Source organism: Bacillus sp. B28 (assembly GCF_029536185.1).
Taxonomy (GTDB): Bacteria; Bacillota; Bacilli; order Bacillales; family Bacillaceae; genus Bacillus; species Bacillus halotolerans.
In genome coordinates this window covers 1149455-1207125 of record NZ_CP120511.1, presented here as the reverse complement: position 1 = coordinate 1207125, position 57671 = coordinate 1149455, and the positions used below count along the sequence as shown (strand labels likewise).

Annotated in this window: 53 protein-coding genes and 2 pseudogenes (1 of these 55 cut by a window edge); 32 read left to right on the top strand and 23 right to left on the bottom strand. The window is 45.8% G+C overall.

All coding sequences use genetic code 11. The features are described from left to right. The first annotated feature begins 65 nt into the window (after nucleotides 1-65). The 3 genes from P3L57_RS05895 (at nucleotide 66) to P3L57_RS05885 (ending at nucleotide 3183) form a co-directional block, all read left to right on the top strand. Nucleotides 66-1334, top strand: a complete 1269-nt coding sequence (locus P3L57_RS05895) for an MFS transporter (RefSeq protein WP_044156438.1) — start codon at nucleotides 66-68, stop codon at nucleotides 1332-1334. A gap of 8 nt (nucleotides 1335-1342) precedes the next feature. After that, nucleotides 1343-2458 (top strand): mandelate racemase/muconate lactonizing enzyme family protein, encoded by a 1116-nt coding sequence (locus P3L57_RS05890; RefSeq protein ID WP_069486361.1) that lies wholly within the window; start codon nucleotides 1343-1345, stop codon nucleotides 2456-2458. A gap of 95 nt (nucleotides 2459-2553) precedes the next feature. Further along, the gene (locus P3L57_RS05885; RefSeq protein ID WP_044156440.1) at nucleotides 2554-3183 is read left to right on the top strand and encodes a YitT family protein; all 630 of its coding nucleotides are present in this window, start codon (nucleotides 2554-2556) and stop codon (nucleotides 3181-3183) included. A 45-nt stretch (nucleotides 3184-3228) separates the two neighbouring features. Here the strand turns inward: P3L57_RS05885 and P3L57_RS05880 are convergent, their stop codons facing one another. Continuing rightward, a complete protein-coding gene (locus P3L57_RS05880; RefSeq protein WP_044156442.1) occupies nucleotides 3229-3987 on the bottom strand; it encodes a phosphosulfolactate synthase in 759 nt (252 codons plus the stop codon). Continuing rightward, nucleotides 3984-4667, bottom strand: coding sequence for a 2-phosphosulfolactate phosphatase (locus P3L57_RS05875; protein WP_069486360.1), 684 nt, complete (start codon nucleotides 4665-4667; stop codon nucleotides 3984-3986). Before P3L57_RS05875 ends, P3L57_RS05880 begins: the two co-directional genes overlap by 4 nt. Nucleotides 4668-4868: 201 nt before the next feature. On the opposite strand from P3L57_RS05875, the gene P3L57_RS05870 reads away from it, so the two are divergent. The 3 genes from P3L57_RS05870 to cysC all read left to right on the top strand — a co-directional run bounded on the left by P3L57_RS05870 (nucleotide 4869) and on the right by cysC (nucleotide 7479). After that, nucleotides 4869-5579: a phosphoadenylyl-sulfate reductase gene (locus P3L57_RS05870; RefSeq protein WP_083244448.1), complete on the top strand. Its 711-nt coding sequence runs from the start codon at nucleotides 4869-4871 to the stop codon at nucleotides 5577-5579. Nucleotides 5580-5713: 134 nt separating this feature from the next. Next, nucleotides 5714-6883, top strand: coding sequence for a sulfate adenylyltransferase (gene sat / locus P3L57_RS05865; RefSeq protein ID WP_277617511.1), 1170 nt, complete (start codon nucleotides 5714-5716; stop codon nucleotides 6881-6883). Next, entirely contained in the window at nucleotides 6880-7479 is a 600-nt protein-coding gene (gene cysC / locus P3L57_RS05860; RefSeq protein ID WP_059336310.1) for an adenylyl-sulfate kinase, read from the top strand. Before sat ends, cysC begins: the two co-directional genes overlap by 4 nt. 24 nt (nucleotides 7480-7503) lie before the next feature. On the opposite strand, the gene P3L57_RS05855 is transcribed toward cysC, so the two are convergent. Then, a complete protein-coding gene (locus P3L57_RS05855) occupies nucleotides 7504-8307 on the bottom strand; it encodes an alpha/beta fold hydrolase (protein ID WP_069486358.1) in 804 nt (267 codons plus the stop codon). Nucleotides 8308-8514: 207 nt separating this feature from the next. Here P3L57_RS05855 and P3L57_RS05850 point away from each other — a divergent pair, with 207 nt between their 5' ends. Then, nucleotides 8515-9153, top strand: coding sequence for a pentapeptide repeat-containing protein (locus tag P3L57_RS05850; RefSeq protein WP_059293069.1), 639 nt, complete (start codon nucleotides 8515-8517; stop codon nucleotides 9151-9153). 1 nt (nucleotide 9154) lies between these two features. On the opposite strand, the gene P3L57_RS05845 is transcribed toward P3L57_RS05850, so the two are convergent. Continuing rightward, complete coding sequence (locus P3L57_RS05845) at nucleotides 9155-10573, bottom strand: aminotransferase-like domain-containing protein (protein ID WP_083244473.1); 1419 nt, start codon at nucleotides 10571-10573, stop codon at nucleotides 9155-9157. An 87-nt stretch (nucleotides 10574-10660) separates the two neighbouring features. Here P3L57_RS05845 and P3L57_RS05840 point away from each other — a divergent pair. Both P3L57_RS05840 and P3L57_RS05835 read left to right on the top strand, forming a co-directional pair. Continuing rightward, nucleotides 10661-11300 (top strand): annotated as a pseudogene (locus P3L57_RS05840) (LysE/ArgO family amino acid transporter); the annotation flags it as partial. 56 nt (nucleotides 11301-11356) lie between these two features. After that, nucleotides 11357-11866 carry a DinB family protein gene (locus tag P3L57_RS05835; RefSeq protein WP_059293070.1) on the top strand — a complete coding sequence of 170 codons (510 nt, stop codon included), beginning with the start codon at nucleotides 11357-11359 and terminating at the stop codon, nucleotides 11864-11866. Between the two features lie 51 nt (nucleotides 11867-11917). On the opposite strand, the gene iolX is transcribed toward P3L57_RS05835, so the two are convergent. The 3 genes from iolX to P3L57_RS05820 all read right to left on the bottom strand — a co-directional run bounded on the left by iolX (nucleotide 11918) and on the right by P3L57_RS05820 (nucleotide 15057). Then, nucleotides 11918-12946: a scyllo-inositol 2-dehydrogenase gene (gene iolX, locus P3L57_RS05830; RefSeq protein WP_059293071.1), complete on the bottom strand. Its 1029-nt coding sequence runs from the start codon at nucleotides 12944-12946 to the stop codon at nucleotides 11918-11920. Between the two features lie 207 nt (nucleotides 12947-13153). Then, nucleotides 13154-14176 carry a LacI family DNA-binding transcriptional regulator gene (locus P3L57_RS05825; RefSeq protein WP_059293072.1) on the bottom strand — a complete coding sequence of 341 codons (1023 nt, stop codon included), beginning with the start codon at nucleotides 14174-14176 and terminating at the stop codon, nucleotides 13154-13156. 17 nt (nucleotides 14177-14193) lie between these two features. After that, entirely contained in the window at nucleotides 14194-15057 is an 864-nt protein-coding gene (locus P3L57_RS05820) for an AraC family transcriptional regulator (RefSeq protein ID WP_059293073.1), read from the bottom strand. Between the two features lie 123 nt (nucleotides 15058-15180). On the opposite strand from P3L57_RS05820, the gene P3L57_RS05815 reads away from it, so the two are divergent. Continuing rightward, entirely contained in the window at nucleotides 15181-16548 is a 1368-nt protein-coding gene (locus P3L57_RS05815) for an MATE family efflux transporter (RefSeq protein ID WP_059293074.1), read from the top strand. A 28-nt stretch (nucleotides 16549-16576) separates the two neighbouring features. Here the strand turns inward: P3L57_RS05815 and P3L57_RS05810 are convergent. Beyond that, nucleotides 16577-17405 (bottom strand): annotated as a pseudogene (locus P3L57_RS05810) (phytoene/squalene synthase family protein). A 266-nt stretch (nucleotides 17406-17671) separates the two neighbouring features. Here P3L57_RS05810 and P3L57_RS05805 point away from each other — a divergent pair. After that, nucleotides 17672-18151, top strand: a complete 480-nt coding sequence (locus tag P3L57_RS05805) for a DinB family protein (RefSeq protein ID WP_075745260.1) — start codon at nucleotides 17672-17674, stop codon at nucleotides 18149-18151. A 144-nt stretch (nucleotides 18152-18295) separates the two neighbouring features. Here P3L57_RS05805 and asnB read toward each other — a convergent pair whose 3' ends face one another. Continuing rightward, a complete protein-coding gene (asnB, locus tag P3L57_RS05800; protein WP_059293076.1) occupies nucleotides 18296-20140 on the bottom strand; it encodes an asparagine synthase (glutamine-hydrolyzing) in 1845 nt (614 codons plus the stop codon). 174 nt (nucleotides 20141-20314) lie between these two features. Between asnB and P3L57_RS05795 the strand changes: the two genes are divergently transcribed. After that, nucleotides 20315-20872, top strand: coding sequence for a DUF2777 domain-containing protein (locus P3L57_RS05795; protein ID WP_059293077.1), 558 nt, complete (start codon nucleotides 20315-20317; stop codon nucleotides 20870-20872). Nucleotides 20873-20901: 29 nt separating this feature from the next. Here the strand turns inward: P3L57_RS05795 and P3L57_RS05790 are convergent, their stop codons facing one another. The 3 genes from P3L57_RS05790 to P3L57_RS05780 form a co-directional block, all read right to left on the bottom strand. Beyond that, the gene (locus tag P3L57_RS05790; protein WP_069486355.1) at nucleotides 20902-23586 is read right to left on the bottom strand and encodes a S8 family peptidase; all 2685 of its coding nucleotides are present in this window, start codon (nucleotides 23584-23586) and stop codon (nucleotides 20902-20904) included. Nucleotides 23587-23754: 168 nt separating this feature from the next. Then, a complete protein-coding gene (locus P3L57_RS05785) occupies nucleotides 23755-24111 on the bottom strand; it encodes a YisL family protein (protein ID WP_044156468.1) in 357 nt (118 codons plus the stop codon). Between the two features lie 114 nt (nucleotides 24112-24225). Continuing rightward, complete coding sequence (locus P3L57_RS05780) at nucleotides 24226-25131, bottom strand: fumarylacetoacetate hydrolase family protein (RefSeq protein ID WP_069486354.1); 906 nt, start codon at nucleotides 25129-25131, stop codon at nucleotides 24226-24228. A gap of 156 nt (nucleotides 25132-25287) precedes the next feature. On the opposite strand from P3L57_RS05780, the gene P3L57_RS05775 reads away from it, so the two are divergent. The 8 genes from P3L57_RS05775 (at nucleotide 25288) to P3L57_RS05740 (ending at nucleotide 28979) form a co-directional block, all read left to right on the top strand. Beyond that, nucleotides 25288-26244 (top strand): CotH kinase family protein, encoded by a 957-nt coding sequence (locus P3L57_RS05775; protein WP_069486353.1) that lies wholly within the window; start codon nucleotides 25288-25290, stop codon nucleotides 26242-26244. Between the two features lie 152 nt (nucleotides 26245-26396). Next, nucleotides 26397-26561, top strand: coding sequence for an aspartyl-phosphate phosphatase Spo0E family protein (locus P3L57_RS05770; protein ID WP_024120848.1), 165 nt, complete (start codon nucleotides 26397-26399; stop codon nucleotides 26559-26561). Nucleotides 26562-27044: 483 nt separating this feature from the next. Beyond that, the gene (locus P3L57_RS05765) at nucleotides 27045-27266 is read left to right on the top strand and encodes a spore germination protein (protein ID WP_010333672.1); all 222 of its coding nucleotides are present in this window, start codon (nucleotides 27045-27047) and stop codon (nucleotides 27264-27266) included. Nucleotides 27267-27280: 14 nt separating this feature from the next. Beyond that, a complete protein-coding gene (locus tag P3L57_RS05760; protein WP_059336323.1) occupies nucleotides 27281-27514 on the top strand; it encodes a spore germination protein GerPB in 234 nt (77 codons plus the stop codon). A gap of 24 nt (nucleotides 27515-27538) precedes the next feature. Further along, nucleotides 27539-28156 carry a spore germination protein GerPC gene (gerPC, locus tag P3L57_RS05755; protein WP_069486352.1) on the top strand — a complete coding sequence of 206 codons (618 nt, stop codon included), beginning with the start codon at nucleotides 27539-27541 and terminating at the stop codon, nucleotides 28154-28156. After that, nucleotides 28153-28335 (top strand): spore germination protein GerPD, encoded by a 183-nt coding sequence (gerPD, locus tag P3L57_RS05750; protein ID WP_024120844.1) that lies wholly within the window; start codon nucleotides 28153-28155, stop codon nucleotides 28333-28335. Before gerPC ends, gerPD begins: the two co-directional genes overlap by 4 nt. Then, on the top strand, nucleotides 28328-28729 hold the full coding sequence (locus P3L57_RS05745; RefSeq protein WP_069486351.1) for a spore germination protein GerPE: 402 nt from the start codon (nucleotides 28328-28330) through the stop codon (nucleotides 28727-28729). Before gerPD ends, P3L57_RS05745 begins: the two co-directional genes overlap by 8 nt. A 31-nt stretch (nucleotides 28730-28760) precedes the next feature. Beyond that, the gene (locus tag P3L57_RS05740; protein ID WP_010333667.1) at nucleotides 28761-28979 is read left to right on the top strand and encodes a spore germination protein; all 219 of its coding nucleotides are present in this window, start codon (nucleotides 28761-28763) and stop codon (nucleotides 28977-28979) included. A 33-nt stretch (nucleotides 28980-29012) separates the two neighbouring features. Here P3L57_RS05740 and P3L57_RS05735 read toward each other — a convergent pair whose 3' ends face one another. From P3L57_RS05735 to addB, 5 genes are all read right to left on the bottom strand, one after another. Beyond that, nucleotides 29013-29315: an HNH endonuclease family protein gene (locus P3L57_RS05735; RefSeq protein WP_044156476.1), complete on the bottom strand. Its 303-nt coding sequence runs from the start codon at nucleotides 29313-29315 to the stop codon at nucleotides 29013-29015. A gap of 13 nt (nucleotides 29316-29328) precedes the next feature. Next, nucleotides 29329-32721: an exonuclease subunit SbcC gene (gene sbcC / locus P3L57_RS05730; protein ID WP_069486350.1), complete on the bottom strand. Its 3393-nt coding sequence runs from the start codon at nucleotides 32719-32721 to the stop codon at nucleotides 29329-29331. Further along, nucleotides 32718-33896, bottom strand: a complete 1179-nt coding sequence (gene sbcD / locus P3L57_RS05725; protein WP_044156478.1) for an exonuclease subunit SbcD — start codon at nucleotides 33894-33896, stop codon at nucleotides 32718-32720. Before sbcD ends, sbcC begins: the two co-directional genes overlap by 4 nt. Nucleotides 33897-33967: 71 nt before the next feature. Continuing rightward, the gene (gene addA, locus P3L57_RS05720) at nucleotides 33968-37672 is read right to left on the bottom strand and encodes a helicase-exonuclease AddAB subunit AddA (RefSeq protein ID WP_069486349.1); all 3705 of its coding nucleotides are present in this window, start codon (nucleotides 37670-37672) and stop codon (nucleotides 33968-33970) included. Then, on the bottom strand, nucleotides 37659-41159 hold the full coding sequence (addB, locus tag P3L57_RS05715) for a helicase-exonuclease AddAB subunit AddB (RefSeq protein ID WP_069486348.1): 3501 nt from the start codon (nucleotides 41157-41159) through the stop codon (nucleotides 37659-37661). The genes addA and addB overlap by 14 nt, the downstream gene beginning before the upstream one ends. A gap of 184 nt (nucleotides 41160-41343) precedes the next feature. Here addB and P3L57_RS05710 point away from each other — a divergent pair, with 184 nt between their 5' ends. Further along, the gene (locus P3L57_RS05710) at nucleotides 41344-41781 is read left to right on the top strand and encodes a ferritin family protein (RefSeq protein ID WP_044156482.1); all 438 of its coding nucleotides are present in this window, start codon (nucleotides 41344-41346) and stop codon (nucleotides 41779-41781) included. Nucleotides 41782-41909: 128 nt separating this feature from the next. Continuing rightward, nucleotides 41910-42224, top strand: coding sequence for a four-helix bundle copper-binding protein (locus tag P3L57_RS05705; protein ID WP_044156484.1), 315 nt, complete (start codon nucleotides 41910-41912; stop codon nucleotides 42222-42224). Nucleotides 42225-42257: 33 nt separating this feature from the next. Here P3L57_RS05705 and P3L57_RS05700 read toward each other — a convergent pair whose 3' ends face one another. Then, nucleotides 42258-43988, bottom strand: a complete 1731-nt coding sequence (locus tag P3L57_RS05700) for an SgrR family transcriptional regulator (RefSeq protein ID WP_069486347.1) — start codon at nucleotides 43986-43988, stop codon at nucleotides 42258-42260. Nucleotides 43989-44103: 115 nt separating this feature from the next. On the opposite strand from P3L57_RS05700, the gene P3L57_RS05695 reads away from it, so the two are divergent. Continuing rightward, complete coding sequence (locus P3L57_RS05695; RefSeq protein ID WP_069486346.1) at nucleotides 44104-45306, top strand: MDR family MFS transporter; 1203 nt, start codon at nucleotides 44104-44106, stop codon at nucleotides 45304-45306. A gap of 107 nt (nucleotides 45307-45413) precedes the next feature. Further along, a complete protein-coding gene (locus P3L57_RS05690; RefSeq protein ID WP_069486345.1) occupies nucleotides 45414-46568 on the top strand; it encodes an AbrB family transcriptional regulator in 1155 nt (384 codons plus the stop codon). 403 nt (nucleotides 46569-46971) lie between these two features. On the opposite strand, the gene ntdR is transcribed toward P3L57_RS05690, so the two are convergent. Continuing rightward, the gene (ntdR, locus tag P3L57_RS05685; RefSeq protein ID WP_024120832.1) at nucleotides 46972-47961 is read right to left on the bottom strand and encodes an NTD biosynthesis operon transcriptional regulator NtdR; all 990 of its coding nucleotides are present in this window, start codon (nucleotides 47959-47961) and stop codon (nucleotides 46972-46974) included. 105 nt (nucleotides 47962-48066) lie between these two features. Between ntdR and ntdA the strand changes: the two genes are divergently transcribed. The 5 genes from ntdA (at nucleotide 48067) to P3L57_RS05660 (ending at nucleotide 53109) form a co-directional block, all read left to right on the top strand. Beyond that, nucleotides 48067-49392, top strand: a complete 1326-nt coding sequence (gene ntdA, locus P3L57_RS05680; RefSeq protein ID WP_069486343.1) for a 3-dehydro-glucose-6-phosphate--glutamate transaminase — start codon at nucleotides 48067-48069, stop codon at nucleotides 49390-49392. After that, on the top strand, nucleotides 49364-50212 hold the full coding sequence (gene ntdB / locus P3L57_RS05675; protein WP_044156490.1) for a kanosamine-6-phosphate phosphatase: 849 nt from the start codon (nucleotides 49364-49366) through the stop codon (nucleotides 50210-50212). Before ntdA ends, ntdB begins: the two co-directional genes overlap by 29 nt. Nucleotides 50213-50226: 14 nt before the next feature. After that, a complete protein-coding gene (gene ntdC / locus P3L57_RS05670) occupies nucleotides 50227-51279 on the top strand; it encodes a glucose-6-phosphate 3-dehydrogenase NdtC (RefSeq protein WP_059293090.1) in 1053 nt (350 codons plus the stop codon). 71 nt (nucleotides 51280-51350) lie between these two features. Further along, nucleotides 51351-52556, top strand: coding sequence for a glucose/mannose transporter GlcP (gene glcP / locus P3L57_RS05665; protein WP_044156493.1), 1206 nt, complete (start codon nucleotides 51351-51353; stop codon nucleotides 52554-52556). Between the two features lie 358 nt (nucleotides 52557-52914). Next, nucleotides 52915-53109: a hypothetical protein gene (locus tag P3L57_RS05660; RefSeq protein WP_059293208.1), complete on the top strand. Its 195-nt coding sequence runs from the start codon at nucleotides 52915-52917 to the stop codon at nucleotides 53107-53109. Nucleotides 53110-53135: 26 nt separating this feature from the next. Here the strand turns inward: P3L57_RS05660 and P3L57_RS05655 are convergent, their stop codons facing one another. From P3L57_RS05655 to P3L57_RS05640, 4 genes are all read right to left on the bottom strand, one after another. Continuing rightward, nucleotides 53136-53663 carry a MarR family transcriptional regulator gene (locus P3L57_RS05655; protein ID WP_044156494.1) on the bottom strand — a complete coding sequence of 176 codons (528 nt, stop codon included), beginning with the start codon at nucleotides 53661-53663 and terminating at the stop codon, nucleotides 53136-53138. A 76-nt stretch (nucleotides 53664-53739) separates the two neighbouring features. Continuing rightward, nucleotides 53740-55233: a monooxygenase gene (locus P3L57_RS05650; RefSeq protein WP_069486342.1), complete on the bottom strand. Its 1494-nt coding sequence runs from the start codon at nucleotides 55231-55233 to the stop codon at nucleotides 53740-53742. 166 nt (nucleotides 55234-55399) lie between these two features. Continuing rightward, a complete protein-coding gene (gene lepB, locus P3L57_RS05645; RefSeq protein WP_044156498.1) occupies nucleotides 55400-55921 on the bottom strand; it encodes a signal peptidase I in 522 nt (173 codons plus the stop codon). A gap of 1 nt (nucleotide 55922) precedes the next feature. Continuing rightward, the gene (locus P3L57_RS05640; protein ID WP_069486341.1) at nucleotides 55923-56546 is read right to left on the bottom strand and encodes a TVP38/TMEM64 family protein; all 624 of its coding nucleotides are present in this window, start codon (nucleotides 56544-56546) and stop codon (nucleotides 55923-55925) included. Nucleotides 56547-56699: 153 nt separating this feature from the next. Here P3L57_RS05640 and P3L57_RS05635 point away from each other — a divergent pair, with 153 nt between their 5' ends. From P3L57_RS05635 to P3L57_RS05625, 3 genes are all read left to right on the top strand, one after another. Next, nucleotides 56700-57062, top strand: a complete 363-nt coding sequence (locus P3L57_RS05635) for a YhjD family protein (RefSeq protein ID WP_059336343.1) — start codon at nucleotides 56700-56702, stop codon at nucleotides 57060-57062. A gap of 191 nt (nucleotides 57063-57253) precedes the next feature. Continuing rightward, on the top strand, nucleotides 57254-57454 hold the full coding sequence (locus tag P3L57_RS05630; RefSeq protein WP_010333642.1) for a DUF3311 domain-containing protein: 201 nt from the start codon (nucleotides 57254-57256) through the stop codon (nucleotides 57452-57454). Next, on the top strand, nucleotides 57451-57671 hold the beginning of the coding sequence (locus tag P3L57_RS05625; RefSeq protein WP_069486340.1) for a sodium:solute symporter family protein. 1249 nt of this gene lie beyond the right edge of the window; 221 of the gene's 1470 nt are visible here — the first part of the coding sequence; it begins with the start codon at nucleotides 57451-57453; the stop codon falls past the right edge of the window. Before P3L57_RS05630 ends, P3L57_RS05625 begins: the two co-directional genes overlap by 4 nt.

Below are 57671 nucleotides of genomic sequence, written 5' to 3'. Positions count from 1 at the left end.
TTCTGTTCGGTTTTTTTAATGCCTTCAGGGACACTCTAAGCAGAAGAAAAGGAGTGTGCTTTGAGATGGAAACATCAAAACAAAATAACGGAATGACGATTGTAGCTATCGGTTCTATCCCTTTAATATTAACCCTTGGAAACTCTATGCTTATTCCTATACTGCCAAAGATGAAATCTGAACTTCATTTATCCCAATTTCAAGTCAGTCTCGTGATCACGGTGTTTTCCCTGATTGCGGCGTTTGCGATTCCGATTGTCGGCTATCTCGCAGACCGGTTTTCACGGAAAATCATCATTATTCCCTGCTTATTTTTGTATGGAGCAGGCGGATTGCTGGCCGGGTTTGCGGCAGGTTTTTTTGACAATGCTTATCCGTGGGTCATGGCTGGCCGGGCTCTTCAGGGTATCGGAGCAGCCGGAACGGGACCGATTGCGATGGCGCTGTCAGCGGACCTATTTAAAGGCGCGCAGGAAAGCAGAGTGCTCGGCCTTGTTGAAGCGTCAAACGGAATGGGGAAAGTTCTATCGCCGATTATTGGCTCACTTATCGCCCTGATCGTTTGGTATGGCGCATTTTTTGCCTTTCCTGTGTTTTGTATCATTTCAATCGTGCTGACTTGGATTTTTATTAAAGAAAAGGAAAAAGAAAAAGAACCGCCTCCTATCGGAAAATATGCAAAAGGGCTGTTAAGTGTATTTAAGCATGAAGGCAGATGGCTGTTTACCGCTTATTTAGCCGGGGCTACCTGTTTGTTTACCTTATTCGGCATTTTGTTTTACCTATCAGACGTACTGGAAAAAACATACGATACAGACGGCGTCAAAAAAGGGCTGATTTTGGCGATTCCCCTTTTGGTCATGTGTGTGACATCTTATACGACGGGCAGCAAAATCGGACAAAAGCAATCGTTAATGAAAAAGCTGATCGTCATCGGTTTAGCGTTTATGACTGTGTCTTACGCGGCACTGTCATTCATTGAAAATCTCGTCCTGTTTATCAGCGTTCTCGTGCTGAGCAGTATCGGTTCAGGCCTTGTCCTTCCTTGTATAAACAGCTTTATCACAGGTGCTGTCGGCAAAGAACGACGGGGTTTTGTGACATCGCTGTACGGATCAGTCCGTTTTCTGGGGGTGGCGATCGGGCCTCCTATTTTCGGGCGCTTGATGCAGTGGTCAAGACCCGGCATGTTCTTAAGCATTGCGGGCTTGACACTGGTTGTCGGTATTCTTGTGCTTACGCTGATTCATGTCAAACAAAATAAAGACGAGACGAATGAAAAAGAAGAGCCTGCAATGAATGGCAATCGGCTTCAGCCGGCTGAGGAAAGGTAGCGTCCGGTTTGAAAATCGAACGGATCGAGACTTTTCCGCTCTTGCACCGATTAGAGAAACCTTACGGAGATGCAAACGGATTTAAACAATACCGGACATGCTATCTGATCAGAATTATCACAGAAAGCGGCATTGACGGCTGGGGAGAGTGCGCGGATTGGCTCCCGGCCCTGCATGTCGGTTTCACAAAACGAATCATTCCCTATCTCTTAGGTAAACAGGCAGGCAGCCGCCTGCCTTTAGTGCGCACAATCAAAAAATGGCATCAGCGGGCGGCATCGGCTGTAAGCATGGCACTGACGGAGATTGCGGCAAAAGCGGCAGGTTGTTCCGTATGCGACATGTGGGGCGGACGGTACAGAGAAGAACTCCCTGTATATGCCTCTTTCCAATCCTATTCAGACCATCCGCAATGGATCAGCAGCTCGCTTACGAATGTTGAAGTTCAATTGAAACAGGGCTTCAATCAAATTAAAGTCAAAATCGGCGGGACAACCTTTGAGGAAGATGTGCGGCATATCACCGCCCTGCAAAACAATGCCGGCAGCTCTGTTTCTATTATTCTGGACGCAAACCAAAGCTACGATACAGCAGCAGCTTTAAAGTGGGAGCGTCTTTTTTCGAACTGGACCAATATCAGCTGGCTGGAAGAGCCTCTGCCTTTTGACCAGCCGCAGGATTACACTTTGCTGCGGAGCCGTTTATCCGTTCCTGTCGCCGGCGGAGAAAATATGAAAGGCGCGGCACAATTTGCGTCTCTCCTCTCACAGCGCAGCCTGGATATTATTCAGCCTGATGTCATGCATGTCAATGGAATCGATGAGTTTCGCGACTGCCTCCAGCTCGCGCGTTATTTCGGTGTGAGAGTGTCTGCCCATGCCTATGACGGCGCTCTTTCCCGGCTTTATGCTTTATTTGCGCAGGCCTGTCTGCCTCCGTGGTCAAAAATGGAGAACGACCAAATTGAACCGATTGAGTGGGACGTAATGGAGAATCCTTTTACAGAACTGATCAGCCTTCAGCCTTCAAAAGGAATCGTGCACATACCGAAAGGAACAGGGATCGGCAGAGAAATCAATACGGAGATCATCAATCGGTATATGTGGGATGGTTCAGCGTTTTAAGCTGTACCATCCCTTTATTTATAGACATAAATCATGGACAGCCTCATAAAATGGTAACAGCGGACAAGTCTTTTCATAAAGGAGCAAATGACTTAATGGCTGAACTGCTGATGAAAGCAAAACTCACGTTTATGATTGTCACAGGCGGTGTATTACAGGGACTCGGCATGTCCTTATTTTTATTTCCGCATGATATTCCGACAGGCGGGGCGGCAGGTATTGCGGTCTTATTGCACCATTTGTTTCACATTCCCCACGGCTTCTCGGTATGGGCTGTGAATGTGTCGATGCTTTTCACTGCTTTAAAATGGCTGGAGATGAGAACATTCACCGGCACTCTCGCCTCGATTACCGTCACCTCTGTATCGGTATTGGTCTTCGATGTCATTTTTCCGGACATCACCTCAAACCTGTGGCTTGATTTGGCAAGCGGCGCTGTTTTATTAGGACTCGGCATCGGACTTTTATACAAATATAAAATTTCTAACGGGGGGTTTGGAGCCCTTGCTCTTATGATCTCAATTTACCGGGGCGGAAACCCGGGAACCATCTTGCTCATTATGAATTGCGTCATTTTTATGATTACCGCATCAATTATTGCCTGGGGCATTGTGATTCAAGCTCTGATTTGCCAAGTGATATCAACAAGAGTCATCGACTTCATCTATAACATCCGCCTGACCTCTCTTCCCATACTTACGCCTATGTACCGTCATAAAAAATAATAGGCAAGAGGCTCTCCCGATACAGAGAGCCCCGCAGCCGCTGTTTTACAAAAAAAAGGTATCGGATCTTAACCCCAAGCGCAAAGTCTCCAGAGCAATCGCATCATGAAATGAGATATTCGCCAAATTGACATTCGGCCCAATCCTTTGGATAAAACCTTGCTGGAGCGTTTTGTTCGGTGCTTCAAATATCATTCGGCTGATATCAATATCCGACAAAATGATATCATCAACGATTTGAAACCGGACATCTCCGCTGCTGGAACAGATCCCCCCTGTCCCGCTTTCCCTTGCTTCCGTAATCACTTTCTCTGCGCCTGCCTCCATATCTTCGAGAATATACTCAAGCCATTCCTCAGAGCACTGGCAGCTTGATACTTCCTCATCCTTGCTGCCCACCTCGCTGAGCACAAGAAATTCATCAGAAAAATCAGCAATGTAAGCCGCTTTTTCTTTATTCGTCATCGGGAGAGTGCCGTTTGAAATCTCAATATATTCGCACCCGAAGTATGTGCAGTACCGATGAAATTCGTTGACTTTATTCTGGCTTACATATTTCTCAAACAGCGTGCCGCCGAAGAAAAACTTCACATCATGCTCTTTCAGGGAGCTGATTTTTTCTTCAAGGTCTTTCGTAAGTAATGAAGTGCCCCAGCCGAATTTCACAAAATCTATATAGTCGGATGCCGCGCCTATCACATCTTTGAAAAACTGTAAGGGGTAGCCGTTGTCGATTAAAATGGTCTGTCCGTTTTCTCTCGGTTTACTTGTTCTCACTGGCAATTCTAGTGAAAAATCATTCATATCATGACCCTCTCTATCGTTGGAACTTCTCTTTCTTGTTTTACTTTCATCACGAAGTCGCCCGTTATTTCTTTTGTACAGTACGCAATGTCTTCCGGTTCAAATAACGGCTGGCTGCTGTCAAAAAACTTCTCCGCAACGGATGAGTTTTTGATTCTTTCAATCACTTCAGCCGCCGCAACATTCCTCCCTTCTATGATGCTTTTGATATATTTCGCACACGCCATATCATCATCACCTGACGGATGGGAAGCCACAATGTTCAGCACACAATCTTTTGCAGCGAGCTTTTTCACATATTCCGCTGTTGTTCTGGCATTAGAAAATCCGGTCACAAAAAGATGCTTGGCCTTCAGCGCTCCTAACGCCGCTGTGACGCCGTTTGTCGTTTTCTGGATCAGCCGCTTATCCGCCATATCCTGCTCTGCCATACGCTTTGGAGAATTATCCAAATCAAATCCTTTGATTCCGACCCCCTTTTCCTCTCCTGTTAATACATAATCCGGATAGGTTTCTTTCAACTTGAAGGCTTCCTCAGTTGTCCGGACCAAGAGAATTTCTTTCGCCCCGCCGATAAAAGCAAAATGGGCCACGGTAAAGGCTCGAATGACGTCAATAACGATATTGATATCTGCCGGGGCAAGTGAATGATGATGCCCCTGATAAATGGTAATCGGCATAATACCTCTCCTTGGGCATAAAACCATTTTGCTAAAAAGCATATTCAGCTGGTCTCTTATTGGTTCCGCTGCGCCTCCGTCTCCTCATTTTAGGCGGCCGCACACCTAAAAACCCTGAACCTTTATCTCAAAAGTGAATAGTCTGCCTATAACTCGATCAATAGATAAAAAAACAGACAGATGCAAAACGGGGGGAAAATATTGAACGAACACATCACCTTTGACACATGGAACGAAACGCTGGCAAAAGAGATGACGGACCAATTGATCGATGAGCTCGATGTATTGAAATGGGCTTACAGGACATACGGGGATAAAATCGTGTATGCATGCAGCTTTGGCGCTGAAGGGATGGTGCTTCTCGACTTAATTTCAAAGATCAACAAACATGCGCACATCATCTTTTTAGATACAGGGCTCCATTTTCAGGAAACATATGAGCTGATCGAAGCCGTCAAACAAAAATACCCGGCATTTACGATCCAGCTGCTTGAACCTGAGCTGAACTTAAAAGAACAAGCGGCGCAATACGGCGATGAATTATGGAAACACAACCCGAATCTCTGCTGCCAATTACGGAAAATCGCACCTCTGCAAAAACACTTATCAGGCATGACAGCTTGGATTTCAGGTCTGCGCCGGGAGCAATCGCCGACGAGAAAGCATATTCAATTCATCAATCAGGATCAGAAATTTAAGCTTATTAAGGTCTGTCCGCTCATTCACTGGACATGGGATGATGTTTGGACGTACATCCGGCTCCACAATTTGCCTTACAACAAACTGCACGATCAAAATTACCCGAGCATAGGCTGTGAAATGTGCACATTGCCTTCTTCAAACCCAAATGATGAGAGAGCGGGAAGATGGGCCGGACGCGAGAAAACTGAATGCGGTCTGCACCAGGAATGAAAGACCGTATGTCGTGAGAATGGAAGCGCCGGCAGGTTTCAATCTACATTTTCTATTGATGAGAAAGCCCGTCCAGCGAAGAAATGGCAGACTATTAAAAAACAATGTAAAACGCAAAGATGGAGGTTAAGCACGTGAATGCAATCGAGCCCCATGGAGGGGTGTTAATCAACCGCTTCGATCCCGCATGCACTTTTGATGGCTGCACTTGCGAAGCTGAGCTTGATCAGCTGGCACTGAGCGACCTCGAGCTTATCGCGATCGGCGGCTACAGCCCGTTAACAGGTTTTTTGGGAGAAAAAGATTATCATTCCGTTGTGAAAGAGATGAGGCTGGCGAACGGTTTGCCGTGGAGCCTGCCTATTACGCTGCCTGTCAGCGAAGAAACAGCCAAACAGCTGTCTGTCGGAAATCACGTGAAGCTTGTGAAACACGGCGTGACGTACGGCATGATGACAGTGACCGATATCTATCAGCCAGATAAAACACAGGAGGCGCTGTCTGTTTATAAAACAAACGATCCCGCCCACCCCGGAGTAAAGAAACTGCTGGAGCGTCCGGACTTTTATATTGGAGGGCCTATCCTTGTCAGCCGCCTTCCCGATAAGTCCTTCGAACAGTTTTATGCAGCGCCGGCACAAACGAGAACGGCCTTTGAAAAGCTCGGCTGGAAAACGATTGTCGGCTTTCAGACGCGGAATCCCGTTCACAGAGCCCATGAATATATTCAAAAAACAGCGTTGGAAACCGTCGACGGTCTGCTGCTTCATCCGCTAGTAGGAGAAACGAAATCAGATGATATTCCGAGTGATATCAGAATGGAAAGCTACCAAGTACTGCTTGACCAGTATTATCCAAAGGATCGGGTGATGTTATCGGTGTTCCCTGCCGCCATGCGGTATGCCGGGCCGCGTGAAGCGATTTTCCATGCGCTCGTCCGCAAAAATTACGGCTGCACCCATTTTATCGTCGGACGCGATCATGCAGGCGTCGGCAGCTATTACGGAACATACGACGCACAGACCATTTTCGGATCATTCACCGAGGAAGAGCTGGGCATCAAGCCGCTGTTTTTTGAGCATAGCTTTTACTGCCGGAAATGCGGAAATATGGGCACCTCTAAAACGTGTCCGCACAACGCGAGAGATCACATCCATTTATCAGGCACTAAAGTGAGGGAGCTTCTCCGCCAAGGCAAAAAGCCGCCGAAAGAATTCAGCCGGCCCGAGGTCGCAAGCGTGCTGATAAAGGGGCTCCATCAGCAGCCTGTTGCCATTCAGAGAAACAGCGGGGGATCAGAATGACACACAACCCGAATATCGTTTGGCATCCAGCGGTGATCCAAAAATCTGACAGACAGAGCTTAAACGGACATAAAAGCTGCGCCCTTTGGTTTACCGGTCTGTCCGGCTCAGGAAAATCAGTGCTCGCCAATGCCGTAGATGAAAAGCTCTATCACATGGGAATTCGGAGTTATGTCCTTGACGGCGATAATATCCGCCACGGATTGAATCGAGATCTCGGCTTTCGGACTGAGGACAGAATCGAAAACATCCGCCGGATCGGGGAAGTCGCAAAGCTGTTTGTCGATAGCGGCCAAATGATCTTAACAGCCTTTATTTCTCCGTTCAGAGAGGATCGGGATATGGTCAGAGCGCTGTTTCCCGACGGAGAATTTCTCGAAATTTATGTGAAGTGCCCGCTCCAGGTTTGTGAACAGCGGGACCCGAAAGGTCTTTATAAAAAAGCGCGCAACGGAGACATTAAACATTTCACGGGGATTGATTCTCCCTATGAAGCGCCTCTTTCTCCCGATTTGATCATTGAATCCGACCAAACGTCCATTGCGGATGGGGCTGATTTGATCATCAAAGAATTGCAGCACAAAGGCATCATTTAAAAAACCCGACATTGATCGGGTTTTTTATTTAGCAAACTGCGCAATCAGGCTGTTTATTTTTTCTTGTTCCTCATAAAAGAGCCCGTGCCCATTGTTTTCAAACGGAACCAATTCCGATTGCTTTATGCCGCGTTTTAATACTTTTGCAAAATCAAACGGAGCGATTTTGTCCTTTCTGCCGTGCAGGATGAGTGTCGGCACCTTGATTTCCGCAAGATCCTTTCTGAGATCCTCGTCTCTTAACGCAATGCCTGAGTGAATCGTTCCGTACGAGGAAGCGTCCAGCAAAAGATTCTGGAACCATTGCTGGAACTCCGGAGAAACTTGTTTTTCGAAAAACTGTCTTCCCAGGTCAGCAAGCGTCTTCGGCCGATCGCTTTTGAATTGTTCAATCATGTCATCAATGTCCTGTTTCCTCATGCCGTACGGATAGCCCGGGCGCTTTGTAAATGCTGGCGCGGCCGCTGACAATAAAACCAGTTTATCGATGTCGGCGCTCTCATGCCTTGCCATGTAACGGATCGCAATTGCGCCGCCCATCGAAAAGCCGGCGAGAATCGCATTCTCAAGCTGAAGCGTATAAATAACGGCTTTCACGTCATCTGCCATCGTATTATAATCGTAGCCTTCCCACGGGCGGTCGGAATCACCGTAGCCCCGAAAATCGATGCCAATAAAACGGAAACCTCTTTTCGGCAGCTCATTCATTTGATATTCAAACATCTTATGATTCAGCGGCCAGCCATGCAAGAAGATAATAGGCCTTCCATGCCCGATATCCTCCACAAACAGTGTCACATGCTCCTCGGTTTTTACGTAATGCCCCACTCCACATTCCTCCTGTTCCCTTTTCTTTCCCGTCTTGTAAACGCCTTGACGTGCGAGAAGCTTTGCATTTATGCTTACAAAACAAGCGGGCTGCAGCACCCAGAAAAGGCTCTTCACGTTTTACTATATGTATCAATCCTCGGAAACGATCTATGAAATTGATCCTGATGGCTTTAGGTCATTCAGGAATGTAAAGGATGTCAAATCATGAATAAAACAGCGATTCAAAAACCGTACGTACCAGAAAACCTGCAAGCCGCCGATTTTCATGAAACGGCTGCAACAGATGATGTGATCAGCATGCATTTATTTGAAGATTGTTCAATTTCCAGTGAAGACATAGACAGGCTTTGTATTGAAAAAACCGTATTTCGGAATGTCGTGTTTATCGATGTTTCCTTTCGTTTTATTGAGCTGACAGATGTGATTTTCGAAAAATGCGATTTATCGAACGCTGATTTCAGCGGGGCTGTTCTGCACAGAACTTTATTTAAGCAATCGAAAATGGTCGGGATGAACCTGGCTGACTCAACGCTGCGGAATGTGTCGTTCGAGGAATGTCACGGGCAATTCAGTTCATTTTATTATTCAAATATGAAACACGTTCTGTTTCATCATTGTGTCCTTCTGCAAAGTGAATGCAGCAGCATGGCGCTCCAGCAGACACACTTTGATGCGTGCGAACTGGAGGGCGCCAACTTTACCGGTACGTCACTTCAAAACGCGGACATCAGCTCCTGCCGGTTTGAACAGATCCATGTCTCACTAGACAAATTAAAGGGCTGCAAAATTGCTCCGGAGCACGCAATGGCCTTTGCGAGAGCGCTGGGAGCTGTCATCGTCTAGCTTAAGCCTGCGTCATCAGGCGGCGGGCTGTATCTGCAGCCGCCTTGATGCCGATTTTCAAATCCTGAAGAGACGCATAGGAATACGACAGCCGAATGCTGTGCCGGTCTTCGCCGTCATAAACGGAACCGGGGTTCACCAGCACCTGCTGTTTCTTGAATGTGACCCATATATAAAAGCCGCCGGCTGGGATGCGCCACTCGGCAATATCTCCTGCATACTGCTGAAGTAACTGAAGTGCCGCGTCTCTCCTTTTCTTCAGCTCCTTTCTTACCCAAGCGAGGTGTTCTTCATAATATCCTTGTGACAGCCATTGCGCCGCGGCCCATTGAGAGAGGCCGCTCGATCCGTAATCCGTCTGCATTTTAATGTCAGCCAGCCTTTCAACAACTGGTTCCGGACCGGCCAGCCAGCCGATTCGAAGACCGGGGCTTACTGTTTTCGAAAACGTGCCGAGATACAGGACATTGCCTTCCTGATCCATCGACTTTAACGGCAGCGGCGGCTGTTCTTCAAACCACAAATCACCGTATGCATCATCCTCAATGACCGGCAGCTGCTCTTTTTTTGACAGACTGACAACCTCTTCCCTTCTCTTCTCCGACATCACAATGCCAGTCGGATTATGAAACGACGGAATCGTGTAAAGCAGCTGGCCCCCGTATTGCTTCCGGTAAGCTGAAATCAGCCCCGCCTGCATTCCTTCTTCATCCATCGGCACACCGCGAAGCCGCATCCCTGCGGATTGAAAAACATGCAAAGAGTGAAGATAGGAAGGTTTTTCTGTCAAAATGACTGAGTCCCGCTTTAAAAGCCCGATCGAAATGAGCTGGAGCGCCTGCAGTGCGCCGGATACAATTAAAATGGCTGAAGGTGACACATTGATATGCTTTGTTTTTAAATGCTCAGCCACCGCCTCCCGCAGGTCTATATTTCCTTTCGGCTGTTCGTATCCTAAAGACAGAACATGCGGATTGATTTGCTGAAACATCCTGCGCATCGTTTCAGCCGGCAGCAGCTCTGATGAAAGCTCTCCAGTCCCCAGCCGAATGATATCCGCTCGCGCCTCGTTTTTATTGATATCCTGAATGATAGAAGAATTGGGATGATGAATCCCTGAGCGGACATAGGTGCTCCAATCAAGCGGCGGAGCCGACGCAAGCACGCTCCATGTGCTGTTTACTACCTTTGTGCCGCCGCCTCTTCTCCCCTCTAACAGACCTTGAGACGTGAGTTCATCAATCGCCGATGTCACTGTGCTTCGGTTGACCTGAAACATATCCGCCAGCGTTCTTTGCGACGGAATTTTCGTCCCTACAGCCCACTCGCCATGGAGAATTTTTTCTTTTATATATTGTTCGATTTGCCGATGAAGCGGAATGTCCGATTCACGGCTCGGCTGCCAATGTGACAACGTTATGCCCCCTTTTTTCACATTATACATTTGGCTGGTTTCAAAACCAACCAAATGGCCGGAGACATGTAAAATCTTCTCTATTATTATGAGAAAAACAGATGTGAAAGGAGTTTTTTTCAGCATGAATGCAATGATTCACGGAATCGTGCTGGCCTTCGGCTTAATTTTGCCGCTGGGGGCGCAGAATGTATTTATTTTTCAGCAGGGAGCGTGGCAAAGGCATATTTGGCTGGCGCTTCCAGCCGTCATCAGTGCTTCTGTCTGCGATACCCTGCTCATTGTGTTAGCGGTTGCGGGTGTATCTGTCATTGTGCAGCAGGTGCCTGTTTTTGAGACGGGAATGATGGCCGTGGGATTTTTGTTTCTCATTTACATGGGCTGGGTGACATGGAACAGCCGTCCGAAAACGGATGACAAAGAAAACAATATATTCACAGCAAAGAAACAAGCCGCATTTGCCGCAGCCGTGTCTCTGTTAAACCCGCACGCCATTTTAGACACTGTCGGCGTCATCGGTACAAGCTCTTTGCAGTATTCAGGGCTGGAGAAATGGCTCTTTATGGCCGCCTGCATCGCTGTGTCTTGGATTTGGTTGATCAGTCTTGCGATAGCGGGCCGGCTGTTCCAGACGATAGATACGAGCGGCAGGCTTATGTTGATCGTAAACAAATGTTCTGCGGTGGTAATGTGGGCTGCCGCCGTCTATTTCTTGTTCTCGATCTTTCGTTAACTGGAGGAAACCACAGCCTAAACATCGAATTGTATTTAGAAAAGGGGGCGATGTTTGTGACTGATGCTAAACAATTTTATGACTACCATTCCTGGGCGAACAAGCGAATCTTGAACCATATCGAACACCTGCCGGAGGGAACTGCTTATCAAGAAGTAAAGAGCGTATTCCCTTCAGTCAGTGACGTACTGCTTCATATGTGCAGGGCTGACTACATATGGCTGAACGTTCTTTCGGGAGTGGACTACCAAGAGATTATAGACGGCACAGGGAAGTTCGAGTCCGCGCATGGCAATATGACAGCGATTAAACAGCACGCTTCCGAGTTGGAATTACAGTATCATCATTTCTTCAGCCGCCAAACGGACTTAGAACAGACCTTCTCCATGCAGCATCCGAAACTCGGTACACTGGAATCAACCTATGCAGACACCATCCTGCATGTCGTCAATCACGGCACTTATCACAGAGGGAACGTGACAGCCATGCTAAGACAGCTGGGTCATTCAGGCGTACCTACTGATTATATGTACTTTTTATATGAGAAAAGAGAAAGCAAGGGCTAAACTGTCCTTGCTTTTTTTGGCGGAAAAGCCTCAAATGGAACCTATTAACTTTTACATACCTGTATAAGCACGCTCCACATCAAGCTGTACAGACCTGCCGCTTCGATACGAATCGGTCGCGGCGATGCCGACTTCTAAATTGATTGTCGCATCGACATCTGTCACAATCGGTGTTTTTCCATTTCGGACGCACTCTGCAAAATGCTGCAGTTCTAAGCAGTAGGCTTCATGAAAACGAGTTTGAAAGTCTGGGATGATCTCATAGCTGCTCCCTTTAGCAGTCAGGATGGTCACATTTTGGTTTCTCAATGTCCCTATGAAAATACTGCCCTCTGTCCCGATAATTTCTGCACGGATATCATGGCCGTATGGAGAGGTTCTGCTTGCCTCGACGTCTCCCGCTGCGCCGGAATCAAATTCTAAATACGTCAGCGCCTGATCAACATCGCCGTATTGTTCCATAAACGGGTTGTTTAAAATACGGCCGTGTCCGGAAACAGAAGTGATCTCCGCTCCGAGCAAATATCGGGCAATATCGTAATCATGGATGGAACAGTCGATAAAGATCCCTCCGCTATGTTTGATAAACTCAGCGGGAGGCGCTCCTTGATCGCGTGTAAAGCCTTTATAATAGATGGGTTTGCCGATCTCTCCCGCGTCTATCCGCCGTTTCGCATCCGCATATGCAGGATCAAAACGCCTCATAAAACCGACTTGGCAGATGACACCTGTCTCTTTTATTGTTTCAGAAACTGATTTTGATTCCTCAAGGTTTAATGTCAGCGGTTTTTCAACGAAAATCTGCTTGCCGTTTTCCGCCGCTTTGATGATCATTTCCCCATGTGTGCTTGTCGGCGTTACGATGACCACTGCATCAATCTCGGGATCTGCTAAAATCTCATGCGGATCATCCGACCATTTTTCAAGCCCGAATTCTTTAGCGACCTGCTCTGCTCTTTCTGTCATCGGATCACCGACACTGACAAGCTCAGCTCCCGGAACGCTGGTCATAAGGTTTCTTGCGTGATAGTATCCCAGTCTCCCTAACCCTAATACCGCGCATCTTACTCGATTTCCCATGTCCTCATCTCTCCTTAGTCTCCTTTTTCACCGCCTAATGAAAGCGCTTTACCATAATGATTAAAAAAATAGCGGTTCATCCCACTATTTGGCCGATATAATTTTGCGCAAGCGCTTTCTCAAAAGGTGATTTCATTTTACAATGTCCTTTCTTCCCATGCAATATCTTTTTCGCCTTCGCTGTCAAAAAGAAAAGAACCCGCTGCATTATCGGATTCTTTTCTTGAACGGTGCTGTAGAATGTCTGATCACTAGCTCGGGTGATAACACGATTTTTTGTTTTGCCTTTCGTTTTCCTTCGATTTCTTCCGCCAGCAGTTCAATGACGCGCTGCCCCATTTCTTTAATCGGCTGGGCTACCGTTGTCAGGGGCGGATCGACCATTTCAGCAAGGATGGTGTTATCAAACCCGATGATGGACAGGTCATCCGGAACCTTGATGCCTCTTATTCTCGCCGCCTGAATGGCGGCACAGGCCAATACATCGTTAAAAGCAAAAATAGCCGTTGGCCTATCCCTGTCCAGCAATTTTCCCGCCTCTTCCTTTCCGCTCTCCAAAGAGAAGCGTGTCGGAACGATCAGCGACTCATCGACCGGCACATTCGCTTCCCCCATCGCCTGCCGGAATCCTTTGATTCTGTCTGTTTCACCTGTCGTTGACCCATCACCCACAATGCAGGCAATCCTCGTGTGGCCCAGTGACAAAAGATGCTTCGCCGCCTCATACCCGCCTAGAACATCATCCATCACGACGATATCCATCGGTAAAAGGGGCTTATCCTGTGAAATCATGGCGAGCGGGATATGTTCGCTAATGATTTCCTCTAAAGCTGACATGCTGTCATGATTCTCAATTCCTGTCGCAAAAATGATGCCGTCTACGTTTTTTTGCTTTAGGACAGAAAAATATTTCGTTTCTTTTTTCGAATCGTAATCGGTACTGCAAATGATCATCTGAAAACCTAGCTCATCCGCTCTTTCCTCTATGCTTTTCGCGAGCTCGCCGTAAAACGGGTTTGAAATATCAGGCGTCACAAGGCCGATAATATTGGTTCGCTTTCCCGTTAAAGCAGCGGCGTGGACATTGGGCGTGTACTCCATTTCCTTCATCACATTCATGACCCTTTGCCTTGTTTTGTCACTTATCCGGCCCGTATGGTTAATGACGCGCGATACGGTCGTGATCGAGACACCCGCCTTCCTCGCCACATCGTAAATTGTCGTTTTCATCTTCATCCCTCGTCTGCTTATTGAACTTTCCGGCTGACAATTTTCCGGTATTCAATTGGTGAAATGCCTTCAATTTGCTTAAAGAGCTTTGAAAAGTATGTCGGGTCCTCCATTCCAATCGTTTCCGCGATGACGCCCATTTTATCATTTGTCGAGGATAAAAGACGCTTTGCTTCAGTCATTCTCACCCGATTTGTGTATTGGCCCGGCGTGACACCAAGCACTTGCTGCATGCAGCGGGTCACATAATCCTGATTATAGTGCAAGGCGAGCGACAGATCCTTGATTGTCGTTTTCTCCTTATAATGCTCCTGTAAGTATCGGGCCGCCTCCCATGCCACCCGCTCTTTTGCAGACGGAATTTGAAACGCCTCCTTTTGAAGATGCAGCATCAGCTCTTCAAACAAGATTTGTTTTCTGAGCGGCAAATCGGAGTTTTCTGCGGAGTAATCAATGAGCCTTTCAAACTGCTGCGCCATAAATTGCGGACGCTGCACCTTGCCTTTTCTCGGCAATGCCAGTCCGTAGCGGGCCGGCTCCTCGAAGCTCCCCTTTTCCCGCTGAAGCTCTGCCCAATTGCTGCCCCCTTTTGCAGTAAATTCATATTGATGTTCATCAAAGTGAAGCCAATAATAGGAGGTCGCTTCATCACTGCCCTTTGTCCCATAGTGTTCAAGACCGGGAGAAAGCAAGATATATTCGCCCCCTTCAACAGAGAACGATTTTTCATTTTCAGTGATATATAACGTCCCCTGCTTGACGTATATCAGATCAAATACAGAAAAAACGCGTTTGACATGGGTTTCTCCTTTTTTAAAAACACCTTCTCCGGCTGCAATAAACACCGGAAAAGGCGGGACTGTAAACAGGATGCGAGGCAATTTGATCACCCTCCTTTTTAAGTCGGATTTTTGCAAGAAGTATCGTTTCTCTCCCTTTTTATTATAAGGAAATGGAGGTACACTTTAAAACGTTGATTTTATTTACGAAAGGGGTTAGACACTATGAAACAAGCTGTCTTCAAATCAACTGCTTTGAAAAAACCCGCTGACAAATCGTTCTCATTATTTTCGCTTACTTGGCCGATCTTTATTGAGGTCTCATTATATATGTTTATGGGTAATGCTGATACACTGATGCTGAGCCAATACTCAGATAACAGTGTGGCGGCAGTCGGCGTCAGCAACCAGATTTTGAATTTAATTATCGTGATGTTCAGCTTTATCGCAACAGGAACAACTGTTGTCATCTCACAATTTTTAGGATCCCGGAAAAAGAAAGAAGCTATGGAAGTCGCTTATGTGTCAATCGCAGCCAACTTCTTCATCAGCCTTGCCATCAGCGCTCTCATCTTTTTTGCGGCAGTTCCCCTGCTTCATATGATGGGATTATCAAATGAGCTGATGCCTGACGCTAAAGTCTTTTTACAAGTTGTCGGAGGTCTGTCCTTTATTCAGGCTTTAATCATGACATTCAGCGCGATCTTAAAAAGCTATGGCTACACAAAGGATACAATGTTTGTCACAATCGGCATGAACATTTTAAACATTGCCGGAAACTTTGTTGTCATTTTTGGTCTGTTCGGCTTTCCAGTTCTCGGCGTAGCAGGTGTTGCCATGTCCACATCTATCGCGCGTGTCATCGGATTAATCGCGATGATTGTCATTGTAAACAAACGCATTCAGCTGAAGATGTCGTTGAAAAAAGTCTTTCATATGCATAAAGACCATTTGCGCAAGCTGCTGAAAATCGGCATTCCTTCAGCAGGCGAACAGCTTTCTTATAACCTTTCGCAAATGATTGTCACTTATTTTATTGCCATCATGGGGGCGCAGGCTTTAACAACCAAAGTGTATACGCAAAATATTACGATGTTTATTCTGCTCTTCGGGACTGCGATCAGCCAAGGCACACAAATCTTAATCGGCCGCTATATCGGCGGCAAACAGTTTGACGCCGCATATGAGCGCTGCATGAAAAGCTTGTATTGGGCGCTCGGAATTGCTGCGGCCACATCTGTTTTGATGACAATCTTTTCAAAAGACCTGATCGGCATCTTCACACAAAGCCCTGATATTATTGCTACCGCAAGCCTTTTGATTGCGATGACCATCATCCTTGAACCGGGCCGCTCGTTTAATGTGATTATTATTAACTCTCTGCGCGCCGCGGGGGATGCGAAATTCCCGGTCTACATGGCGATGATTTCCATGTGGGGCATCGGCCTTCCGCTTGCTTATCTATTCGGCATTCATCTCGGTTTCGGGCTTGCCGGCGTATGGATTTCTTTTATCGCGGATGAATGGGTCCGGGGAATCTTAATGTACAGAAGATGGCGCTCACGGATCTGGATTCAAAAAGGTATGGCGTAACACCCGGCAGAACAAGCCGGGTGTTTTTTTACAGCTCGGACAGAATCATTTTTGCTTCGCTGTCTGTTAAGGCATGCTTGTGTCCAAATACGTTGTACTGCTCCGTTCGGATTTTTTCCAGAATGGCTCGGTACAGCTGAGCTGCAGCTTTTACCGCTTTTTGAGAATACTGAGGGAAAATCGGCAGGGCATCCAGGCACTCTTCAAGGTAGGCCTCCGCTTCAAAAGCGATGTACTCCCACGTCATCGTGAACGCTTTATTGACGGTGCCTTTTTGAAGATCGGCCTCTGTATAGCCGAATTGCTGCATCACCTGGCGGGGAATGCGGTTTTTTTGGTGCTGGTCCGTGCCGAGATTGTTTAAAATTCGAATCAGCTGTATAGCCAAGCCGAGAGAGGCCGCTGCTTGTTTGAGCTGATCTTGATTTCGGCGCGTCAGCATCGGCAGCAGCATCAATCCCGCGTTTCCACCCGTCTGATATGCGTCCATGAGCAGTTCATCAAGGGTTTCATGCGTCTTCGATTTATCTTTCTTTGCGGCAAGAAACTCCCGAAAAGGCTCGCTGTCTAATGTAAATGTCTGATACGCATGGTCGAACGCTTTCCACAAATCGTGTTTCCCGTTACTTGCCCTTTGAAAAACATGTTCAGCCTCCGCTTCAAATACAGGTATGGCCTTCTCGTCTGCACTGGCTGCCGTATGGCAAAACGCCAAAACCGCCCAAGCAGCTTGTCTTTGCTTCAGCGGGAGAAATGAGAATGCCCGGAAACAGGCTGGCGCGTATTCGCAGACAATCTGTCCGCACTGCTGATAGGCTTCTATTATCTCTTTCATTTTTCTCACTCCTATGTATCACTGCTTCTTCAAGTCTAGTATGTTTTTTCCTAATTGTATATGAAGAAAATGCCGATTCTTTCTTTGTAAAAGTAACAAGACGCAGCATGCTACTAAACCTCGTATACCTAGTCTGAACAGCATCATCGACGAGATATGCTTTTTTATTTTGAATGCCATACAACAGATAGAATGTAAACATTTATCAATCATTACTTCAATAATAGAGGAATCACGGAAAAAAGGGCTAATTGTTATTTGATACATGATAGTATTGGAGTGAGTTCAGTGATAAAATTTTTTGAATATAACTGGCAGGTTCGAGATCAATGGTTTACTTGGTGTCATCAACTAACCACTGAAGAATTACTTAAAAATCGTCTTGGCGGGGTAGAGAATATTTTATATACCCTTTTTCATATTATTGATGTGGAATATAGTTGGGTTCGTGCTATCCAAGGAAAAGAAGATATCGTTGTTCAGTTCGCTGATTATCATACACTCAATAAAGTGAAATCTCTCTCAAATACATTCCGAACTGAAATAATTGATGTTTTAGAAACACATTCAGATCAAATAAAAGATGAACTTGTAAGCGTTCCTTGGGAGAAAGGTGTTTTATATACGCGAGATGAAATATTACATCATATAATCGCTCATGAAATTCACCATATTGGTCAACTTTCTGTATGGGCTAGGGAATTAAAGTTAAGCCCGGTATCAGCTAATTTTATCGGCAGAACATTAAAACCTATTCATTCTTATTGAAGGAACGCGGGAACTTTGGCGCAGCAACAATTCGATAGTGCTGTTGTACAAAAAAGGATAGATAGAGCATATATTTTCTCTGCTCATCTATCCTTCTTATTTTAATCTATACATCTCTGGCTTTTAATCACATTTGCATTGAACCTACCCCTCATCAATATCAATGCGGTACGCTTCAAACCATGTATGAATTTGGGCAAGATGGGCGATCAGCTGCGGTCCTTTCATCAGCTGTCCGTACCATGGGACCTGAAAGGAGGAGCCTTCCGTCTCTAAAAGCTGATCCAATTGGTTTCTGTCCAGCAGGGTATGGAGCACGGAGTCCTTTTGGCTCCTGATCGCTTTCAGCCACTCGCTGACTCCTTTTGTATATTCAGGATGGTGCGTTTTCGGATACGGGCTTTTTTTACGATATAAGATTTCATCAGGCAAAATGCCCTCAAGCGCTTTTCGCAAAATGCCTTTTTCCCGGTTGTCATGCATTTTCATTTCCCATGGGATATTCCAGACATATTCAACGAGCCGATGATCTGCAAACGGCACCCGCACCTCAAGGCTCGCCCCCATGCTCATGCGATCCTTCCGATCTAAAAGATTGGTCATAAACCAAAGCATATTTAAATAGAACAGCTGTCTTCTTGCTTTATCCTCACCTGTTTCACCGTCTAATAACGGCGTTTCGGCCAGGGTTTCTTCGTATTTCGCATGTACGTATTCCTTCAAATTCAATTTTTTCTGCCACGTATCGGAGAGCAGCTTCACCCGCTCTTCAGTTGATCTCATCCACGGAAAACCGGACTCAACGTCTGCTGTATGGAACCACGGATATCCGCCGAAAATCTCATCCGCGCATTCTCCTGACAGGCTGACGACAAAGTCCTTTTTGATTTCACGGCAAAACCATAATAGGGACGAGTCGACGTCAGCCATTCCCGGAAGGTCTTTGACCAGAACGGCTTCCTCCAAATGATAGACGAGATTTTTTTGGCTGATGACGCATTTATGGTGCGTCGTGCCGAAGGCCTCTGTCATTTTTTCAATCCACGGCCCGTCGTCATTCGGCTGAAAGGCGCTCGCTTGAAAAAATTTGTCGTTTTCTTCGTAATCAATCGAATAAGTATGAAGCGGGGCTTTTCCTTCCTTTTCAAAATGGCCTGCGGCAATGGCGGTAATCGCACTCGAATCAAGTCCGCCGGATAGGAACGTACAAACCGGAACATCCGACACTAGCTGCCGCGTCACCGCATCCTGAAACAACGATCTCACATTGGCCACACTGTCTTCAAAGCTGTCCGTATGTTTCTCGCTTTTGACATTCCAATAACGCCATATGTTCAGTCCGTCTTTAGAAAACGTCAGCGCATGGGCCGGACGGACTTCATTAATGCCTTTAAACACGCCTGTCCCCGGGGTTCTGGACGGTCCGAGCCCGAAAATTTCCGAGAGACCCGTTCTGTCCACCCGCGCCTTCACCCCGGGGTGTGCGAGGATGGCTTTGAGTTCTGATCCGAAGAGAAAAGAAGACCCTTGCTCCGTATAAAAAAACGGCTTCACGCCAAGACGGTCTCTCGCCGCAAACAGCAGATCACGCTTTTCATCCCACACGGCAAAGGCGAAAATGCCGTTCAAGCGATCCACACAATTCTCCTGCCATTCAATGTAGCTGTGCAGCAACACCTCGGTATCAGATGTCCGCTCGAACTGATGGCCCCGCGCCCGCAGCTCTTTGCGCAGATCTTCCGTGTTATACAGCTCACCATTGTAAATAATTGTGTACGTATCCCCTTTATAGGTGCATGCCATCGGCTGGCGTCCGCCTTCAATATCAACAACCGCAAGCCTTTTATGTCCGAATAAAACATGGTGCTCTCCCCAAACGTTAGAATCATCAGGCCCCCGTTTGGAAAGAGTGTCTGTCATTCTGTTCATCGTTTGTTTTTCTTGGACGAGCTGCTTTTTAAAGTCGACCCAACCCGTAATTCCACACATGTGATATCAGCTCCAATCCCGTTTCTTTCGGTATCAAATTCGTTTCTTTCAGCACCTTAGTAAGTTTATGCATCTATAGACAGATAGTTGATTTGTCCACAAAAGAGTTGTATGGGACAGGCTTGTATTGGAAAGAAAAGAGAGGAACGAAGAAAAAAGGAGAGCACTTCATTTATGAAACGAAAACAATTTCTATATAAAGATGAACAGAAATGGGAATACGGCACCATTCTGGTCGAAGACGGCATATGCTTAATCGAAAACCAGGAAGGTGAAGTGCTGCTGGCGGAAAGTCTTCAAAACAGACCGATATGGATACAGCGCGAAGGGAAGTGGGAGCAGGCCGATTTTCAGGACAAAATGGTTCTGACATGTTACGGAGAAGACATCTCCCTTTCCGGCGGAGAATGCATACGCTATGAAAAGTCGGTAAAACGTCCGCTTATGACGCTTCTGGATTCGCTGGATGATGAAACCTTTCTCGCTTTTTTGCAGCATTTGCACAGCTTTGGTTTATCGGTATTCGATTGCGTGTTTTCTTATAATAAAGAGGTCTTTTCAAATATCTCAGAGGAACAGGGTGTTTCCTTTTATCACTTTTCAAATGATACCGCCCAATGCGCGCTGCAGCACCATTACAGCAGAGGAGCGGCTGGCGACCGGTTCGAATGGACGGCTTCCGATGGAAAACGTTCCATTATGTATTCAGCGGTCCAGCGGGGACGCAAATAAAAAAGCGGTGCTTCAGCACCGCTTTTTCTTTATTTTTCTACAACAACCTTTACAGCCTTGCTTTCTTTTTTATCCGTATCAGCTGCCGTGACGTACAGCACAGTCCCGGCTTTTTGTTTTTTGATTTTTACCGTAAAGGCACCTTTTGCGTCAGCTTTACCAGAAGCGATCACTTTTTTCGATTTGTTTTTCACTTTGATCACCGCTTTGCTGCTGGCCGTGCCTTTTACTGCTGTGTCTTTCGTTTTGACAGCCTTTACTTTCGGTGTGCCGGATGGTTTTCCTTTCACGACAACCACTTGTAAGGATGTTTTTGCATCGCCTTTAGAGGCTTTCACATGCAGGACTTTATCTTGTTTCTGAGTCGGGATGCTGACTTTAAATGTACCGTCTTTTCCCGCTTTGGCACTGCCGAGTTTTTTCTTGCCGCTCATCACCTCGATCAGCGTGCCTTCTTTCGCTTTTCCTCTGACGGCTGTTTGCGTGCTTTCCAGCTTATTGACCTTCACCTGTAAATCAACAGCGCTGACAGCCTGCATCACATTCAGCCGGCCGTATCCGGAATGCCAGTCAACTCCTGGAATGCGGGGAATTTCGATTGGATCGCCATTATCGTCATACATTTCCTCTTCTTCACCGTCGGCGCTTTCAAAGGAAATATCGTCCGCTGTCTTTTTCAGGATATCCTCTGCTTCTGTTCTTTTAAGTTTCGGATTTTGCGCAAACAGCAGCCCTGCCGCAGCTGCCGTATAAGGCGTCGCCATAGACGTTCCGCTCATGTACGTCACATTTCCGTTCGGCACCAAGCTCGGGATATCAGAACCCGGCGCACTGATGTCGAGACCTTTCCCGTAGTTAGAGAAGTCTGCTGTCATATCCATGCGGTTCGTTGCTCCGACTGACATGACATATTTAGAGGAAGCTGGGTAAGATAAGGAATTGGCTCCGTCATTTCCGCTGGCTGCCGCAATCAGGACGTTTTTGTCAGCCGCGTATTTCAAAGCAAATTCAAGCACGCGGCTGTAGCCTCCGCCTAAGCTTAAGTTAATGACCCTTGCTCCTTTGTCAGCTGCGTATTTGATGCCGAGGGCAATTTGTTCAGTATCTCCGGAGCCTGTTGAATCAAGCACCTTAACCGGTATAATTTTCGCTTTGGCGTTCAGGCCAGTCATGGAATAGCCGTTATCACTTTGGGCGGCGATAATGCCGGCGACATGCGTTCCATGCCCTTGATCATCCATTGCATTGTTATTCCGTCCCACAAAATTGTGTCCCAGATCGGTTCTTACTTTCCCTTTTAAATCAGCAAGCGTACTGTCTACACCTGTGTCCACAACCGCAATCAATGTATCGTTCAGCTTGCGCTTGGACAGCAATGTGCTGGCAGGCTCATATTTGACATCTGCATTTTTGATGCCGCCGTTTTCACCATTGTTTCTAAGCGGCCACTGGTAAGAGTACTGAACGTCGTTAGACAGGCTTTTGTATTCCTGAACCGGTTCAGCAAATTCTACGTTAGACATTTTGGATAATGTCGCGGCAGCGCTTTTCACACGTTTTGCGCTTGCCGTGTATGTCCCGCTTTGCTTTTGATCCTTCGGCAGCTCAAAAGAGTAGAGGTTGTCAAACAGTTTCTTTGCCTTATTCACATTGGAAATGTCTTTTTTCGATTGCGCGCTGGCAGAAAAGCCCTTCATTTCGTTATGTACTGATGAGAGGCTTTTATTGTCTTTTACCTTAAAAATCACCTTTGTTGTCTGAACTTCGCTTTTTGCCGCCAGGCTGTTTTCAGATAAAACCGCTCCTGCCGTCTTGCCTTCAAGCTTTGTGATGTTTAATCGCTCCGCCTGTTTCTTTATATCCCCTTTCAGGAAAGACGGAACGGATTGTAAAGCCGTTTCGTATAACCGATTGATTGCTTTTTGATCCTTTTCGGTTACCTTATATGCAGACGCTGCGCCATTTTCTGACACATCGTCAAACATCGGTTTTAACGTCACAAGATCTTGATAGACTTCATTTCTCTCTGTTTTATTGAGTGCGAGTTTTGCAGCAATAAATGGAGCCGCTTTGTAGTAAAGGCTTGTCAGTTCTTTGCCCTCTGCTGTTTGGCTGAGCTGCTCATCACGAATCGCTCTCAGCTTTGCCAGAATGCCTTTTCCCGATTTTTTCTGATCGACACTCATTTCCACCGGGCAGGCTTCTTCCTCTTCCAGATCTGAGGGCTGTTTTTTGGTGCCTGTATATCCAATCGTATATTTGGCTTCGGCAGCTGTTTCTGCGCTTCCTCCGTCTTCCGTTTCCTCTTCCCCAAGGTTCTCAACCTTTACATAGTAAGGGCCGCTCCATGCATAAGGAAAAACAATTTCGCTCTTTCCATCCTCTGCTGTGTAGGAACGGTACATGTCAAACGTCTCATCTTTAAGCGCTTTTTCCTTGCTTGGATAGACAGATACATTCAGAACAGCATCACTCTTAACAGTCAGTGCCATATGCGAGTCTTTCTGAATATCTGCCTTTCCAGGATTCACTTGATACCATTTCGCCTGCTCCGGTTCCTTCATGGTTCCCGTTTGTTCTTTGCCTTTTTCCAGCACACCGGCTGCATCAATGGTTCCGGCAGCAGCTGCTTTGGTGCCTGGAGAAAAAAGGCTGAAAATCAGTGCGAAAATAAGCACTGCCGCCAAAAAAGAGCTGAATTTTCTTCGTTTCATGTTATCCCTCCTGTAAAATAATGAATCTTTTTGAAGAGTATCATAATTTCATAGGACGAGATACCGCTTACAGGGAATTTTAAGGTTATTTTAAATGATTTGGAATATCAGGGAGGAACCATATAAAAAAACCCGATTCTCTTTAGAATCGGGTTCAAGCTTTTTCTATTAAAATAATCGGAATCCAATCGGCAGATGAAGACCGAGCAGCACTGTCAGCACAAGGACAATGATAAAGCCGATCCACAGTCCGCCAGTTGATTTTTCTTTTTTCTTGCGGATCAATAGCATTTCCATCAGGCCGATGGTGATAATGCCAAGCAGCATTTTTCCAGCGTATTCCCCGTTCCAGTTGGCGAAACGGACAAACAGTTCAGCACCTGTCAAAATAATAATGATATAGAATAACCGCAGAATCATATGAGTGATTTTGGCGCCCTTCGCACTTCCTGATGAATACAGCGAGTAGCTGACGAAAAGCAGGATCAGCGCTACCACCCATGATGTAATATGCATGTGTGTCATACATGTTCCCCCTATCAGATAACATTACCCCACTTATAGTACCACGAACTTGTCCCTGGCTACAAAGATGATTCACAGAAAAAGCGGGCGGTTCCTGTGCCGCCCTCCTTATGATCAGCCGATTTGATTTGACAGCGTTCCGATGGGTTTAATTGTAATGTCGATTTGATCGCCTCGCCGCAAAAATTTCGGCGGTGTAAAGCCTTTTCCTACACCAGACGGCGTGCCGGTCGCAATGATGTCCCCCGCTTCAAGCGTCATCCCCATTGAAAGGGTTTCGATTAATTCCGCGACAGAGAAAATCATATCGCTTGCCGAGCCGGATTGGCGCAGCTCGCCGTTGACCCTCGTTTCAACCTTAAGGCGCTCCGGATCAGGAATTAACGATTTATGTACAAGCACAGGTCCCATCGGACATGTCGTATCCAGACTTTTTCCGATAAAAAACTGCTTATGTCTTTTTTGCAGATCCCGCGCCGTGATATCATTCACAATCGTATATCCGAAAATATGGTCATAAGCTTCTTCTTTCGAAATGCGGGTGCCGCTTTTTCCGATGACGACAGCAAGCTCTCCTTCGTAATCGAGCTGAGAGGTGACCTCCTCATGGCTGTTTACTGCATCACCGTGGCCAGTGACTGTTACAGGCGATTTTGTAAATACCATCGGATGCTCCGGAATGTCAGCCTCGCTGCCCATTTCAATTGCGTGATCCCTATAGTTTTTGCCGATGCACATGATATTTTTTGACGGCTTAGGAATAGGCGCATGGAGCTTCACGTCAGATAATGAGTAAATAAATGAGCCAAGCTCATCATTTGGTTTCTTCGCCCACTCGGCCAGCTGCCTTGCATGCGCAACAAATTTATCCCCTTCTGCGATACACTCAATCAGCGAACCCGGAATCGTCTCAAGTTCAAACAGTTTTTTTTCAGCCCTTTGCAAGTCCATAATTTTATCATCTTCAATGATCAGGCCGACAAACATTCGGTTGTAAAGTTCCCCTGTCGCAAATTTCATGTTATTCCTCCATCATCTTTTAAATCAGAGTTCTACTTCAGTTATTCTCTGTCGAATGCTGAAATTCCTTTTTATCAAATGCGTGTTTTCATTCCCGTTTCGGGACTGGCTCGCTGTACATATCATACAAATGGCTTCTGAGGAGGAGGAAAGAATATGGAAAGCATACATTTATTTTTTCGTCGGCAGCAGCTTAACAGAACGGGGACTGCCAAGGGACTGATGATGACAGACAGAATCGTTTCTCCCATTCTTCTCACACAGCGTGACAGCCTGCAAAAGGCGTCCTATGAAATAAACTGTGATCAGTCTCCGCTCGGTGAAAAAAGGTTTTATCTGAATGCGGAACAAGATGATCCTTCACTGATGCGGCGCAGACTTGCTTATTGTTTTTTTCATCAAATCGGCGTCGCTTCCCAGGATGCTTCTTACATCTTTCTGATCATTAATGGCCAAAGGGAAGGCATTTATTTGAAAATTGATGGGCTCGATGAGAATCGCCGGCTTCCGAAAGGAGCCATTTTTGAAGTGAAGGATACCGATCCGAGGGTTCCGCTGTCTGTTTTCAAACACGACGCTTCCATTGAAAACAGACAGCGCACCGCATACTTACGTGAATTTCTCACGCTGATCTGTACAGCGGAGGATGAAGAATTTGCCGAACGAATTAAAATGTATCTTGATGTAAAGCTGTTTTTCCTGTGGCTGATCGGCAGCGCCTGCACCCGCCAAGCCTTTTATTACGGCCTTTGTTTGAACGAGACAGGCCGCTTTCACATCGCTCCAATGGAAACAAAAGCGCTTGCCGCATACGGATTTACAGAAGAAGACCCTCTATTGACAAACGGCCGTACACTTGCGTCAAGACTTCTCTCCATCCCAGCTTTCCGGGCACAATATCACGCGCTAATGAAAAACGTGCTGAGCCGGGAGTTTACGATCGACCGTCTGTCTCCGTTTATCAGAGACTGGCATTTTGACATTTGTCAAAGAGCAGGCGATGATCCTCACATAAAAAAAAGCCCCTTACAATTAGAGAAGGAGCAAGCGAATATTCTGCGCGAAATCGAAGAGCGGCAGGACTTTTTACAAGTACACCTGGCGAGACTATAGTCCTTTCTCAACCTGAGCAAGTCAAAAAGACCGCAGCAAAAATTGTCGCTTTTTTAGTCAAATTGACGAAAGGCAACCTTTTTAGCGAAAATAGGTTATACTATCTATATCCAGTATGCACCAAAATAAAATCTAGAATTGGAGATTGTTTCATGAATACAAAAATTGAAGAAATGAGAGTTATGCTAATTGAAACAGCACAAAAATACGGTATGAATTCGAAAGAAACGATTCAATGCAGCCAAGAGCTGGACAGTCTGCTCAATATTCGAATTAAAGAAGAAATCACCTCTTGGGGGCAAAACGCCCGTGTGTGATCATATGATATGTATTTAAAGGCTTGCCGCCTCACCCGCCGCTATTGCTCATCAACATCCTGAGACATGCTTCAGGTCGAGAATTTTCCGCCCCGAAAACAACAACTTGAACAATACAGCAGACTCTTTCAGGATCAGCATGAAACATCACACTTCAGCAGCACGAATTACTCCGAAAGACATTTCTTGTACCTCTTTTGCACATACACCAACGCAACACAATATACAATCACGCAGGCGGACAGCGGCAGCATCGCCGCATTTCCGCTTGGCCGTATACAATACCCAGCTTCTCACATATTTAAACCTTCATCTGGAAAAAATAAACGGATTTTTTTATACATCTCTCCGGCATGTCCCCATTTAATTTTTTCTCACACAAATGTGCGTTTGTCATAAGCTATCGTGAATAGCCCAGCAGAAACAAATCTTGTCCTTACTTGACCTGCCTTTTTTCAATTTTACAGCAAAGGATGTGCTCGTATGCCGGCAATTGTCGGAGCGTTTAAAATTAATGCGGTCGGTACGAGCGGAGTCGTTCATATCGGAGACTGCATTACCATTTCTCCTCAAGCCGAGGTCAGAACGTTTGCCGGGGCAGGCAGCTTTAATACCGGTGACAGTCTGAAGGTGATGAATTATAAAAACGCAACGAATGTGTACGACAATGATGTGGTTGATCAGCCGATCGCAGGCAATGCGTAAAGGAGTGGTGCTTCATGAATTTTTATATCAATCAAACCATCCAAATTAACTATCTCCGGCTGGAATCAATCAGCAACTCCTCCATACTTCAAATCGGGAGCGCCGGATCTATTAAGTCTCTTTCAAACTTGTATAATACGGGCAGCTATGTGGAACCCGCACCTGATGTTTCCGCTTTGGGGGAACAGGGTGAATCGGAAGGGCCCGATACAGGATCATTGGTCCCGCTCCAGCCCCCTGGCCGTTAATAATAAGATGAGAGGTGAAAGAACATGTATGATCAATCCATTTCCTCTTACTTGCAAAATTTGAATTCCTTCGTTCAGCAGCAGGCGCTGCATATTCAGCAGCTCGAACGCCAGCTGAAAGAGATGCAAACTGAAATGAATACGATGAAACAGCGGCCGGCCACAACCATTGAGCGTGTGGAATATAAATTTGATCAGCTGAAAATCGAACGGCTCGACGGCACGCTGAATATCGGTTTAAATCCGACAGACCCGAACAGCGTTCAAAACTTTGAAGTGAGCCAGACTACACCGGACATCGGAATGATGCAGCAGGAAGAGAGCGCCCAGCTCATGCAGCAAATCCGGCAGAACGTCGACATGTACTTAACCGAGGAAATCCCGGCTGTTTTGGAGCAGCTAGAAAACCAATATGACAGCAGGCTTGACGACACAAACCGGCATCATGTAATTGAGGACATCAGAAAACAAATAGACAGCCGGATTCATTATTATATGTCCCATATCAAAAAAGAAGAAAACACGCCGCCCAAACAATATGCGGAACATATCGCTGAGCATGTGAAGCGTGACGTGATCCGTGCTGTGGAACATTTTCTCGAACATATCCCCTCCGAAATGAAAGGAGATGAGCAAGCATGATCTTTACCGTCGTCAACCGCAGCCTGGAAGTCGGAGATATCCGCATGAATGGTGTATCCAGTTCCTCTGTTTTCCAAATTGGAGACGCAGAATCCATCTATTTATCGTCTATTTTCGATACGCCGCCTGAATCTCTTATTATCGGTCCGTTTGCTCCGCTGCCGTCGAATCATGCTTAAGCGTATATCACGCATCAGCCAGATTAAATTTAACTCACTCGGAATATCAAGCGTATTTCAAGCAGGCGATACAAACGAAATTGATATGAAAATAAAAGTGCTCGCTGTTCAGCGCTCGCTTTCAACGTTTTATGAAAATGAGGGCTCATTTAACAGAAAGGAGTACCCTATTTTTGATCAGCACGCTGTGAAGCTTCTTCCGGAAACGGGCGTGCAAACCGCTTTTTGCCATGAGGTGCCTGTCATTCATGTCCGCAACATCAAAATTCAAGGGGTCTCATCCTCTTCCGTTTTTCATGCAGGCTCAGCTTCGGTCGTACGCGGCGACGCGCGGATTAAACATATCCGTCAGATTTTCCCTCCAAACTCACAATCGTCCGGCACGGGCATATAATAAACAGAGACTTCTATAAAGGGTGTCGTCTATGCCAGCAATTGTCGGGCCTATAGCTATCAATTCCATATCGGGCGGAGTCGTGAACTTTGGTGATTCCTTTTACCTTTCTCCGAAAAGCTCTTCAAAATCTGCGCTCGGTTCGGGAGCAGGAAACACGGGAGATTTCCTTCTTTTAAACAATGCAGTCAACGCGACAAATTATATAGACCCCGATGTCAGCGATCAGGATATGGTTGGAAACGGATAAAAAGCAGCCGCTCTGCAAAGAGAGGGCTGCTTTTTATTTTTTCTTTTTCCGTTCATTGGACTTCTTTGTTTTAATCAGCTTTTCAGGCGGCTGTTTTCTGATCCATTTGACAAACCGGGCAAGCTGCGGATCGTTTCTGAGCGCTTCTATTCCGGACAGTCGAACTGCCAGCTCCTGATTTGTATACAAGGCATGGATCTGTTTATGGCAAGGGATGCAAAGCATCGCAGTCGGCAGGAACGTTCCGCCTTCTTCCTTCGGTGTGAGATGGTGCTCTGTCAGCTGAACATCGCTCCTGCCGCACAGCTCACATATCCCGACAGTCTGTTTTGCCACATCCGCGCCCCCCTTACATCATCTCAAGTGTTACCCTTGTGCCGCGTCCGCTAGGTTCAGCCGGATGTACGATCAGCTTTTTCGGAAGCCGCGCCCGCAGTTCCTGCACATGGCTGATCACGCCGACAGACAGATTGTCTGACTGCAGTTTTTCCAAGGCGGTGACAACCGTATCAAGCAGATCTTGGTCAAGCGTTCCAAACCCTTCATCCAAGAAAAAGAACTGCAGCGGGTATTCACCGCGAAGCTGAATCTGCGCAGACAGCGCGAGAGCAAGAGAAAGCGAGGTAAGGAAGGTCTCCCCTCCTGACAAGCTTGATACCGGGCGCTTAACGCCTCCATTGGCATCATCCCGCATCACAAATCCGCCTTCTGAATCCACCTCAATGGCATAACGCTGTCTTGTCAGTACGCCGAGCCGTGCTGACGCATCCCGTGCAACACTTTCAAGCTGTTCCTCAGCTAAAAATTCAACGAACGTATTGCCTTTAAACACTGCTTGAAGCTTGTCCAGCCTGTCGATATGGGTCTGCCATTTTTTCAGCTCAGCTTCAATTTCATTGAAACGTTTGTGATGGTCGCGGATCACAGCCAGTGCTTTGGCCGCCGCTCCTTTTTCTTCCATAGCCGTCCCAAATGCCTCCTCGGCTTCTTTTAAGGACGTGACGGTTTCGTTCCATTCACATTCGGATAAGGATCTGCCGGCGAGCTTATCAGACACACGTTTTAAGTTTGCGGCATTTTGCTTACATTTATCCAGAAACTGGTCAATACTGCCTTTGATCTTTTCAAGCTCATCAGCTGGGATGAGACTGCGCTCCACCTCGTCAGCCCGGACAAAGCGGGTACTTTTCGCATGTTCAAGCCAATCCGCTTCCGCTTTTTTCAACCTTGCTTCCGCTTCCTTAAGCGTATGCTCGCTTGCTGAAGCGCGGCTTTTTGCCTGATTGAGCATCATTTGGGCGTTTTGCAGCTCTTCATATAGAGATTGCTCTTTTTCCCTTAAACACTTCAGATCCTGCTGAACTGAGCGGAGCTTCGTTTGGATGGAATCCTCTTTTACATAGTCTCCGAGTTCCTGCTGATAATCAGCTATGACGCCCTTCGTACGTTCTGCGGCATAGTGAAGCTCCAGTTTTTCCCTTTCAAGCTGATGGCTTGATTCCCGCAGCTGATCCTTTTGTGACTCATGCTCAGAAAGAAAAGCGATACTGCGTTCAATTCGTTTCTCGCATTCTTCCGCGGCCCGGTCCTTTTCTTCGATGGCTTGCTGCCATTTTTCCGCTTCATCCAGAGATTGGCCTTCAAATGCTTCATGAAACATCTTCTGCTGGCTGTCCATCGAGGACTGAAGCTCTGCGATCATGCTGCCAATACGGTCAGCCTCTCTTTTTTCGAAACTCATTCTCTCGTTAAGCTGTTCAGCTTTTTTTAATGATTCCTGATATGTGCCGATCATTTGGGTCATTCGTGTTTTGACTGACAGGATGTCCTGTTTGATTTGCTTCCATTCTATTTTTGCGGCATGAAATGCTTCCTGCACCGGCTGATTCTCGCAGGAAGCAGCTGCCTCAAGAGTCGGCGCTTGAATCGATTTCAAAAACGGACACTGCTCGAGAAAGCGGGCGGACTGCTCTTCAAGTGTGATTTTGGCAGAAAGAATCTCCTGACTGAGCGCCGCCGCTTCTGACAGCAAATCTTCTGTCTGTTTGATTTCTGCTTCAACGTTGCGATCCGGCTCATATGTCCCATGTGCTGAGGCAGACGGATCATGATCGGTTGAACCGCAGACCGGGCAAGGTTTTCCGGCAATCAATTTTTCCGATAACTCCTTGGTAAGTGCCGCCATTCTTGCTTTCTCACGCTGAGTATGGAGTGTGTTTTGTCGCTGTTTTGCCTGATCACAAGTACGCGTAAGGGACCGTTCCGTCTCGCAGACCATATGATATACAGCTTGAACAGCCTCATATGCCTGTATGATTTTATTTTCTTCCGCTTCAGCCTTTTGAACGAATGTGTTCTTTTCCTCATTCATCTTCTGTAATACAAGGTTCAATGCGTCAATGCGTTTTTTCTCTTTTCCCAGCTGCTCCTCAGTCTGTCTGATCCGCAAAGCCATTTCAGCGGCCTGCTGGCAGCTTTTCCGCTCATCAGTGGTTACCTGCAAGGTTTTGAGCTGCTGTTTTAATTCCGTCTGTCTGTTTTGTCCCCTTGAAAGACGGTCGGTTACGGTTTCTAAATCCTTCATGACAGATTGAAGATTTTCGGCCTTCTGCTGAAGTTCAGCCTGTTTGCGCTCTGCCTCCTGCTGGGCCTCTCTCAATTTGATTTCGATCTCCTGCAAGCGGAAGAGCTGTTCCTGCTCAGCTAAAAGCTCTGGCTCTTTCTCGCTTTTATGGCGGCGCCACGCCTCATATTCTTCATTCTTTTGCTGAAAGAAAGCGGTGCGTTCTGTTAAATCCTTTTGGGCAAGCACTTCTTCCCTTGCGGCCTTCTCTTCATGCTGTACCGCTTCCAGGTACCGGTCCGCATACGGCTTTAGAGCGGCTGCTGTTTCCGCTTCCGCCAGGCGTTTTTGCATGCTGCCGACATGCGGTTCTTCCTCTTCAAGCCGCTTTTTCTCTGCTTCATAAACGATTTTTTCCTTTTGGACATTCCAGATCTCTTGATGCTCCGCAAACCGTTCTTTTATTTGATCACGATTTTTCCGCACTGATTCCAGTTTGGCTTCCGCTTGTTCAAGCGCTTGTTCAGCTTGTTCAACCGCTTCTGAACTTGCCTCGCCGAGACCCGATTGCTCTGCAAGCATTTCGTTTTTTCTCGCATTGGCTTCCTGCGCCTGCCGTCTCAGCTTTTTCACAAGGCGGTCTCCATACTGTTCCAAATTGAATAAACGCTGAAGCATATGCCTGCGTTCCGCCCCTTTTAAGGAAAGAAATTCAGCAAACTTCCCTTGCGGCAGCACAACCGCTCTCGTAAAGTCGTCGATGGTCAGACCCAAGAGCTCCTCGACTCTTTTGTTCACTTCATTTGCCTTATCAGCAAGCACGGTTTGCTCATCCTTGATCTCGATGAAACGGCAAAGCGCTGTTTTCACCTTCATTTCATCCGTTCTCTTAAACACGCGCTCGACTTTGTAAGAGGTTTGATGATTGGACTGAAGCGCAAAGGTAAAGGAGACAGTCAGCGAATCTTCCGCATGGTTTAAGATCCCGTGCGTATTGTTCGCCGCCCGCTCTACCTTTCCGTATAAAGCAAGGGTCATCGCATCAAGGATCGAGGATTTACCGCTTCCTGTCGGCCCGAAAATACCGAAGACACCTGCACCGGAAAGGCTGTCAAAATCTATCGTCTGCTCCTCCCTAAAGCTGTGGAGCCCTTTTATCGTTAAGGCGATCGGCTTCATCTTGCTTCCTCCTCATCTTCTGCGCCTGATGCAAGCTCTAAAAACAGCTTCACCATTTCATCATCCGGCACTGCGCCGCCTGTCTGTTTTTCATAAAATTTCTTAAAACGGTCTTCGATGGACACATGCTTAACCTCGATCCGTTCGCGCTCACTGTTTTGTTCTTCAAAGACCGGCCTGATATGGATAAAGCCCGGATGTGCTTTTCGCAGTCGGTGAATGTCTTCAAGTGACAGCTGGTCCGTTACACGGATTTCAAGATCAATCCAGGCATTCTGATCCCTGCCTTCATCGAGCCAGCTGTATACCTCGCTTAAACCATTTGCCGCTTTCCATTTTACGAGAGACTTGCCGCTTGATAATAAAACCTCATGCCAAGAGGCCTCTTCGCCCGGCTTTGCGTCTACAATGGTCACCGATTTGGCGTAGCCTGCCTCAGAAAAGCTGTAGGCCAGCGGAGATCCAGAATACCGCGCAAGCGTTCGCGCCCGTTTAATCGTTTGCGGCCGATGCAAATGGCCAAGCGCCACGTAAGCGGCGTCCGCCGGCAGGCTTTCAGCGGCCACCGTATAAGCGCCGCCGACTTCAATCGGCCGCTCCGAGTCCGTTTGATTGCCGCCCGCAACATAAATATGGCTGGCCGCAATCTTTACGGCGTCTTTTCGAAAGCGGCTTGTGATCTGTTCAAATGCCTGCCTGATTTTCACATCATAGTGATCACGGAGAAGTTTCTCATCAAATGTATCGGAAAGAACTTCATTTAACCGTGCCTCAGACGGATATGCCAGCGCTCCGACAGCCAAAAGCTCACCTGCTGAAGGCACTTCTATATGAAGCGGTTCAGTTGTCGGATAGCCGATTAAATAAATGCCGTTCTCATGTGTCAGCGGTGAAGCAGCGGACAATCTGTCAGGATTATCATGGTTTCCGGCAATGACAACGATCGGGCGCTTTCCTCTGTCACTGAGAGCGGACAGGCTTTCATAAAATAACTGCTCGGCTAAAGCCGGCGGGTTCACGGTATCAAACGCGTCTCCCGCCATCACAATAGCATCGATCTGCTCTTCCTTTACGATTGTATTCAGTTCGTCCAATACATCCGCCTGTTCACTCAGCCTGCTTCTTCCTTCAAGCGTTTTTCCTAGATGCCAGTCAGCCGTATGTAAAATCCGCAAATGCGTTCACCTCTCTTTTGTATAGAAAACGAGATCCGCTCCGTCTGAATTCCCGGAGCTTATGGATCTCGTTATAAAGTCAGAATGTGCCCTCCGTCAAAGAAATAAAGCGCACACCCTTTTACCTTCGTTTGAGCAATTTGTTCAACGGCCCTTGTGTACAGCTGAATTTGCGTTTCATATCTCTTTTTCAGGATCGGGGCTGCTCCTTCAAAGCCGTGCTGGAATTTACCCTCAATCCGGTCTGTTTTATAGTCCAGCAAATATAAGCCATCCTCTGTTTCGTAGAGACAATCGATGATCCCCTGCACCAATAGCGGCTCATCCGCCTCTTTCGCATCAGGATAAATCTCTTTTGCCGGAAGCGCCAAACTGAATGGAACTTCGCGGTTCTTCCATTTAGCGCCGATCAGTTTTTCCCCAATTTCCGTATGGAAAAATTGAACGATTTCCTCAATATTGATAGCGGATTGCTGTTCTTCGGTGAGCAGCTCTTTTTCATAAAGATGCTGCACTGTCCGCTCCGCTTCTTCTATCGTCGGCACATGTGTCAGCGGAATATGCTGCATGACCGTATGCATAGCTGTTCCTTTTTCTGCTGCTGTCAGGCCTTTTTTCATCATGAAAGCCGGGCGTCTGTACAGAATGCTTCCATCAGCCGGTTTAACGGGCGCCCGCCCGCTGTATTCGTCTTCGTACTCTCTTCTTCTCTTAATCTCAGAAACGGACTGCTTCGTGCGAATTTGTGTCACCTCGTGATGCGAATACTTCCAGGCCAGCCGCTCGAGAGCTTTTTCCTCAAATGCAAACGGGCCGGGAACCGGTTCACCACGGCGGATCGCTTCAAGACGTTCGCTTTTTTCTTCCAGTCTCTCTTCCAGCTCATCATCAAGCAGATCATATGAATGGATCATTTGAATAGCAAAGCGGGCCGGATGGCCTGATATATCAGAAACCGCTGCCGCGCCGCCCTCAGCCAAAGACTCCAAGTCTCTGTGTCTGACAAGAGCAGGTCCGATGAAATCCAAATACGTTTTCGCCTGATAGCGGTCAAATTCCGGCAGAAGCCAGTCAGCTTGGGACGCGGATGCCTGCCATTTTGCCAGCTGTTTCTGATGATCCTTGCATGAGCCTACAAGAAACAGCTTTTCCTTTGCCCTCGTTAAAGCCACATAGAGGACACGCAATTCCTCAGACAGCAGTTCCCTGCGCATTTTTTTCTTCATCGCGATGAGCGGAAGCGTCGGATAGCTGATGCGCCATTCAGGATGGATAAATTTCGTGCCAAACCCAAGCTCCTTGTCCAGCAGGTAGGATTTGTTGAGATCCATCATGTTGAAATTCCGGCCGAGTCCCGCTGTGAAAACGACTGGGAATTCGAGCCCTTTGCTGCTGTGAATCGTCATTAAACGGACAACATCCTCCTGTTCGCTTAACGCTCTCGCCGTTCCCAGATCATCGCCGCGTTCCTGCATGCGTTCGATAAACCTCAAGAAGCGAAACAGGCCGCGAAATGCCGTCGATTCATATTGGCGCGCCCGGTCATAAAGGACACGCAAGTTAGCCTGGCGCTGTTTTCCGCCCGGCATCCCGCCGACATAATCCATATATTTTGTGTCGCGGTACACTTCCCAGATCAGCTCGGACACCGAATGGTTTTTCGAAAAAGCGCGCCACTTTTGCAAATGTCCGTAAAACGTTTGCAGCTTTTGATAGAGCTCATCGTTTCGGTCGCCGGCTGCCAGATAGTCTTTCATTGCTTCATAGTACGGCGCCTTTTTGTTTTCAAGCCGGATCAAAGACAGCTCGTTCTCGTCAGCACCGACAATCGGTGAACGCAGAACGGAAGCAAGCGGAATATCCTGATACGGGTTATCAATCACCTTCAGGACAGAAAGCACCACAGACACTTCCACCGCATCAAAGTAGCCTGATGTTAAATTGGCGTAAACCGGTATGCCCTGAGCTCTCAGTTCCTCCATGATTTGCGGCGCCCACGGCATGGATCGCAGCAAAATCACGATATCGCGGTATTGAATATTGCGGTGTGTTTTCGTTTTCCCGTCATATACCTTAAATGGCGATGAGATCAGCTTGCGTATTTCCTTGGCGATCGCTTTTGCTTCGAACTGCACCGTTTCCAGCTCTTCCGCTTCCTCGCCTGCGTCCGCCTCCTCTGACTTGTCAATCAACAGCAGCTCTGTTTCCGTTTCGCTGTTTTCCGGATACGCCGCTCCGAGTTTCAGCTCAGCCTGTTCATCATAATCGACCTCGCCGATTTTGCCGCCCATCAGCTGTTTGAACAAAAAGTTTGTGCTGTCTAAAATATCAGCCCTGCTTCGAAAGTTTTTGTTCAAATCGATTTTCCGGCCCGTACCTTCTCCGCTCTCTGTAAACCGTTTGTACTTGGAGAGAAAAAGAAGCGGCTCCGCAAGCCTGAATCGATAAATCGACTGTTTGACATCTCCTACCATAAACAGATTGCCTGTCTCTTCCGGCCCGCTTGTGACGAGCTGAAGAATGGATTCCTGCACCAGGTTGGTATCCTGGTATTCATCGACAAGCACCTCATGAAACTGCTCTTGATAAAATCTTGCCGCCTCACTCGGCTCACGTTCGCCTTTTTCGTTCACAGCGGTCAAGATGGACAGGCAATAATGCTCCAAATCAGAAAAATCGATGAGCGATTTCTCCTGCTTTGCGGCTTCAAACCGTTTCCCGTAGCTGATAACAAGCTGTACGAGTGTTTCAATGACAGGCTCCATGTCAGCCAAACTTTTTACATGCTGCTCCGGGCTTCTGGTGAAGTAATCGGTTTTGAGTTTTTCAAGCAGTTTTTTGGCGCCATTTCGTAAGTCTGTCGCTTCATCAAGCAAGACGGGATCAAACTCGTCCCCTTTCACCGCTTTTGCACGCTTAAAGGAGACAGCGGGCACGCGCTGATAAAGTTCATTGAAGTCATCCTGATGCTGAATCAGGTCATCAATCTGCGCGAGATCATCGAGAAAATTTTCAGCGCGCGGCGCCGGTCCGCCCGGCGCTTTTGTCAGCTCAAGGGCACGCTGGAGCTTTTCCTTTGCTCCGTCCAGCACCATCGCAATATCTTCTTTGACATACGGATAAAACGGCAGTTCCTCGATCGCGCTCTTTTCTGTTACATCATACAAATGAACAAAACTTTTCAGCCATGTCTCCGGATCAGGGTGGGAACGGGAATACTCATACACCTGTTTCACGAGATATTGCAGATCTAAGTCATGCCGGTCAGTCGTGTAACGGTCGACAAGCTCAAAGAACGCCTTATCACCCTTTGCATATTCATCCTCAAACAGCTCATCAAGCACCTCGTCCCCGAGAAGCTCGCCTTCTGTCTGATCAGCAATCCGAAAGCCCGGATCAAGATCAATCAGATAGTAATATTTTTTCAGCACCTGCAGGCAAAACGAATGAAGCGTTGAAATGCTGGCCCGGTTTAATAGCGACAGCTGGCGTCGGATATGCAGCGATCCTGGGCGTTTCACCAGCTCTTTTTCCAGTGCATCCGCGATCCGGTGTTTCATCTCTGCTGCTGAGGCGTTTGTAAAGGTGACAACGAGAAGCCGGTCTACATCAATCGGATTTTCTTCCGCCGTGATTTTCCGGATCATTCTTTCGACAAGAACAGCGGTTTTACCGGAGCCTGCCGCCGCTGCCACAAGGATATCCTGGCCGGTTGAGACGATGGCATTCCACTGGTCATCTGTCCATGTGCTGTCTGCCGGTTTAGGAATGTTCATTGCCATCAGCCTCCTTCTTTATCCAATCAAGTACCGTCTTGTCCTTTTCGGCCTTTAACAGACGATACTCGTTTTCTTCTAATGATTCATCAAATTGGCATACTGATTTGAACGCACAGTATGTGCAAGGCGTCTTGTTCTTCATTTTATACGGCTCAATGGATACGCGCCCGTTAGTGATTTGCTCGCCTGCTTCTTGGAAGGTGCGGCGCACATGCTTCGTCAACAGCTCAAGTTCTTTTTCACCGACTGCCGCTGAATCCGATCTGAGTGAGCCGTCTTTCTTCAGGCCCGCATTGATGATATTTGATCTTCCTTCTTGAAGGGTTGTATCCATGAGGCGAATCGCTTCCTGATCACCGAGGAGGAGGCCCTTCATCTTAAATTTCTTAAAAATTTCCTGTTCAATTTCATCAAGTCCGAGCGGAAGATTCGATTGTATCATCGGGTCATGAATATGGAAATACAGCACTCCGGCCGGCGTGGCTTTCATTCCTAGCCAGTCTAACGAATGTGTAATCGATAGATCCAGATACGTCAGCATTTGCAGCGCAAGTCCGTAATACACTTCCGCCAAGTCAAGGCCTTTATCGCTGGATTTATAGTCGACAATTCGGAGGAGCAGGCCTTTAGAGCTTTCCGCTTTATCCACGCGGTCAATCCGCCCGACGAGCTCCATCGTACAGCCGTTTTTCAGCTTAAAGGTAAGCGGCGGGAGCGGGCCCTTTCCGCCAAAGCCCAATTCAAGGCCGATCGGCACGAATCCGCTCGCTTTCGCATGCTCGCTTAAAATGCCGGACACGCGTGTCACAATTTTTTGCAGTTTTTCCTTCACGTAATAATGTCTGTTTGAACTGAGCAGAATTTCTTTTTGCAGTTTCGGCGCCAGCCGCTCGACCGCATCATAAGAAAACAGCTCGCACTGCTCCTTCGTTAGGTCGCGCCAATCTATTTTGTGCTCGCGCAGCCGGTCTGAAATCAGTTTTAAACTCGAATGAAAGAGCTGCCCGATATCCGGTGCTTCAAGCTTAAAAAATTGACGTTCCTTCAGATACAGCCCGTGAGACGCAAAATGGGAGAACGGACAAGCGTTAAAGGTTTCCATCCTCGACACGCTCCCTTGAATGCGTTCCCCATAGAGCTGTCTCGATACAGAGCGTTCAAGCTGCTTGACTTCATTTCGGAAAAACAGGCTAGAGAAAAGCTTTTTCGACTCCAGCCTGTCAGGTTCATTCATCAGCGCATTGTACGCGCTCCACCAGACATCACTGATCTCATATTCCCTCGTCCATAATCTGAGCTGGCTAGCGGTATATGATTGTGCCACGCTTTTATTGACAAGGTACATAAGCTGTTCCTCATCGCTGACCTGCTCCGGTTCATTTGTCAATAGACGCTCACGATGCTGCGGAAACAGTTCTTCCAGCCGCTTGATTACAATCGACGGCAAAAGCGTTTTCCCTTCCGCATCAGCAATCGGATGCGTCACATAAAGGCGGTCAGAAGGGCTTGAAAGCGCCATATAGATGAGGAAATGCTCATCAAGCAGACGCTCCCGCCCGCCGGAGGAAAGCTCAATACCTATCGTCTTCAGCCACTCACGATCATCATCCGACAGCACCCCGTTTTCGTCAGGGCGAGCCGGCAGGACGCCGTCGTTTGCCCCGATCACAAAGGTGCATGAGGTGCCGTATATTCTGGACAAATCCATATTGCCGACAAACACCTGATCAAGCGCCGGAGGGATGAGAGAGAATGTCAGCGACTCTGCACCGGTCTCCATCATTTGCTGAAACAAATCGAGAGAAATGTCATCTTCGCCCATCATTTCCACAAACTCCTCAAGCAGCTGAATGACTGCATCCCACGCCTGCTGGTGCTGCTGTGCTTCAATGATTCTGCCGTCTTCCTCAGCCCGCTGTCTTTCCTGATCCAGCTTCAGCGGCACATCCGTCTCTTCTAAATAACGGTAAAGCACCTCCGCCTTCTCTTGAACCGTTTTTGCTTTTTTCATTCGTTTCTGCAGCTGGAACAGCGGCGGAACAATCCAATCGCGCGTGTCATTCAGCATGTTTTCCATTTCGATTTCTTGATCGGTCTGCGCAAATTCATCATCTAACGACACAAAACGTCTGTAATGGAAACGATCGCCCTTTGTCCAGCGATCGCCTTTGATCCCGTAAGCGATACAGTAATTCTCCAGCTGATCAACCTGCTCTCTTACCTTGGCCTTCGGCTGGTTAAGCGGGAATAACAGTTCGGTTTTCACGCAGCGGAACACCGCTTCATAACGCCAATTTCCCTTTAATACGTCTAGGCTTGACCGGATAAATTCTACTAACGGGTGGTTCAGCATAGAAGTTTTCCCGTCAATAAAATAAGGAATCTCGTAATCTGCAAATACTTCCTTGACCATATCCTTATAGTCTTCCGGCTGACGCGCTAGAATCGCCATATCCTTGTAACGGTAGCCCTTCTCTCTGACAAGACTGTGGATTTCCCGGGCAATACCTTCCAGCTCTGCTCGTCTGTTAGCGGCCTGCATCACAGTAAAAGCCTCTTGTTTCTCAGCAAACGGAATAACCGGACGCGCTTCATACTGTGCTTCTAAATGGGCCAATTCCGGTGCGCGTTTGTGCCGCTTTGATTCATCAAGCTCTTTATAGGTGATGTCCAGATTCAGTTCCTTTGCCGCCTGGTGCAAGCGATAATACGTTTTTCCCGTCATTCTGAACAAATCAAGTTCCTGCGGCTCCCCCTCATGTGACGGCTTGTCCGCTGTGAGTGAAAACGTGATATGCTCTGCCTGAAGCATAAGCTGCTCTAACACCCTGAATTCCTGCGGTGTAAACTGATAAAAGCCGTCTACATAGACATGTGCCCCTTTCAAATCTTCCGCCTGCGGGATATGCTCTGCCAATAGTGTCAAATAATCCTCAGAATGAAGATACTGATCCTCAAGGCTTTTTTCCATCTGCTGGTACAGGATCGATAAATCATGAAGCTTTTCAGATAAAACACGTTCCCCCCGATACTCGGAAGCTGTTCCGCTATCCGCCATCCGGCGAATATCTTCCGGTTCCAGACAGTATCTCTTAAACTCAGTCAGCATCCGTTCTACCTGTGCGGTAAAACCGCTTTTATCACTTGCTTTTTGATAGACTTTAAACTCCTGTTTGTGCTCTTCAATGAGCTTCCGCAGGAGCATCTGTACGCCCGTGCTCGTAAGAAACGGCCTGCTCATTCCTCCCGTATGCTGGAGGACGCGCCAGGCCAGTCGTGAAAAGCTGAAGACTTGAGCACGAATCATGCCGCCCGTATCAGGCGTTTTAGCAAGCTCGTATTCCATTAAAAACGTCATTTGATCCGGGACTAGAAAAATGATCGGTTTCCCGAATGGAGCCCGGCGCAGTTCATCTTGAATGCTGTCGATGATCAGCTTCGTTTTTCCACTCCCGGACCTGCCTACTAAAAACTCTGCTCCCAAATTAGAAGACCCCTCTCTTTTTATCTGTTTATATTTTATCGAATATTGACGAAAATGACCAATCTGATCTATTGGTAAAAACGGCCTTTTCATTTATAAGAAGCTGAATTTCTCCGCACATGTTTTCTGGCCTCACATATACTTTTACAGAAGCCCAATTCCTTAAGAATGGAGTTGAACCCCCTTGTATTACAGCTATTTTCCTTATCCAGCGCAATACCGGGAAGACCCTGTTTTGATTCAAAATCTCCAGAAAGCCATCAACGGAGAATTCAGCGCGGTTCAATGCTACCGCAGGCTTGCTGAACTTGCCCACCCTGCTGATGTCAGAAAACAAATTGAAGAAATCAGGCGCGATGAGATCCGCCATCTCCGTGATTTCTCCTCATTATACGGAGCCATTACAGGCAAACCTATCATGCCGAAACAAACAGAAAAATGCCCGGACACTTTTACAAGAGGACTTGATGCCGCTTTTAAAGATGAACAGAAAACCGTTGACTTTTACTTACGCGCAGCTGAGGAAACCTCAAATGTAAAGGCAAAGGGTATCTTTACGCGCGCCGCACGAGATGAACAAAACCATGCTGTCTGGTTTTTATACTATTTGATGGATCGCTAGCACCTGATTTTGATCGACACGATCAGATTATATTTACACCATCTCCCCCTAAAACACACTCCACTGTTTTTCTTAACCTCAGCCGGGAAACATAAAATCATACACGAACATATGAGGGGGAATCAAGCATGCAGCAAACCATTGAAGCTTGTATCACATGTATGGAAGCTTGCAACCATTGTTTTACAAAATGTTTGGAAGAAAGTGCGCACCACGATCTGAGCGGCTGCATCCGGCTTGACAGGGAATGTGCGGATATTTGCGCGCTGGCAGTGAAAGCCATGCAAACGGACAGCCCCTTTATGAAAGAAATTTGCGCACTTTGCGCCGATATTTGTGAAGCCTGCGGCACTGAATGCGAAAAGCATGATCATGATCATTGCCAAGCGTGTGCGACGTCTTGTTTTGCCTGCGCCGATCACTGCCGCAAAATGGCTGCGTAACGAAGCATGAGAGGGGTCAAATGAGAGCCCTCTTCACTCTTTTGACAGCCATACAGAGTAAAAATCAATCCATCCCTCTTCATCCAGCATCAGACCCTCAACAGTCTCACTCGATGCTACCTCAAGCACATTTTGATACAGCGGAATCGCGCTGACATCGCCTATAAGCTGACAGTCAATTTGTTTTACTATATTCATTCTGGAAGACCGGTCGGGCAATGAGAAAAACCGTTCTATCATTTCTGAAAATGTCCGTTTCTGTTCATCTGAAAGATGCTGATGCAAAAAGCTGTTCTCCGAAAGCAGCAAATGCAAAAAACCAAAATCGCTTTCTTCATAAAACGTTGCGCTGTCATGAATGATGTCAGCCATTTGTACGATTTCCGGGCGGCGCAATTCGGCAGCAGTACAAAATTGCAGCTCAAGCCTAATGCCGTTCCGTTCACAAACCTCTTGAATCCATGCTGCGTCCTCGCGATGATCCGTTTCAGAAAAGGTAAACAGTGACAGCGTTTCCCCCGCATATCCGCTTTTTTTCATTAATCCCGCAGGTGAAGCGTCTCCCCAGTCAAAAGGCGCCGGGTGGAAAAAAGATGATACCGGATTGCTTCTGTGCCCTCCCGCCTCACGAACGAGCTGTTCAGATGAAATCAGCAGCCGAAGGGCTTTTCTCAAGCCTGGATGCTGAAGCGGCCCTTTCTTTCTGAGGTTTAGTGACAAATATTGAACATGCCGTTCTTCAAAAACAGTTTGCCGCTCAGAAGGTTTCTGTTTTTCTCGAAGGGTAAAACCGTACATATCATCTGCTTGCTCAGAAAACACAAACTCAATACGATCTAAGAATGCCCGGCCTTTAAAGTACCGCTCGTTGGCTTGAAGAATGAGCATGTGTTCGTCATGCTGAACAAGGCAAAAAGGTCCCGTCCCATTCACCCCGCCGTTCGTTTCTGCCGGCAGGATAGACAGCCGTTCATCACAAAGAATATATGGCAAAAGCTCATTCGGCTGATCGAGCTCAATGTCCACACAAAAAGGCCCTTTCTCTGAAATCCGTTCAACACCTTTCAGCAGCCATTTATATGGATTTTCATCATGATCCATAAAACGCTGAAACGTAAATACAACATCCCTTGACGTCAATGGCTTTCCATTATGAAAAGAAACGCCTTTCCGAAGAAAAAATCTCCACCGTTTTTTCCCCGCCTTATTCCATCCGTGGATTAAATGCGGCTGCGGCTCTCTCTTTTCCCGATCAAATCGGAGCAGTGTATCATAAATCTGCTTGACAAAATGGCCCTCTGACCGCAGAAAGATCCTGCACGGATCAAAACTGCTTACCGCTGCTGGGGCTATAAACAAGCGCAGCACATCCTGTTCACCATCCTGTCCGGTTTCTGTTACAAAACCGAACACCTCAGAAAACCACATGTCATACCTATTTTGAATCCCCGGAAACGCCGGCTGATAATGGTCAAGCAGTCCTTTTGCTTTTTCAAGTTTACCGGCTGTTGTATATTCCTTGGCAGTTTGAAGCAGCAAATCTTCCGGCTGACGGAGAAAAGCGATTTTTGATTTATGGCCGCGCCCCGATCCGCTTTCGCGAATGATCCACTTTTCGCTCTCCATCTTACGTAAAATCAGCTTCGCATTTCTCTCTGTACAATATAAACATGCCGCAATCTCACTGAGCGGCATTTCCTTCATCTGTCCCGGTTCGCCGCTCTCAGCTTTTGCGAGCGCCACATAATGGTCAATCAGCTTCAATCCCTGCACCTCCTGACAAAAAAGGGGAATCTTTTTCTCTTATTTTCTTCTCTTTTTGGCCCGCCGCCCCTTCTATACACTACTACTATATCAAACAGCGAAAGGCGGAAATCACATGTTTATCCTCTTCCAATCAATTACATCCCGCTACACAGCACCCGTTTGGCTCCGATTTTTCGGCGAAATGCTGACAAGCCTGACAGGGGCCATGATGGGGCCGTTTATGGTGCTGTATCTGCATGAGCAATTAAACGGAAGCGTGATGCTTCCCATGCTGATCATCAGTCTTCAGCCCTTCGCTGATATTTGCCTGACACTCATAGCGGGACGGGTGACAGATCAGCTCGGACGGCGAACAGCGATCCTTACTGCCCTGCTTCTGCAAACAGCGGCAATGGCGGGTTTTGTTTTAGCTCACGATGCATATTTTTTCGCTTTCCTTTATATCCTCAACGGCATCGGAAGATCCCTGTACATTCCTGCATCACGCGCACAGATTGCCGAAAGCACGCCGGAAAGCAGACGGTCGGAAGTTTTTGCCGTCATCAATGCCATCTACTCAGCAGGCTTGACAGCAGGTCCGCTGCTTGGGCTGCTGCTGTACGCTCATGATCCCGTTTGGATATTTGCATTAGATGCCGCGGCACTGTTCATTTATTTTCTTATCGCCGCCTTTAAATTACCAGAAACAAAGCCGCTAAAAGCAGATCATCCCGCAGCATTATCCGCGAGTTTCACAAGATATCGGCCTGTTTTGATCCTTTTGCTGCTTTCTCTCCCAATCAGCATGTTATACGCGCAAACAGAAACGACATACAGGCTGTTCAGCAAAAGTATGTTTCCTGATTACCTGTCCATGCTGGCAATCTACTCGGCGGCAAAAGCTTTATTAAGCTTTGTTCTTCAAGTCCCTTTAGTAAAATGGACAGAAAAGTTTCCGATGAAAACGATTCTTCTCATCACCTATATCAGCTACTCACTTGCGGCCGCCGGCTTTGCATTCTCAACATCTTTGACGCTGCTTATGCTGACTGCGGCCGTGATGACGGTTGGAGAAAGCATCGGACTCACTCATATCCAAACCTTTATTTCCCGGCTGGCGCCGCCGCATATGCTCGGCCGTTTCTATGCGATATACGGCCTGCATTGGGATATCTCAAGGTCAGTCGGACCGCTGGCCGGCGGACTGATCCTGACTTCGTTTGGCGGAGAAATCATGTTTTACACTCTTTCCGCGTGTCTTCTCGCCGCCGGTTTCTTGCAGGCTCATATCATGGAGAGGATTGAATATAAGGTCATAAGAAAAGTGAATGGCTGACAGAAAAAAATTCATAATTTCATTATCAACAAAAATATACTATAGTAATGATACATTCACTACATGAACAATTGGAACTGTAAGTTAATAGGAAGAAGGGTTTTATATTGAAGAAAGACAAAAATCTCCTCACAGATCAATGGTTTATCGCAATCAGTGCAGCCGGGGGGTTTATTCTTTCGTTAACCGGAATATCGATCGGGTGGATGATCGGAACGCTGATTGTCGCCTGCTGTCTCGCTATGATACGGCCGGCTTGGCTGATGATGGCGCCAGACCAAAAAGGAATTAACCGCCGGTGGCTCGCTCTCGGGCAGATGATCCTCGGCATTGAATTGGGCCAAAAACTGAACCTATCCGTTCTGTCTGTCCTCAAAGATCATTGGTTTTCGGTCGGCATCATGCTGATTCTATCGATACTCCTTGCCATGCTGTCAGGCTATGTGCTTTGGCGTTTCAGCAAAACGGATATGATGACCAGCTTTGTCGGCACGGCTCCCGGCGGACTGTCCGCCATGCCGAGTATTGCTCAGGAGGTCGGTGCCAATACCGCTATTGTCAGTCTCGTTCAAATGATGCGGGTGCTGCTCGTGGTCCTGTCTATTCCGTTTTTGGTTATCCTGATTTACGCTAAACAAGATGGCCCTGCAAATGCCGCAACACAAACGGTATCCGCTGCCACGACAGAAATCGGGCTCGCTCCCGTACTGTGGACCGGCGTTCTCATTTTCGTTGCCTGGGGAGCTTGTAAAGCGGCAAAATATTTAAAGTTTCCCGCTCCGTGGCTGCTCGGCAGTATGCTCGGTGTAGCGGCCGTGCACATAGGCGGCGCTTCAATAACAGGCCATGACATGCTTGCATGGTGGCCATCACAAGCCAACCATCTTTCGCAGATATTTCTGGGGGCTACAATCGGTTCTAAGATGTACAAAAGCATGTTTGCCGGCGTTACACGTATCATGATCGTCGGTTTCATTTCATCAGTCGGCTTAATTGCCGCTATGCTTTTAAGCGCGGTGATCGTTTCCAAACTGACAGGGATTTCGCTGATCACCTCTGTTTTGGCATTTGCACCCGGCGGCATTGCGGAAATGGCGACGACGTCTGTTACATTGCATGCCGATTCGACCTTTGTCGTTGCGGTTCAGGTCATACGCGTCATCCTTGTCATCGCCCTCTTGCCGCCGTTTTATCGTCTGCTTCACCATCTTCACGGTGAAAAAAAAGGCAAAGAGAGTTCGATAAGCGGCAGTAATGCCTAGTTGGGGAAAATCTCCATATGGTAGACTTTAGAAAGAAAAGGTTTGGGGTGACTCTATTCTGCAGAGTATGGAAGACTTCAAAACGGAGCAGGTAAGTGAAATAAAAGGATTCAAGAACTTTTAAATCGCAAACCACCAAGATGAGGTGTAAAAAGCGTCAATCCAGATATTTCGTTGTTGAGAATGCGTTGATTGAAATTGCTGACACAAATGAATGATAAGTAAAAGCGGATACAGCGTATAGAGCAATGAGTAATGAAGAATCTTTAAATAGAGCGACTTTTGGTATAAGAGCATCCATAAGAATTCCAAAACAGGCTTCCTGATTTTGAAAAAGAGGTTACATATGAATAACCTCTTTTTCTATACAAAGATAAAATGATAAAGAAGTGAATATCTCTAGTTACGTTGATTCTCTTATAATAAGATTTGTTGGCAGTTTAATAATTTTTCTGTTTAAAGAAGTGTTACCCGAAATATACTCGATTATTTTCAACACAGCCTGTTGACCTAATTCTATTATGGGAATATCAATTGTTGTTATGGTCGGAGTAACGACTTGGCAAATCGAATGGTTGTCAAAACCAATTACAGCTAAGTCTTCTGGGACTTTAAAGCCATTTTTTATCGCCTGTTTAATAATCCCTGCGGCGACTTGATCATTTCCTGTAAATATTGCTGAGGGTCTGTCCTTTAGATCCTTTATCTTATGAAAAACACGAAAGCCATCCTCGATATTAAACAATTCGCCGAATATCCATTCGTTTCTATGATGTAAATTGTAATCTTGTAAAGCTTTCAAGTACCCCTCTCTCCTCTGACATTGAGCTTCGCTATATGGAGTATCAAAACAAAATCCAATTTTTTTATGTCCTCTTTCAATTAAATGTGCTACCCCCATGTATGCGGCTTCAAATTCATCATACCCAATGATCGTTATGTCCGCTGAGTGATGATATTCATTACACAATAAGATAGGACCATACTTTAAGAAAGGGGATATCTTATCCCATTCATTTTCTAAAGTTCCAAGAATAATGCCATCAACTTCTTTGTGTTTCAATAACTCTAATAATTCCAGCTCTGTCTGTTTGTCATAAAAGGTTTGAAATACAATGACCTTGTAATTCTTAAACAGCGCTTCATGAGAGACCCCTTTTATTAATTGAGCAAAAAATGGATGGTCGATACTCGGAACCGATAAAGCTATCGTTTGTGTCTTATTTCTCCTAAAATTCCGAGCTAAATAATTGGGAGTGTAGTCAAGATCGTTAATAGCCTCTAAGATCATATCTCTTTTTTCTTTTGATACATAAGGATGATTATTCAATACTCTTGATACTGTGGTTTTAGACACATTGCACAATTTTGCTATTTCATCAATTGTAGGCATATTTTCCCTTCCTCAAAAAAGTTATTGACATGTTATCGGTTTCAGAAATTAGGATAAATTTGTATCAAATTTTCCAGATCATAAAAATCATTGGAGGTACTGTTCATGCAAAAACAGGTTAGAGTTTCAGGTAAAAGTAAAGAAAACATGTTATTGCTAAAACATTTAAAAGGTGACATGCAAGGAAAAGAACTTGTTATTGAAGACAGTATTGCAAACGAGCGATGGAAACAAGTATTAAAAGAAAACACAGATATTGAAAACGACCTTTTCAACTACCAAAAAAATCGTGAAATCAGTAAAGTCCCTTTTATGCCTGTAGACAGATTAATAACCAATGATGAAGTGGATGATATCTTAAATACATTAACTGCAGTTTTGCCAACTGGAAAATTTACGAGTGGTTCCTATTTAGAGCAATTCGAAGATGTTTTATCTACATATTTACATAAAAGGTATGTAATTGCAACCAGCAGTGGAACGGATGCTATTATGATAGGATTATTGGCTTTAGGGTTAAATCGTGGGGATGAAGTGATCATGCCAGCTAATAGCTTTGCAGCTACTGAAAATGCTGTGTTAGCTTTGGGCGGCGTTCCTGTCTATGTAGATATTAACCCGCAAACATTCTGCATCGATCCTAACAAAATCGAGGAAGCAATAACTCCTTATACAAAATTTATTCTGCCTGTGCATTTATACGGAAAACATTCAGACATGAAGCATATCCGTGAAATCGCAAATCGTTATCAATTGAAAGTAATTGAGGATGCTTGCCAAGGAATTGGACTGACCGACTTAGGAAAGGATGCAGACATAACTACATTAAGTTTTAATCCATATAAAAATTTTGGTGTATGTGGCAAGGCTGGAGCAATAGCAACTGATAATGAAGAACTCGCTAAAAAATGCATTCAATTTAGTTATCATGGTTTTGAAGTAAATGTGAAAAATAAGAAAGTCATCGATTTTGGACTTAACTCAAAAATGGACAATTTACAAGCAGCTATTGGTTTAGAGAGAATGAAGTATCTTTCATTAAACAACTTCAAAAGACTGTTTTTGGCGGATAGATACATTACTCAATTAGCAGAATTACAGAATAAAGGTCTTATTGAATTACCGGAATTAAGTGAAGATCATGTGTGGCATCTGTTTCCTATTAAGGTAAGAACAGAAGATAGGACAAATATCATGACGAAATTAAATGAAGATTTTGGTGTTCAAACAGATGTATATTATCCAATCCTGTCTCATATGCAAAAAACTCCTTTAGTACAGGACAAGTATACAAAACTCCAATTGGTTCATACGGAAAAAGCTCATAGCCAGGTACTGCATTTGCCATTATATCCGTCATTTACTTTAGAAGAACAAGACAGAGTAGTGGAGGGACTGTTTCATGTTATTAAGCAAGAAGTCAGAGTATAAAACCTTATCTAAGGTTGAACATCCTAAGTATATTGTTTTTTGTGATTTTGATGAAACGTATTTTCCGCATACAATCGATGAACAAAAACAACAAGAGATATATGAACTCGAAGACTATCTAGAACAAAAAAGTAAAGCTGGGGAACTGCTCATCGGATGGGTTACCGGGAGTAGTATAGAATCTATTCTCGATAAAATGGGACGAGGAAAATTTAGATATTTCCCGCATTTTATAGCTAGTGATCTCGGAACTGAAATCACGTACTTTTCAGAGCATAACTTCGGACAGCAAGATAATGAGTGGAACAGTCGTATAAATGAAGAGTTTAGTAAAGAAAAGATTGAGATACTTGTGAAACAGTTACATGAAAATCATAACATTCTTTTGAATCCCCAAACTCAATTAGGAAAGTCACGGTATAAGCATAATTTTTATTATCAGGAACAAGATGAAATAAATGACAAGAAAAATTTATTAGCAATCGAAAAGATCTGCGAGGAATACGGAGTTTCAGTTAATATAAATCGTTGCAATCCCTTAGCAGGTGATCCAGAAGACAGCTATGATGTAGATTTTATACCCATGGGAACAGGAAAGAATGAAATTGTAAAGTTTATGCTAGAGAAATACAACCTAGATACCGAAAAAGCTATCGCATTTGGAGATAGCGGAAATGATGTTCGTATGTTACAGGCAGTAGGAAATGGATATCTACTAAAAAATGCAACACAAGAAGCCAAAAATCTGCACCAACTGATAACCGATAGTGAGTACTCAAAAGGAATTACCAATACCTTAAAAAAATTAATTGGATCATGAGGAGGAAATAGAGTATGAAGAAGATTGGTATCATAGGTGCAGGCGGTATTGCAAGAGCGCACGCAACTGCTTTATCTACAATTAAAAATGCAGAGTTAGTAGGGGTGTATGACATAAATCAACAAAATGCGGAAGGCTTTGTGAAAACTTTCGGCGGGAAGACATATGAAAATGTAGATGAACTAATTGATGTCTCAGAAGGTTTAATTGTAGCATCTCCAAACTTTTGCCATAAAGAACATGCTTTGCAAGCATTAGAAAAGCATAAGCATGTATTGTGTGAAAAGCCTATGGCTATTTCTCTTGAGGAAGCAAGCATTATGAAAGACACTGCTGAAAGGTTAGACGTAAGAGCTAGTATGGGATTTAATTATAGATATTTGTCTTACGTAAATATCTTAAAAAGCTTAATTATCAATAATGAACTAGGTAACATCCTGTCCATAAAAGTACACTTCAAGAAAAACAGCGCCCTTAGACGTAAGAAGTTTACTTGGAGAGATGACGCGAATAGTAAGAAGACCAGCGGGTCATTGGGGGATCTGGGTATTCACCTTATCGACATGGTATGGTATTTGTTCGAGAGTGATTTCATCACAGAATCAGTAAGGGCAAAGATGAACACAAATGTAAAAACAAAAGAGGATAAACAGGTACTTGTAGATGACTATGCAGAAATTTACGGTCAACTGAAGAACAAGGTATTTGTAAATATCATCACATCAAAATGTTCTGTACCTGAAGACTGCGGTTTTAGCATTGAGGTAGTTGGACACAAAAAAGAGTTTAAATACCACACAGGCAACCCTCACGTTTACAAGCTCATAGATGGCTTGAACGTGGTAGACTGCCCAGTGCCGCAAAGTCTATTAAATGATCCGCCAAACGAATTTTATGGTTGGGCTGATTCTTTTAGAAGCGAGTTAATCAATTGGATTTCATCAACTCAGAAAGATTGGGTTGAGATCCCTTCTTTTCACGATGGTTTTAGATCTCAGGAAGTATTAGAAATGTTCTTTGAGAAAGATAGCAACTCTCAAACAATGTCTGTTTTAGCAGTCAACTAGTATTTCGAAGAGATAAGTTACTGAAAAAGCAGGAATTTATTTTCCTGCTTTTTCATATAGGGGTGTAATGAATGTTAAGAGGGACATATTTATTTGGATATGCTTTCTTTTTCACAGTGGGTATTATCCATATATCAACAGGAAGTTTGACACCATTTCTTTTAGAGTCTTTTAACAAGACAACAGATGATATTTCGGTAATCATTTTCTTTCAGTTTACCGGATTCCTAAGCGGGGTATTAATCGCACCGTTAATGATTAAGAAATACAGTCACTTTAGGACACTTACTTTAGCTTTGATCATAATGCTTGCAGCGTTAAGTATCTTTTTTCTCACTAAGGATTGGTATTATATTGTTGTAATGGCTTTTCTCTTAGGATATGGAGCAGGTACATTAGAAACGACAGTTGGTTCCTTTGTTATTGCTAATTTCGAAAGTAATGCAGAAAAAATGAGTAAGCTGGAAGTCCTCTTTGGATTAGGCGCTTTAACTTTCCCATTATTAATTAATTCCTTCATCAATATCAATAACTGGTTTTTACCGTATTACTGCATATTCACCTTTTTGTTCGTCCTATTAGCAGGGTGGTTAATTTTCTTATCCAAGAACCGAAAGTATGCTAAGAATGCTAACCAGCAAGTGGCCTTGCCAGATGCAGGAGCATTTCAATACTTTATAGGAGACAGAAAAAAATCAAAGCAATTAGGCTTTTTTGTATTTTTTGCTTTCCTATATGCTGGTATTGAAACAAATTTCGCCAACTTTTTACCTTCAATTATGATAAACCAAGACAATGAACAAATCAGTCTTATCAGTGTCTCCTTTTTCTGGGTAGGGATCATCATAGGAAGAATACTGATTGGTTTCGTAAGCAGAAGGCTTAATTTTTCTAAGTACCTCCTATTTAGTTGCAGTTGTTTAATTGTTTTGTTGATCGCCTTCTCTTATATAAGTAACCCCTTACTTCAATTGGGCGGCACATTTTTGATTGGTCTAAGTATAGCGGGCATATTTCCTATCGCTTTAACACTAGCATCAATCATTATTCAGAAGTACGTTGACGAAGTTACAAGTTTATTTATTGCTTCGGCAAGTTTCGGAGGAGCGATCATCTCTTTCTTAATTGGATGGAGCTTAAATCAGGATACGATCTTATTAACCATGGGAATCTTTACAACGATGGCGGTCATTCTAGTAGGTATTTCTGTAAAGATTAGGAGAACTAAAACAGAAGACCCTATTTCACTTGAAAGCAAAGCTTCAAAAACACAGTAAAAAACGTGTAAATGAAAGATACGAATAGACATATCGTAAGTAAGAAGAGGACTTAATGTCCTCTTTTTTGTCATGAGAAAACAGTGTTTTAGCAAGGGAGATGGTAGATGATAGAAGTGATTATGATTCTGTACCTGTCCGAGATACGTTCAGGTGACTAGCAAAGGTATTTACAGAATTGTTTTATGATACATCCATAAATCAAGGTATACTAGCCTGTTGCTCCCCATCAAAAATAAACCTAAAATTTCCTCAGCATATTCTGAGGAAGCATCAAAAGCCAAAGATCGAATTTTGAGATGAACCGAAGATGCATGTAAACTAAAGGAGAAATCATAAAATGAATAGGGGCGTTATGATGAAAAAGATTTTTAAAGTGAGTTTGCTGCGCGACAACCCCGAGAAAGCAATGCACTTATATTATGGAATATGTTTAGGAATCTGGCTGATTTATAATTTGGTGACATCCAGCTCCCCTGGACTGCCGCTTATCATTTTAGCCGGAGGAAATCTGATTTACCTTACAATCTTGAAAAAGAAAGAAGAAACGTAAAAAACACCCACCTCAGTGCGTGTTTTTTATTTAAAAACGTTGTGAAGACCATCTTCCATCTCTTCTGACGACGGATACCATTTTGTCACCAGATCCCGAAACAGCCGTTCCGCAAAAAGAATCTCTTCCTCTGTATACCGATCAAAAAATGACAGAAAACGCTGTTCGACCTTCTGATGATAATATTTATGCAAATTGTGAAGTTTTTTCCCAGCCGGCGTCAAACGGAAGTAGACCTCCTTCTTATTATCGCTGAGCTGTGTTCTATGAAGGAAGCCGGCGCCGAGCAATTTTGTGCTGATGCGCGATACAGTCGCTTTTGTCGTATTCATTTTTTCTGCTATAGACGTGACATTGATTGGTTCATTGTCCCCGACACAGGATAAAACATGAATTTCTGTCATCGTCAATTGAGATTTACTCCCGTGCTCGGCATCAAGCTTCTTCAATTCATCAGCCAAAAAGGCTTTAATAAGCCCCTCCCATTTCTCCTGCTGATGAATGAGCTCCGCATATAATTCAAAAAGATTGCGTTTCGTATGATCTGTATTCATCTGGTTTTCCATCCTTTTTCATTCGATTGTTTCTTCTATCATACCGTTTTGTTACAGATGAAACAATCGAATTGCGTTACACCCGGCTGGTAACGGAAAGCCAGCGGCTGATCCCTGTTTGAATCACCTCGGCACAATCAGGCGCCGATGCATCCACGGCCCAGGCAACATGTCCGTCAGGGCGAATCAATATTGTATGCACGTCCCGCAACTTTTCATTCGGTTCTGCAAGCGAGGCGTTTACCGTGCGTAAGCCTCTCATTCGGCTATGATCATCAGCTTCTTGCATCAATGACAGCAAAACGAATGTCCCGTTTTGGAGACAGCTGTACAGCCGTTCCGAACTGCCGCCGGAACGAATCAGCTCCATATCAGGGAGCCTTGACCCGTTCAAACGATGCGGCGGCATATTGGGATCGGCTTCATATCTGACATCAAGCGCAGAAATTTGCCCCGCTACATATCGATTCACTTCAGGGAAGGCGAGCAGCTCCGACATCATACTCCGCAAATGGAGGCCTGCTTGAGTGAAATCAATCAGTTTCGTCTGCGCCTCCGTGTTCCTCAGGAGCCCTTCTGCAGCCGGGTGCCGCTCCTCATGATAGCTGTCTAAAAGCCATGAAGGCGCAGCGCCCTTGACGGCCGCCGCCAGCTTCCATCCAAGATTCATCGCATCCTGAAGGCCGACATTCAGCCCTTGGCCGCCCGCTGGAAAATGAATATGCGCCGCATCCCCTGCAAGGAAGATTCTGCCGTCGCGGTACCGCTTCGCTTGGCGTGCGGCGTTCCCGAACCGTGACATCCAGGAAGGCTCGGTTAAACCGAAGTCAGTCCCGCAAATTCGTATGAGATCAGTTTTTAGCTCCTCCTCAGTGACAGGCACATCTTTCGGCGTCTGCGTGCGATAAGGGCTGATCACGACTACACGGTATCGGCCCGGAGAAAGCGGAACGATCATGACACCCCCCTCTTTTGTGCAAAGGGACAGCACTCCTGACGGCGGCGGAGAAAGGAGCGCCACATCTCCAAGCGCTGCTGTAATGGTGCTGTCTGTTCCCGGAAACTCAATTCGAGCCTGTTTCCGGACAGTACTTCCTGCTCCATCGGCACCAATGGCAAACATACTTGTGATTGTCCTCAGACTGCCGTCCTGATCCTTGAAAATGATGTGCGCCTCTGCTTCGTTTTGCGTAACCGCCAGCACCTCTGCCCCTCGTAACACCGCTGCTCCCAGGCTCCGCGCATGTTCCTCTAGCAGCTGCTCTGTTTTGGCCTGCGGAAGCAAAAGCGTGTAAGGACAGCCCGTATCCAAGTCTGAAAAATCAAGACGTGTATCCAGCATCGAAAAGTGTCCGGAAGGTATCTTGGTTCCCATGGATACGAAACGTTCCAGCAGCCCTCTCATCTCAAGAAGCTCCAGCGTGCGGGGATGCAGCGTCAGCGCCTTAGAATGCGGAACAGGCTTTTCAAGCCGCTCAATCACACATGTTTTCACCCCAGCCATCGCAAGCTCGGAAGCCAGCATAAATCCGACCGGTCCTCCTCCTATAATCACTGCTTCAACATTCATCTAAATCACTCCTTTTGTTTCATATAAAACTAATGAAAACCACTAAAAATAAAAGAAAAACTAAAAATCAAATATTTTTTGTTACGTGCGTAACAATTTTGATTATAACTCCTTACAATTTTTTCTTCAACACATTTTTCCAAACCAGCACAAAAAAGACGCCGCTTCAATTGGCGTCTTTTTGTTCAGCATCGGAAATCAAACCGACGATATTTTTTTCTCTAACCGGACCAAAGTGCCGGCTGTCGAAGCTGTATATGCGATTATCTCCAACGACAAAATATTGACCTTTCGGCACCTTGCTTGTTCCTGTCACATCTTTCAACGTAAAATCACCTGTTACATGGCTTCCGGCAGAAACTGATTTCAAATGCTTCAAAAATGGTTCAGCCACCTGCTTTCCGTTCACATACAGCTGATCATCTTTATATTTGATCGATTCACCGGGCAAGCCGATTACCCGCTTAATCAGCACTTTTTGATCAGGGCCTTTAAACAAAACAATATCAAAACGATGGATGGTTTTGAATCGATGTGAAAATTTATTGACCAACAGTTCGTTCCCTTCCTGAAAAGTCGGGTTCATGCTGATGCCTTCTACTTTGTAATCAATAAAGACGGCATTTTTGACTTGAATGGCGAGAACTACGGACACGACACCGGCAAGAAACCAAAACCGTTTTTTCATGTTACTGTCTCCCTCCATCATGCTCACGCTGGCTGGCTCTCACATGCAGATGCCGTTCCACCCTTTTGCCGACATACCATAAGACAGCAATCACCAGAACGGCAATAACCGTGCGAATCGGCTGTGTGATCAGCGCGTGAAGATCATATCCGATGAAGCTGATCATAAAAATCATGACGAGCTTTCCCGAGGCTGCCGCCAAAACAAACGGCCGCGTCCCGATCCTTGACAAACCAGCGACAACATTCACCGCGGCAGACGGTGTAAATGGAAAACAAAGCAGAAGAAACATCGGGCCAAAACCGTGTCTTTCCACCCATAACATAAGCTTTCTGACAGACGGATGCCTGCGGATGAATCCAAGAGCTCTTCTTTGTCCATAATGACGGACAATGAAAAACACGAGAATGGATCCCGCTGTTGATCCGGCCCATGACAGGATGAAGCCTTCCCACAATCCAAACGAATTTGTATTCGCCACCACAAAAACGATAAGCGGCAAAAACGGAAGAAATGCTTCAATTAAAGGCAGCAGCACAGCAATAAGCGGACCGAAAGCCCTATAGCTTTGAAATAATTCAGTTAAACGATCCTCTGTCAAATAGGATAAAAATTGCTCCAACATTTATACTCCTCACCGGGTTTGTCTATCCTTATTCTACACATTCTCGGCGAAAAACTAAAAAGTTTTGGTGATTTTTTCTGTCTTGAAACATTTCACCAGCCGATATAGAATATAAAAAGAACAAACGTTCCCTCAAGAAAGAAGGAGGTTACCATGCCGCATTTGCAGCCGGAAGGATATGAATTGATAGAGCGGGCTCTCTTTTTGCCTATGGTCATTACGATTTTAAACCGCGATCTCGGCGGAATTGAGAAAAGCTCATTAAAATTGAAACACCCTTATATACAACTTATCAACGAATCATTAAAAATAGCACAAAAGGATCTGATTGAGATCAGAAAAGAGTTGAGGAAAAGAAAAATCGCCATCTACGAGGCTGAGCGTGATGAAGCCTTTACGCTTTATTTATTTGTCATTGATGGCTACGAAGAAAAACACCGCTATTTTAACCCGCGAATTCGAGAGCAAGTAAGCAGTTTGTTAACATTCTATTTATTTGCGCCGGACTCGCCATAAGTCTTTCGAATCATTCTGTATTCCCCTCCTTGCGCCCGTCCCCCCTTCTAGCTCCTTAAGAATAAATTTCTGACAATTCGCACTATACAAACAAAATAAATTTATTTATAATTCGTACCACAGCCTTTCACTCCCCAAAAAATGACATGTGCCGCCAGATTAGCGCCCATTTTTGATCAAAGGAGGATTCTATGAAACTGATTCACATTCTTGCCGCTTTACCCTTCATCGGACTTTTGCTTGGCATCCCTTTTGCAAACAAAGTGACACCCTATCTGTTTGGCATGCCATTCATTCTCGCCTATGTCGTCATGTGGGCTTTGCTGACCTCTGTCCTGATGGCGATCGTGTATGTCCTCGACAAAGAAAATAAAAGGGAGGAAGCAGAATGAACGCAGCTCTCATCATCATTTTCGGTGTCCTGCTATTCAGCATGTTTCTCGGCGTACGCGCCCAAAAAGGAAAAGACATGGACCTTGAGCAGTGGACGGTTGGAAGCCGCGGCTTCGGTACTGTCTTTGTTTTCCTATTGATGGCAGGAGAGATTTATACGACGTTTACGTTTCTCGGCGGAAGCGGCTGGGCTTACGGAAAAGGCGGGCCGGCCTT

Coding starts and splice junctions, on each gene's coding strand:
- P3L57_RS05815 (WP_059293074.1), top strand. CDS start 15,181: ATGAAACAAGCTGTCTTCAAATCAACTGCTTTGAAAAAACCCGCTGAC.
- P3L57_RS05660 (WP_059293208.1), top strand. CDS start 52,915: ATGAAAAAGATTTTTAAAGTGAGTTTGCTGCGCGACAACCCCGAGAAA.
- P3L57_RS05770 (WP_024120848.1), top strand. CDS start 26,397: ATGAATACAAAAATTGAAGAAATGAGAGTTATGCTAATTGAAACAGCA.
- P3L57_RS05760 (WP_059336323.1), top strand. CDS start 27,281: ATGAATTTTTATATCAATCAAACCATCCAAATTAACTATCTCCGGCTG.
- P3L57_RS05705 (WP_044156484.1), top strand. CDS start 41,910: ATGCAGCAAACCATTGAAGCTTGTATCACATGTATGGAAGCTTGCAAC.
- asnB (WP_059293076.1), bottom strand. CDS start 20,140: ATGTGTGGAATTACGGGTTGGGTCGACTTTAAAAAGCAGCTCGTCCAA.
- lepB (WP_044156498.1), bottom strand. CDS start 55,921: ATGAAAAAACGGTTTTGGTTTCTTGCCGGTGTCGTGTCCGTAGTTCTC.
- P3L57_RS05635 (WP_059336343.1), top strand. CDS start 56,700: ATGCCGCATTTGCAGCCGGAAGGATATGAATTGATAGAGCGGGCTCTC.
- P3L57_RS05775 (WP_069486353.1), top strand. CDS start 25,288: ATGGAAAGCATACATTTATTTTTTCGTCGGCAGCAGCTTAACAGAACG.
- sbcC (WP_069486350.1), bottom strand. CDS start 32,721: ATGAAGCCGATCGCCTTAACGATAAAAGGGCTCCACAGCTTTAGGGAG.
- P3L57_RS05780 (WP_069486354.1), bottom strand. CDS start 25,131: ATGAAATTTGCGACAGGGGAACTTTACAACCGAATGTTTGTCGGCCTG.
- P3L57_RS05640 (WP_069486341.1), bottom strand. CDS start 56,546: ATGTTGGAGCAATTTTTATCCTATTTGACAGAGGATCGTTTAACTGAA.
- ntdR (WP_024120832.1), bottom strand. CDS start 47,961: ATGCCTACAATTGATGAAATAGCAAAATTGTGCAATGTGTCTAAAACC.
- P3L57_RS05650 (WP_069486342.1), bottom strand. CDS start 55,233: ATGAATGTTGAAGCAGTGATTATAGGAGGAGGACCGGTCGGATTTATG.
- ntdA (WP_069486343.1), top strand. CDS start 48,067: ATGCAAAAACAGGTTAGAGTTTCAGGTAAAAGTAAAGAAAACATGTTA.
- P3L57_RS05795 (WP_059293077.1), top strand. CDS start 20,315: ATGAAACGAAAACAATTTCTATATAAAGATGAACAGAAATGGGAATAC.
- gerPC (WP_069486352.1), top strand. CDS start 27,539: ATGTATGATCAATCCATTTCCTCTTACTTGCAAAATTTGAATTCCTTC.
- P3L57_RS05895 (WP_044156438.1), top strand. CDS start 66: ATGGAAACATCAAAACAAAATAACGGAATGACGATTGTAGCTATCGGT.
- P3L57_RS05695 (WP_069486346.1), top strand. CDS start 44,104: ATGTTTATCCTCTTCCAATCAATTACATCCCGCTACACAGCACCCGTT.
- addA (WP_069486349.1), bottom strand. CDS start 37,672: ATGAACATTCCTAAACCGGCAGACAGCACATGGACAGATGACCAGTGG.
- cysC (WP_059336310.1), top strand. CDS start 6,880: ATGACACACAACCCGAATATCGTTTGGCATCCAGCGGTGATCCAAAAA.
- ntdB (WP_044156490.1), top strand. CDS start 49,364: ATGTTATTAAGCAAGAAGTCAGAGTATAAAACCTTATCTAAGGTTGAA.
- ntdC (WP_059293090.1), top strand. CDS start 50,227: ATGAAGAAGATTGGTATCATAGGTGCAGGCGGTATTGCAAGAGCGCAC.
- P3L57_RS05740 (WP_010333667.1), top strand. CDS start 28,761: ATGCCAGCAATTGTCGGGCCTATAGCTATCAATTCCATATCGGGCGGA.
- iolX (WP_059293071.1), bottom strand. CDS start 12,946: ATGGGAAATCGAGTAAGATGCGCGGTATTAGGGTTAGGGAGACTGGGA.
- P3L57_RS05655 (WP_044156494.1), bottom strand. CDS start 53,663: ATGAATACAGATCATACGAAACGCAATCTTTTTGAATTATATGCGGAG.
- gerPD (WP_024120844.1), top strand. CDS start 28,153: ATGATCTTTACCGTCGTCAACCGCAGCCTGGAAGTCGGAGATATCCGC.
- P3L57_RS05875 (WP_069486360.1), bottom strand. CDS start 4,667: ATGCCGATTACCATTTATCAGGGGCATCATCATTCACTTGCCCCGGCA.
- P3L57_RS05765 (WP_010333672.1), top strand. CDS start 27,045: ATGCCGGCAATTGTCGGAGCGTTTAAAATTAATGCGGTCGGTACGAGC.
- P3L57_RS05630 (WP_010333642.1), top strand. CDS start 57,254: ATGAAACTGATTCACATTCTTGCCGCTTTACCCTTCATCGGACTTTTG.
- P3L57_RS05745 (WP_069486351.1), top strand. CDS start 28,328: ATGCTTAAGCGTATATCACGCATCAGCCAGATTAAATTTAACTCACTC.
- glcP (WP_044156493.1), top strand. CDS start 51,351: ATGTTAAGAGGGACATATTTATTTGGATATGCTTTCTTTTTCACAGTG.
- P3L57_RS05785 (WP_044156468.1), bottom strand. CDS start 24,111: ATGACACACATGCATATTACATCATGGGTGGTAGCGCTGATCCTGCTT.
- P3L57_RS05825 (WP_059293072.1), bottom strand. CDS start 14,176: ATGAAAACGACAATTTACGATGTGGCGAGGAAGGCGGGTGTCTCGATC.
- P3L57_RS05790 (WP_069486355.1), bottom strand. CDS start 23,586: ATGAAACGAAGAAAATTCAGCTCTTTTTTGGCGGCAGTGCTTATTTTC.
- P3L57_RS05850 (WP_059293069.1), top strand. CDS start 8,515: ATGAATAAAACAGCGATTCAAAAACCGTACGTACCAGAAAACCTGCAA.
- P3L57_RS05880 (WP_044156442.1), bottom strand. CDS start 3,987: ATGAATGATTTTTCACTAGAATTGCCAGTGAGAACAAGTAAACCGAGA.
- P3L57_RS05885 (WP_044156440.1), top strand. CDS start 2,554: ATGGCTGAACTGCTGATGAAAGCAAAACTCACGTTTATGATTGTCACA.